The organism is Rhizobium sp. NFR07 (assembly GCF_900111905.1).
In the GTDB taxonomy this organism is placed as follows: Bacteria; Pseudomonadota; Alphaproteobacteria; order Rhizobiales; family Rhizobiaceae; genus Neorhizobium.
Map to the genome: position 1 here is coordinate 112914 of NZ_FOKM01000009.1, position 57671 is coordinate 170584.

The window sequence follows — 57671 nt, forward strand, 5'->3', positions numbered from 1 at the left end:
AGGAAGGCGACGTGCGGCCCTATCTGACGGAAAAGACCGTCGAATCCTTCGGCCCCAATCTTGTTGGCGCGAAATACACGCTCGCCACCAATGAAAAGGGTGCCGAACTCGGCATCAAGGATTTCAAGGATATCGCCACCCATGCGGATGCGCTTGGCGGCAAGATCTACGGCATCGAGCCGGGCAATGACGGCAACCGCCTGATCCTCGACATGATCGAGAAGGACACGTTCGGCCTGAAGAAGCTGGAAGTGGTGGAATCCTCCGAACAGGGCATGCTCGCCCAGGTCGCCCGCGCCGACAAGGCCGGCGAGCCGGTCGTCTTCCTCGGCTGGGAACCGCACCCGATGAACGCCAACTTCAAGCTGACCTATCTGACCGGCGGCGATGACGTCTTCGGTCCGAATTTCGGCGGTGCCGAGGTCTATACGAATGTCCGCGCCGGCTACACCGAGGAATGCGCCAATGTCGGCACCTTCATCAAGAACCTCAAGTTCTCGCTGCCGATGGAAAACGAGATCATGGGCGGCATCCTGAACGACGGCGAAGAGCCGGAAACGGCGGCCACCGACTGGCTGAAGGCCAATGGCGCGGCAATCGAGCCGTGGCTTGCGGGCGTCACCACCAAGGACGGCAAGCCCGGCCTCGATGCCGTGAAGTCGGAACTCGGCCTCTGATATAGCAGGAGGGCCGGCCATCCGGCCCTTTCCTTATCGCCCCTTTCATCACCGAGGTGGCATCGAACGTGGACTGGCTTCAGAACAGGCTTCCCGATTGGCTCGTCGATTCGAGCGGTAAACTTCGCCTCGGCACCTGGGCGAAGGATGTCGTCGACTGGCTGACGACGAATGCGAACTGGTTTTTCGACTGGCTGTCGAACGTGCTGTCGGCCGTCATCGACGCGCTGCTGGCCGTGCTCCAGTTCCCTCACCCGCTCGTGCTCGTGGCGCTTTTCACGGTGCTTGCCTACGCGCTGCGCCGTTCGATCGGCATCACGCTTTTCACCTGTCTTGGGCTGCTTCTGATCTATAACCAGGGCTACTGGAAGGAAACGACCGAGACGCTGGCACTGGTGCTCGCTTCCACGGTGGTCAGCATGGCGGTCGGCATTCCGCTCGGCATCGCTGCTGCAAGGCGCCAGTGGGTCTATGAGATCATGCGGCCGATCCTCGACCTGATGCAGACCATCCCGACCTTCGTCTACCTCATACCCGCGCTCATCCTCTTCGGTCTGGGCATGGTGCCGGGCCTGATCGCCACCGTCATCTTCGCCATCCCGGCGCCGATCCGCCTCACTCGCCTCGGCATCATCTCGACGCCTGAAGCACTGACGGAAGCGGCCGTCGCCTTTGGCGCTACGCCAGCCCAGGTGCTGCGCAAGGTGGAACTGCCCTATGCCATGCCCCAGATCATGGCGGGCCTGACCCAGACGATCATGCTGTCGCTCTCCATGGTGGTCATCGCGGCGCTGGTCGGAGCCAATGGTCTCGGGGTACCGGTCGTGCGAGCACTCAACACGGTCAACATTGCCCGCGGCTTCGAGGCCGGGCTCTGCATCGTCATTCTCGCCATCATTCTCGACCGGCTGTTCAGAAGCGGAAAGGAAGACGCTGCATGAGCCTCTCGCCCAAGCCGCAAACCAGCGCCGCCGAAGCCCGGGACTGCGTGACCTTCAGCAATGTCGACATCGTCTTCGGCGAAAGGCTGAACCAGGCGCTGCCTCTTCTCGATCAAGGCATGAGCCGAGACCAGATCAGTGCCGAGACGGGCATGGTGGTCGGGGTGGCGAATGCCAACCTTTCGGTCAAGGAAGGCGAGATCCTCGTCCTCATGGGCCTTTCCGGCTCGGGCAAGTCGACACTGCTTCGTGCGGTCAACGGTCTCGCGCCGGTCGTGCGCGGCAGCGTCAGCGTCGCGACACCTTCCGGCCCGGTCGATCCCTACCGGGCGAGCGCAAAGGTTTTGCGCGATCTGCGCATGCACAACGTCTCGATGGTCTTTCAGCAGTTCGGGCTCCTGCCTTGGCGCACGGTGGCGGAAAATGTCGGCTTCGGCCTGGAGCTTGCGGGTGTGCCGGAAGCCGAACGCAAGCGTCGGGTCGCCGAGCAGCTGGAACTGGTCAACCTCGCCCAATGGGCTGGGCGTCGCGTCGGCGAACTGTCCGGCGGCATGCAGCAGCGTGTCGGCCTGGCGCGGGCCTTCGCGACAGGCGCCCCGATCCTCCTGATGGACGAGCCCTTCTCGGCACTCGACCCGCTGATCCGCACCAAACTGCAGGATGAGCTTCTCGAATTCCAGCGCAGGCTGAAAAAGACCATCCTCTTCGTCAGTCACGATCTCGATGAGGCGTTCCGCATCGGCAATCGCATCGCCATCATGGAAGGCGGCCGCATCATCCAGTGCGGCACGCCGCAGGAAATCGTGCGCGATCCAGCCGATGACTATGTTGCGGACTTTGTGCAGCACATGAACCCGATAAGCATGCTGTCTGCCCGCGACATCATGACACCCGGCGTCACCTCCGCCGGCAATGTCCCCGTCTCGGCCTCCGCCTCGCCCGATACGCCGCTCATCGACATCCTGGATGCGCTCGCCCGCAACCGCGGAACCATCGCAATCGTCGACAATGGCGGCGTTGTCGGTTCCATCACGGCAGACGATGTCGTGGCAGGCCTGACCCGCCACAGACGCTGAATCAACCGTTGAGAGCTTATTGCAACCCCCTAAACTTAACAGGGTATGTCATCTTTCATATCTCGAAAATAAATGTTATAGAGATAAAACAAATAACGGTTTCAACCTGAGAGTGAAGAATGGCCGAGCCGGCCCAGTTGCTGCGCCCCACGGACGATGAAGCACGCGAGCTTGCTCGCCTGCTTGTGCGCGGCGCGCGCTACATGTCGCTCGCAGTCATTGATGCAGCAACGGGCTTTCCGTCCGTCAGCCGCGCCCTGACAGCCATCGATCTGGACGGCACGCCTGTCGTGCTCGTGTCGGCGCTCTCCGGGCACACAAAGGGCCTCCTGGCGGATGCCCGCTGCTCGCTGCTTGCCGGCGAACCTGGGAAAGGCGATCCGCTGGCCCATGCCCGCATCACGGTCCAGTGCCTGGCCGAGGTGATCGAACGCGATAGCGTCGCCCACGCCCGCATCAGGCAGAGATTTATCCAGCGCCATCCCAAGGCGCAGCTTTATGTAGACTTTCCGGACTTCCGGTTTTTCCGGCTGGTCCCGCAACAGGCATCGCTGAACGGCGGCTTTGGGCGCGCCTACGCCTTGTCCGGCGATGACCTGATCATGGCAACTGCGACCGACGAATCGGCCTGGACGCAGTTGCAGGAAAAGCTTGGCGATCTCAAGCCTCAAGCGGCCAATCTGGCTGCAAGGCTGGGGCTCGGCGACAAGAACTGGCGCTTCGGCTTGGCCGATCCGGCAGGAATAGACCTAATCTCGGGCGATCTGCTCGTCAGGCATGAGTTTTCGCATACGAAATATTTGCCTGACGACGTCATGTATTATATTTACGAATAATCTAAAGTGCAGTTTGAACTACCCGAAATTTAGGGGATATACAAATTCTGGCCATGCCGCCTAACATCATAAAAAATGGAAATGATGAATTACGCGGCTGTTATGGAGACGAGGGGAAAGAGTTGATGGATAAGGTACCGCTTTCTGAACATTCGAATGCTGCCGCAGGACTCCTGTCGGCAATGGCCAATCCGAAGCGACTGATGATTCTCTGCTGCTTGGTCAAAGGCGAAGTTGCTGTAGGCGCCCTCGCCACCCGCGTTGGCCTCAGCCAGTCCGCGCTGTCGCAGCATCTGTCCAAGCTTCGCGCTCAGAAGCTGGTCAAGACCCGCCGCGACGCCCAGACGATCTACTATTCCAGCTCGTCGGAATCGGTGCTGAAGATCCTCAACAGCCTCGAAGACATCTACATCACTTCCGAGCGCAAGACGTCAGCAGCTGCCTGATCCATTTGGATCGGTCCAAATGTGATATCCTGGGGGTTTTGCGCAAACTTGCTACTCTGTCGGGGGGCAGAGTAAAAAGTTCGCCGACACCGGATGGTTCTGTCACCTGGACCAGAGATGGCCATGAGCGCGAAATGATGTTTCGCTGCAGGCCAGAGGCATGCCCCAGCCGGATTTGAGCGGCGCGGCATGCGAGCTACTACGACAAGCCAATTTTTCCTGCGCCTCGCACTCTTCATCCGGTGCGAACGCAGACACGCGTGGCGATCAGCTCATTGGCCGGTCACGTAGCGGTGGATGGTTGAGCCGGTCGTGCTCGGAACATTTTGTACTTCTGTTACAGATCGTTAGTATTGCCTCCTGAACTGGAGACGATCGAAATGTCCACGCGGCTTGAAAAACTGATCGATCAAGGCACGGGCCGCGAGCCGGCTGATATCGTGCTGAAGGGCGGAAGGTTCTTCGACCTCGTCACCGGCGAGCTCGTGGCATCCGACATCGCCATCTGCGGCGACCGCATCGTCGGTACCTGCGGCGACTATTCAGGCAGGACCGAGATCGATATTACCGGCAGGATCGTCGTCCCCGGCTTCATCGACACCCATCTCCATATCGAATCCTCGCTCGTGACGCCGCATGAATTCGATCGATGCGTTCTCCCCTACGGGGTGACGACAGCGATCAGCGATCCGCACGAGATTGCCAATGTCATCGGCGCCGAGGGCATCCGATATTTCCTGGATTCCGCCGAGCAGACGATCATGGACATTCGGGTCCAGCTGTCGTCCTGCGTGCCGGCCACGCATCTGGAGACTGCAGGGGCAGACCTGCCGATCGAAAAGCTGCTCCCCTTCCGCGATCACCCTAAGGTCATCGGCCTTGCCGAGTTCATGAATTTCCCAGGCGTCATCCACAAGGATCCCGTCTGCATGGCCAAGCTCGACGCCTTCTATGGCGATCATATCGACGGCCACGCCCCTCTTCTGCGCGGCAACGACCTGAACGGCTATCTCGCCGCCGGCATCCGCACGGAGCACGAGAGCACCACCGCCGAGGAGGCGCTCGAAAAGATCCGCAAGGGCATGCACGTCCTCGTCCGCGAGGGCTCGGTCTCCAAGGATCTCCATGCCCTGATGCCGATCATCACCGAACGCCTGTCGCCTTACCTCGCGCTCTGCACCGACGACCGCAATCCGCTCGACATCGCCGAACAGGGCCATCTCGACTACATGATCCGCACAGCGATCGCGGCCGGCGTCGAACCGCTCGCGATCTACCGCGCGGCCTCCATCTCGGCTGCCAAGGCGTTCGGCCTCACCGACCGCGGCCTCGTCGCCCCCGGCTGGCGGGCAGACCTCGTCATCATCGACAGCCTCGAGAACTGCAAGGCCGACATGGTCTTCTCCGCCGGCCGCCGCGTCACCGACGAGCTCTTCGCCACCCGCAAGCCCGTCGCCCCGGTCGGCCTACACAGCGTCAAGGCAAGGCCGGTCCAGGCAATGCATTTCGGCGTCCCCTATTCGGAAGCCGATACCCCGGTCATCGGCGTCATGCCCGGCAAGATCATCACCGAGCACCGTCGCTATCGCCTGCCCGCCGCCGGCAATCAGGCCGGCGTCGATCTCGACCGCGACATCATCAAGGTCGCCGTCATCGAACGCCACGGCAAGAACGGCAACCACGCCAACGGCTTCGTCCAGGGCTTTGGCCTGAAAAAGGGCGCGATCGCCTCCACTGTCGGCCATGACAGCCACAATATCTGCGTCGTCGGCGTCTCGGAGGACGACATGGCGCTCGCCGCCAACAGGCTCGGCGAGATCCAGGGCGGCTTCGTCGTCGTCGAAGACGGCAAGGTGACCGGCGAAATCGCCCTTCCGATCGCCGGCCTGATGAGCGAGCAGCCTTATGAATGGGTGCGCGATACGCTGCACGACCTGAGAAAAACCGCCTATGCCCTTGGAACGCAACTCGAAGAGCCCTTCCTGCAGGTCGCCTTCCTACCCCTGCCCGTCATCCCTCACCTGAAGATCTCCGACCGGGGCATGGTGGATGTCGACAAGTTTCAGCTGATCTGAGCAGGTCGCGTCAGAGGAACAGGTATCGGGCGCTGGAAAAACACCGAGCGGCCTCCACTTTTCCATAGGTTGCGAAAACCTGGCCTCGCGAGTTCTCTTCTTGCGAAATCCAGGCCAGGTTTTTACAGATCTTCCGCCGGGCGAAAGTCAAACATGACTCGCCCGACGCATCGTCCGCATGCTCATCCGTCTTTCGTCACATTGGCTGTGGCGCCTGGAAGACGGCGAAGCGGACGTTCATCGCGGGTATAATCCCATCCAAGGAGACCAGACATGAACTTCAAGACCCTCATCGGGGCAACTGCCCTCGCTTCCACCCTGTTTTCGTCGCTGGCCCATGCGGATATCACCATCGGCCTGATCGCGCCGCTGACAGGCCCGGTCGCCGCCTATGGCGCCCAGGTCAAGAACGGCGTCGAGACTGCCATTGCCGTCATCAACGAGAACGGCGGCGTGCTCGGCGAAAAGCTCGTTCTGAAGGCTGCAGATGACGCGGCTGAACCGAAGCAGGGCGTATCTGCCGCAAACCAGCTGATCGGCGAAGGCGTCCAGTTCGTCGTCGGCCCCGTGACTTCGGGCGTCGCGGTTCCGGCATCCGACGCGATGGCCGAAAACGGTGTACTCATGGTCACCCCGACGGCCACGACGCCGACGCTGACAAGCCGCGGCCTGGAAACCGTGCTGCGCACCTGCGGCCGTGACGACCAGCAGGCAGAAGTGGCTGCGCAATACGTGCTGAAGTCCCTCAAGGACAAGCACATCGCCATCATCGACGACAAGGGCGCCTATGGCAAAGGTCTGGCCGACGCCTTCAAGGCCACGCTCAACGCCGGCGGCGTCACCGAAGTCGTCAACGAATCCGTCACTCCCGGCGACAAGGATTTCAGCGCTCTTGTGACCAAGCTGAAGGCGCAAAATGTCGATGTGATCTATTTCGGCGGCTACCACCCGGAAGGCGGCCTGCTCGTCCGCCAGCTTTCGGATGCCGGCGTGAAGGCCACCCTCATCGGCGGCGACGGCCTGTCCAACAGCGAATACTGGACGATCGGCACCGCGGCTGCCGCTGGAACGATCTTCACCAATGCCTCCGACGCCACCAAGAACCCGGACTCGAAGGCCGCGGCCGATGCGCTTGCCGCACGCAACATCCCGGCCGAAGCCTTCACGCTGAACGCCTATGCCGCCGTCGAAGTCATCAAGGCCGGCATCGAGAAGGCAAAATCGGCGGAAGATGCCGCAGCCGTGGCAGCAGCCCTCAAGTCGGGCGAACCGATCCCGACCGCAATCGGCAAGCTCACCTATGGCGAGACCGGCGACCTCACCTCGCAGAGCTTCTCGCTGTTCAAGTGGGAAGACGGCAAGATCGTCGCCGCGGAATAATCTGACAACGGTCTTCCGGCGGCACTTCAAGAATTGCCGCCGGAAGACATCCATCTCAAAGCCTCAAGCTCTGCCGCCTTCCCGTCAGACAGGCCCTTAAAGCCCTGCATCCTCCCTCTTCCGGCCAGCTCGCAATTATTAAACCGATCGGTTGACAATCCATCTCGGTAAGCGCAAATTCAACCACATGGTTGAATTACACACACAAGAGATCGACACCGTTTTTCATGCGCTGAGCGATGCCACGCGCCGCCAGATGCTGCGGGAACTGACACGCGGCGAACGCACGGTCGGCCAGCTGGCCGAGCCCTACGCCATGTCGCTCGCCGCCGCCTCCAAGCATATCAAGGTTCTGGAGGGTGCCGGCCTCGTCCGCCGCGAAATTCAGGGCCGCACCCATCTCTGCCGCCTCGATCCGCGCCCGCTCGCCACGGCACACGAATGGCTGTCCTTCTACGAACACTTCTGGACCGACCGTCTGGACGCCCTCGAACGCCTGCTCAGGGAGGACGACGCCCGAAAGGCCGCGGCCAAAAAATCAGCCGCCCATCCTGCCCCCAAGCCCGCATCGAAATCTGGAAATGAACCTTGAATCAAAACTGGGAGAAGACCGATGAACAGCATGAATCTATTGGAAAAATACGGCACCGTGACTGCGCCTTCGGAGATCACGATCCAGCGCAAGCTGCCGGGACCGATCGAGCGCATATGGGACTATCTGACCGACAGCGACCTGCGCCGGCAATGGCTCGCCTCGGGCATCATGCCGTCGGAACCGGGCGGCACGTTCGAACTCGTCTGGCGCAATGACGAACTGACCGATGGCGCGGAAGCCCGCCCCGAGGGCTTTCCCGAGGAGCAGCGGATGACGAGCGAGATCGTTCTCTTTGAGGCTCCACATCGCCTCGCCTTCACCTGGCCACCGCGCGGCGAAGTCTCGATCGAGCTCAAAGCCATCGGCTCGGATGTGCTCCTCACCCTCATCCACAAACGCATCTCGGACCGCAAGAACATGACCATGGTCGGCGCCGGCTGGCACATGCATCTCGATATCCTCGCCGCCAAGACCGAGGGGCGCAAGCCCGAACCTTTCTGGCAGGGCTGGCAGCGGCTGCGGGACGAATACGAGCGGCTCATTCCGCAGTGAGCCTCCTGCCCCTGCCGGCCTTCGGATCGGCAGGGGCAGCCCTCTGACTGACGATCGACCATTCAAACATGGAGACACTCATGAGCAGGCCATTTATCGGCGGCTGCGCCTGCGGCGCCGTTCGCTATCATATTACGGGTGAACCGGTCGCCATGGTCGATTGCCAGTGCCGGCAATGCCAACGCGAAAGCGGCACCGGCCATACGTCCAACCTCGTCTTCACAGGCGCGACAGTGAAACTCGAAGGCCAGCCAAACCATTGGCAATCCACCGGTGACGGCGGGACGGTCAAAAGCCGCGCCTTCTGCGCCACCTGCGGCGCGCCCGTCTACATGACCTTCCCCGCCATGCCGGACTATTTCGTCATCCGCGCAGCAAGCCTCGACGAACCCGAGCGCTACCACCCCCAGATCGTCACCTGGACCGACGGCGCTCAGCCGTGGGACCGGATCGATCCGTCTTTAACCACCTTCGCGAAAATGCCGCCGACCAATTGAGGAAAGGAGCGGTCAACTGATCACATCGTTAGGAGAAAACCTCCAGTAGAGGTAGCAAAGCGCATTCGACAGATTATCGAATTTGCTGTTCAGCGTTTTGAGTTGATACACAGTCGCTTCCGCGGCCTTATCCTCATCTGAATAAGCTAGCGTCAGATGTTGATCACCTTCGGAAGCGGTCATTTCACGCGTGCTTTTCAGTATTGAAAATTCAACATTCTTCTGGCGGAAAGCTATCGAAAGAGCCTCCACAAGCCCGTCGAAATCGTAGCTGGGCGGGTTGTAGCCATTATTTCTCGCGATTTTGCGGAATTCCGGCGCACCTGAGATCATATTGTAGGAGTAATCGAGTGCATCGGAGAACGCTGAGAATGCAGATGCATCTTGCAACGTGCCACGACTCCAGTTCTCGACAATCCAAAATCCGTCCCTTGCCAGCACGAAATGCGCCTCGTTTGCCGGAGGTGCGTCTTGAGAATTGCCGACGAAGATATCGACCTGGTATCTCTTTTGGATGCCCGCCTGTTCAATCCGCTCGAAATACGCGGCGACGATTGAACTTCTCGCTGTATCATACATCTCCAACACCCTCGCACTCGCCTCAGGCGCGCCGGTCCCCAGCGCATATTACGTCCTTCCCGGTAGACGCGGCACGCCGTCTCGTTGGTCCGCCTCCAACAAATATGTAACCAGACACGCCTATCATAAGCCCGAAGTTTGTCGTCAGGTCTTGAAGATGACAGCCTTGTCAGGCAATAGGCCCCTTCAAGTTTTAGAAAGACTGTAAGAAGGCCGGCCGAACGAGATGCTCCAGACCCCCTACTACCTCATCGACAAGTCGAAGCTGCTCCGGAACATGGAGAAGATCGCCGTTGTCCGCGAGAAGTCGGGCGCAAAGGCATTGCTGGCGCTGAAATGCTTCGCCACCTGGTCCGTCTTCGATTTCATGCGTGACTACATGGACGGCACCACGTCCTCGTCGCTCAACGAAGTCCGCCTCGGTCACGAGCGCTTCGGCAAGGAAACCCACGCCTATTCCGTCGCCTATGCCGATTACGAGATCGACGAGGTCGTCTCCCACGCCGACAAGATCATCTTCAACTCGATCGGCCAGCTGCAGCGTTTCGAGCGCCAGTCCTCCGGCATCACCCGCGGCCTGCGCCTCAACCCCGGCGTATCGTCCTCGTCCTTCGACCTTGCGGACCCGGCCCGCCCATTCTCGCGCCTCGGCGAATGGGACCTCGCCAAGGTCGAGCCGGTCATGGACATGATCACCGGCTTCATGATCCACAACAACTGCGAGAACAAGGACTTTGCCCTGTTCGACCGCATGCTCGGCGATATCGAGCAAAAATTTGCGCCGCTCCTGAAGAAGGCCGAATGGGTCTCGCTCGGCGGCGGCATCCATTTCACCGGCGATGATTACCCGGTCGACCAGTTTGCCGAGCGCCTCAAGCGCTTCTCCGGCGAATATGGCGTGCAGGTCTATCTCGAGCCGGGCGAAGCCTCGATCACCCGCTCGACGACGCTGGAAACCACCGTCCTCGATACCCTTTACAACGGCAAGAACCTTGTCGTGGTGGATTCGTCCATCGAAGCGCACATGCTGGATCTGCTGATCTATCGTGAGAATGCCAAGGTTCACCCCAACCAGGGACCCCATCGTGCGATGGTCTGCGGCAAGTCATGCCTTGCCGGGGACATTTTCGGGGAATTCGACTTCCCCGAGGAAGTAAAGGTCGGCGACCGCATCTCGTTCCAGGATGCCGCCGGTTACACGATGGTCAAGAAAAACTGGTTTAACGGCGTGAAAATGCCGGCAATCGCCATCCGGGAACTGGATGGCAGCCTCAGGACGGTCCGCGAGTTCGACTACGCGGACTACGAACAGAGCCTTTCCTGAAATCCAGGCCAGCCCCCTTCAGGAAGACTTCTCTGACGATTGGACATAAGGAATTGGTCCCCATCATGAAGAAGAACGTACTCATCATCGGCGCCGGCGGCGTCGCCCAGGTCGTTGCCCACAAATGTGCGCAGAACAACGACGTGCTCGGCAACATCCATATCGCCTCGCGCACCAAGGCGAAGTGTGATGCCATCATCGCCTCGGTCCACGAGAAGAAGGCGATGAAGGTCGAAGGCGTGCTCGAAGCCCATGCGCTCGACGCGCTCGACATCGAAGCCACCAAGGCCCTGATCGAAAAGACCGGCAGCCAGATCGTCATCAATGTCGGCACCGCGTTTCTCAACATGTCGGTCTTACGCGCCTGCATGGATACCGGCGTCGCCTATATCGACACCGCTATCCACGAAGAGCCGAACAAGATCTGCGAAACCCCGCCGTGGTACGGTAACTACGAGTGGAAGCGCGCTGCCGAATGCGAGGAAAAGGGCATCACCGCCATCCTCGGCGCCGGCTTCGATCCGGGCGTCGTCAACGCCTATGCGCGCCTCGCCAAGGACGAATATCTCGACACCGTCACCGACGTCGATATCGTCGACATCAATGCCGGCAGCCACGGCAAGTATTTCGCCACGAACTTCGACCCGGAAATCAATTTCCGCGAATTCACGGGCGTGGTTTACGCCTGGCAGGGCGGCGAATGGACCGTCAACAAGATGTTCGAAATCGGCAAGGACTACGACCTGCCGGTCGTCGGCACCCGCCGCGCCTATCTCTGCGGCCATGACGAAGTGCATTCGCTGGCCAAGAACATGGACGGCGCCGACGTGCGCTTCTGGATGGGCTTCGGCGATCACTACATCAACGTCTTCACCGTCCTGAAGAACATCGGCCTTCTCTCCGAGCAGCCGGTCAAACTGGCCGACGGTTCCGAAGTCGTGCCGCTCAAGGTCGTAAAAGCCTGCCTGCCCGACCCGTCGTCGCTGGCGCCGGAATACGAAGGCAAGACCTGCATCGGCGACTTCGTCAAGGGCACGAAGGACGGCAAGGAACGCACGGTGTTCATCTACAACGTCGCCGACCACAAGGAAGCCTATAACGAAGTCGGCTCGCAAGGGATCTCCTACACCGCCGGCGTCCCGCCTGTCGCAGCCGCGATGCTGGTTGCCACCGGCGAGTGGGACGTGAAGAAGATGGCCAACGTCGAGGAACTCGCCCCGCGCCCGTTCTTGCATATCCTTAACAAGATCGGCCTGCAGACCTGCATCCGCGACGAACAGGGCGAGCGCGAACTGCATTTCGATTGAGATGCGGCAAAAGCCTCGACGCTGAAATGACAGAAGGCCCGCGAACGATCGCGGGCCTTCTGCTTTCGAAACCAGACGCCCGGTCCGGTCACGCCGGCCGTTTGAAATTGAGGCGATGATAGGCCTCGACGAAACCGCGGCGCAGGAAATTGTCCCGCGAGGTCTGCTTCATCTCCGGTCGCTCCGGCCGCCCCGTCTCCGCGCTGAGGAAGCCAGCCCCCTTGGACCGCGCGATCTCGGTGCGGGCTTCGATCAGAGCCCCCTGGACGCCTCTCTGCCTCACCTCCGGCAGCGTACCGCCGACGCTGAACCATGCCCGGTCGTCCTTGACGAAAAGCGCCCCGCTGCCGGCAGGCTTTCCATCCAGCAGTGCGACGACCGTCGTCCAGTCCGGACGTCCGGCCAGCGCGCCGAACCAGTCCGCCAGGATCGCCGGAAATCCGAAAGCCTTGACGACCAGTTGGCCGTAGACCGCCGGTTCGACATCGGTGACGATCTCGATGCCGGAAGGCAGGCCGCCGGGGCCGGCTTCGCTCGAAAAGTCGAAATGGCGAACGAGCTTGGACCATCCGTTGCCCGAAGGAGAAAGTCCCATTCCCCGCGCCCAGCGCTGTATCGCCGCCGTGCTCTCGTGGTCGGCGACCTGCAGCGCGAATGCGGGATCGGCATGTTCATCGAGCCAGGTGGTGATCGCGGCAAGGTCAGGAGCCCCCGCGTCCTCGAGACCGAAACTGCGATTGAGCTCGGTGATCGACATGCCCCGGCATGCGATGGCCGCGACCGAACCGATCTCGGTCGACGCAAGGCCCATCTCGCGCCGCACATGCGCGGGCGCAGCCGCATAGAGATCCAGCCACGCCTCCCGCTCGATGGATTCGATCGCCGCCGGTGAAATTCTCGCTGCCGTACCGATTTGCATGTCAGCTCCTGCCCTGGGATATAACCTGGAGCTGAAATACCACCGATCATCGAGGCAGCCACTTTCTTTCGCGCTACGATTGAAATTAGAGAGACGAGCGCCCAATCGCCCACAGAAGCAGACCCAGTGCCTGGGAGGATATAGGCGAATGGCGTGTGACAGGGAAACGATGGGAAATGCCGACGAACAAGCTCCGAGGCAGATCATGGATGTTATCCATTTGCCTGGTTGAGCGGGTAAAGCTTACCTGCCCTATCCCTTCCCCGGCACGATATCCTCCAACTCTGCCAGCAGACCGTCGTAGATCGTCATTACCGGCAGCACGTTGAAGAATGCATCCAGATCATTCTCCTCGAACGGCCACCAGTAGTCGAGAACGTAAAGCACGCCCTTGTGCCAGACGACGATCGCATGCAGGTAACCACGCGGTTCGCCGCTCAGGAATTTGACCGAAAAGCGATATTGCCGCACCAGCGGCCCCTCCGGTCCGCCATCCGGCCCGGCCTTGCTTTCCGTCATCAGCACGGTGCCGAACGCCCGGTTCTGTCCCTGCATGACGAAAGGCAACATGCCGGTCCCGAGCTTTTCGAGGTCCGGGCGTTCCTCCATCGTCAGCGTCGAGAACCACACGACGCCTTGGCCGCTCATCACTGCGAATTTTCCCTCGATGCGACCGTCGAACGTGTTCTTCAGCGGTGTCGCGCTTTCGGGAATACGCAAGGTTACCGGTTGCCCGGCAATCACCAGAGATACATCCTCGACCTCACTCCAGTACCCGTCATCGCGACCATTTTTGAAGACCATGCCACCGGTGAAGGTCGCGGCATAGTCGGCCGCGACGTCGCGGGCTGCATTGACCTTCTCTTCCGTATCGGCCTTGCTCAGATCGTATTCGAAATGAATGGCCAGTACCTTTTTACCGCGAACGAGGCACTTGCTCATGACACCCTCTGTCGGGCGCTCACCGTCATATTTGATCGCGTTTGATGTCGCCGCAGTCTGATCGGGCAGAACGGTCTCTCCCAATTGCCTGAAGTCGCTATCGCTCTGCGCCCAGTCACAGATCCGCTCTGGTGAACCGGGGACTTGCAGATCATAGCCGAAGACCCGCACCTGGATCGGCACGTCGTCGCTTTCTGTCGGCGGGACCTTGGCGATAACGTCGATCCAGGCGGTATTTTCCTTCGGCCGCGCCTTCATCGCGGAGGTTTCGACCTTAGCCCCTTCGGGCACCAACGTCCTGAAATCCAGGTCGGGCGCCGAAAACTCGAACGCCCTTTCAACCCAGCCTTCTTTCGCCGGCGGTGCCGCAGCATCCTCGGCCATCGCTGATCCGCCAGGACCGACGAGCGCACAAATCAGCGCATGAATGATCAAAAGCCTCTTCATGCCGTGTTCCGCCCCCCCGTTTGCCGTCAAACCCTGGCGCAGAACACGTCGATTGCATCCAGTTCGGCCACTCCGCCCGCGAGCTTCGAGGTGAAGCCCGGCATATCCACCGGCATGACCGAGCCGAAGCGGGCCGGCAGGGTGAAACGCTGCGGCTCGCGGGTCAGGTTGAAGACGAAGAGCAGCTTTTCGCCGCCCTTTTCGCGCACAAAGGCGAGCAGGTCCTGGTTGGTCTCGATGAAGGTCATGTCGCCATCGATCAGCGCCGGGTGCGCCTTGCGGAAGGCGAGCGTCGAGCGGTAATGAGCGAGCACGGAATCAGCGAGCTTCTCCTGCGCATCGACGGCGCGGCTTGCATGCTCGGTCGGCACCGGCAGCCATGTCGTCGAGCCTTCGGTGAAGCCCGCATGCGGCGCCTTCGCTTCCCACACCATCGGCGTACGGCATCCGTCGCGGCCCTTGAAGGCCGGCCAGAAGCGGATGCCATAGGGGTCGCGCAGGTCTTCGAAGGTGAGTTCCGCCTCCGTCAGCCCCAACTCCTCGCCCTGGTAGAGGCAGATCGAGCCGCGCAGCACCGAGATCAGCGAGGCCGAAATCTTCGCCACGCGATCCTGCTCGCTCGGGTCCTCGATGAAGCGGGTGACATGGCGCACCACGTCATGGTTGGAAAACGCCCAGCAGACCCAGCCGTTGACAACCGTGTCCAGCACGGTCTGCATCACCTTGCGGATATAGCTCGCGGAGAACGCCGGCCCCAGGAGGTCGAACGTGTAGCACATATGCAGCTTGTCATTGCCGGTCGTGTAGAGCGCCAGCGTGTTGAGCGAACGCGGTCCATCGCCCACTTCTCCCACGGAGGCGCGGTCGTCATAGCTGTCGAGCAGCGTTCGAAACCGCTTCAGGAAGCCGATATTCTCGGGCTGCGTCTTGTCATACAGATGGTTCTGCATCGAATACGGATTGGTATCCGTTTCCATGCCCGCCCCATCGGTGTCGTAGACCATCGGCGGGTTGTTGCGCAGCTGCTTGTCGTGGAAATAGTAGTTCACCGTATCGAGCCGGAACCCGTCGACGCCGCGGTCCAGCCAGAACTTGACCGTATCCAGCATCGCGTCCTGGACATCGGGATTGTGGAAGTTGAGATCCGGCTGCGAGATCAGGAAATTGTGCATGTAATATTGCTTGCGCACACCGTCCCATTCCCAGCCCGGCCCGCCGAAGATCGACAGCCAGTTGGTCGGCGCTGTGCCGTCCGGCTTCGGATCGGCCCAGACATACCAGTCCGCTTTCGGATTGCTGCGGCTCGCCCGGCTTTCGATGAACCACGGATGCCGGTCGGACGTGTGGGAAATCACCTGGTCGATGATGACCTTCAGCCCCAGGCGATGGGCCTCCGTCATCATCTCGTCGAAATCGGCCAGCGCTCCGAACATCGGATCGACATTGCAATAGTCGGAGACGTCATAGCCCATGTCGGCCATCGGCGAGGTAAAGAAGGGCGACAGCCAGATCGCGTCGACGCCGAGCGAGGCGACATGGGCAAGGCGCTGGGTGATCCCCTTGATGTCGCCAAGGCCGTCGCCGGTCGTGTCCTGGAAGGATCGCGGATAGATCTGGTAGATCACCGCGCCGCGCCACCAGTCGGCACCCGACTTGCTCTGCACTTCCGTCGCCATCTTCTGCATCTCCTTTCCCAATTGTTCCAACGCCCAACCTAGAGCCATGATGTCAAAAGACAACGCGCAATCGGACGGCACGCACGCTCTTGTCAGACAACGTTCTTCGGCCTATGCGACGTAACCAACAGAGGAGGACGACAATTGGGCGGAAAGCTTCTTTCGATCGGCGAATGCATGGTGGAACTGTCGCAGGCGGGCGAAGGCCTGCTGCGAAAGGGTTTTGCCGGTGACACGTTCAACACCGCCTGGTATGCGCGCGCCTGCTTCCCGTCCGACTGGTCGATCGATTACTTCACCGCCGTCGGCGACGACCCGTTGTCGGCCGACATGCTGGCGATGATGGAAGGCGCCGGCATCGGCACCAGCCTCATCCGCCGCATCCCCGGCAAGACGCCCGGCCTCTATCTCATCACCCTGAAAGACGGCGAGCGCACCTTCAGCTACTGGCGCGATACGGCAGCGGCAAAGAAGCTTGCCGAGGACGCCGATCACCTGCGCGCCGCGATCGAAGGCGCCGATATCGTCTATTTCTCCGGCATCACCCTCGGTATTCTTGCCTCAGACGCCGCCGACACGCTTCTGTCGGAAGCCCGCCGGGCCAAGGCGATGGGCAAGACGGTCGTCTTCGATCCCAACATCCGCCCGCGCCTGTGGCCGAACAAGGAATACATGCTGAAGACCATCGAGGATGGCGCCCGCGCCTCCAGCCTCGTCCTGCCGAGCTTCGACGACGAAGCCGTCCATTTCGGCGATGCGGATGAAGCTGCCACCATCGCCCGCTACAAGGCGCTCGGCGTGGAAAATGTCGTGGTCAAGAACGGCCCCGGCGGCATCACGCTCGCCTTCGGATCAGAGCCGGCGATCCACGTTCCCTCGGTCAACGTGGACAAGGTCGTCGACACGACCAGCGCCGGCGACAGTTTCAACGGCGGCTTCCTCTCGCGCCTCGTCGAGGGCGTATCCCCGGCCGAAGCCGCCGCCCACGGCGCCGCCGTCGCCTCAACCGTCATCCGCCACCACGGCGCATTGGTCAGCCCGGAGCTTTTGCCGCGTTGACATCGGCCGATGCCGGCCGGTGCGGAACGCTGCCCTTGGCAGGGGCCATCTGGCACAGGCCGGCCGGTGCGTCGGCATCAGACCCACAGCCCTTCTCTGCGGCGAGAGCGAATGCCTCGTAGAAGCCGAGCGTTTCACCGAGATGGATCGACCCGCGCTTGGAGAGGTGCCCGTCATCGCGGTAGATGGCGACATTCTCGTCCTGCACGCGGCAGCGCGTATCGTCACAGAGAAAACTCTCCATGGACACGACCGGGAAGCGCTTTGAAATGTCCGTCATCAGCCGCGCCACGATCGCGTCATGGGTACGCTGCTTGTCGCGCGGAATGGTGCACATCGCATTCGACATGCCGAACAAGCGCGTCCGCGCGACGCAGAGACCGATATCGCGACCGTCCCGCGGCGGCGGCGCCATGAATACCGGTTTCAATCCGACCGAGCGGAGCCAGTCGGCAGTCGCCTCCACCTCGCTCAGGACACGGTCGTAGTCGGTGGTAATGACCTCGCCGCCGGCCGTCATCAGATCATTCTCGGTGAGATAGGTCAGGTACTGCGAGGCGAGCACGACATAACGAAGCGATGGCGTGGCCGAAAGATAGCCCTTCACCTCTTCCTCGTTGTGGCGCATGCAGTCGAGCGGCCACAGCCTCGCCATGTCCGGAAGAGCCGGTGCGATCCCCGATGGGAAGGCGCACTTGCCCATGTTGAGCTGCATGATGCTGCCTTCCGGCGGCATCGAGGCAAGCACGCCGTCAATCAGGTGCATGGCAAAGGAATCGCCCCATATCGCCATTTCCGGCTCCGGCTTCGTGGCGCATTCCGTCGGGCGCACGTGGCCGTTGCAGGCATTGCTGATGCCGATGCCCGGCTGGCGTATTGCCAGCAGCTCCGGATCACGCCCCGGAAAACCGTCAGCATCCGCCGTGACAATGCCAAGCATGATCAGGGCAGCGGCGCCTGCGCCGGTAAAACCGAAGACCTGTCGGCGACCGATGCGCGGCGAACGCCGGAATGGCCGCTCGACGCATAAATAGGAAAAGATGGCCAGTGCGAAGGTAAGCGCGATCAGAGGCGCATAGGACCATGCCGGCAGCATGTCCATGGCTCGCAGCCGGGCGAAGGCGAAGACCGGCTGGTGCCAGAGATAGAGGCTGTAGCTGATCAGTCCGATGCCGACCAGGAGGCGCAGCGCCAGCAGCCGCCCGGCAAGATTGGCGGGCGACGCATAGGCAAGGACGAGGATGGTCCCGATGCAGGGCAGCAGTGTTGCAAGCCCCGGATATCCGCCCGTGGAGGGCAGGAAAATGCAAGCGAGAATGATGCCGCCGAGCCCCGCCATCGCCAGCATCGACTTCGCCCGGTCCGGGATATCGATCCGTCCGACGCCACCGATCGCAAGCAATGCCCCGGCGGAGAGCTCCCAGAAACGCGTAAACGGCAGATAAAAATTCGCCACCGGATCGATGCGCCCTATCGGCCATGTCAGTGCAAAGCTCAGCCCTGCAAGAGCGGCGACGATCCAGAACATCGTTCGCCTCTCGAGGCCGCGCAGAGCCCAGAGGAGAACCGGGAACACGAGATAGAACTGCTCCTCGACGGAAAGCGACCAGGTATGCAGCAGCGGCTTGAGCTCGTTCTTTGCCGCGAAATAGCTGACGTCGTCCCACAGCTCGAAATTCGAGACCATAAGCAGCGCATGAAAAAGGCTCTTGCCGAAGGCCTTCAGTTCGGGCGGCAGCATCCACATTGCGGCAAACGGCAGGCAGGCCAGGCAGACGAATAGCAGCGCCGGCGCGATACGGCGTATGCGGCGCTCGTAGAAATTCACGATGCTGAAGCGTCCGGCCGCAAGATCGTCCAGCAGGATCGTCGTGATCAGGTAGCCGCTGATGACGAAGAACACATCCACCCCGACGAAGCCGCCGGGCATGATGCCGAGATTGGCGTGGAACAGGATGACGGGAATGACGGCGACGGCACGCAACCCATCGATTTCCGGTCTGTAATTCATGCTCATGTCTCCAGCAGCGCTGCTGCCTAGCAATCGGCGCAGGGCAAGTCCACTGCCGCGCATTCCGGAGGGCTGGTTTAGCCTCTCTCCACCGGCGGATGAAATTGATGACTGCATTGCTCCACAGGATCGTGGTCGGCCGGGCCGCGCTCACACCCCGCTTCATCCCCCTGTTACAATATTTGGCGATAGAAAGCCCGAAAACGCGGGCTGCCAGCGAGTCGCCCGCGAATCGGCAACGGGGCTTGGGCCGTCGCATGACCAGAATAACGATCGTCACGGATGCCTGGTATCCGCAGGTGAACGGCGTCGTCCGTTCGATCGAGAACACCAATCGGGAGCTCACCGGCATGGGCGTCGAGGTGTTCATGGTCACGCCGAAGGATTTCGCCAACATCCCTTGCCCCACCTATCCCGAGATCAGGCTTTCGGTAACGACCTATGCGCAGGTTGCCGGCGCGATCGAGAAGACCATGCCGACGGCGGTGCATATCGCCACCGAAGGCCCGCTCGGCCTGATCGCCCGCCGCTGGTGCCTGAAGAACGGCATGCCGTTCTCGACCAGCTATCACACCCGCTTTCCCGAATATGTCGCGGCCCGCTTTCCGGTGCCGATCCGCTGGATGCAGGCCTTTGTCCGCTGGTTCCACAATGCCGGCAACGGCTGCATGGTGGCGACCGCCAGCCTCGAGCGAGAGCTCTCCAAGATCGGCATCCGCAATCTGCTCCGCTGGAGCCGTGGCATCGACCAGACGGTCTTTCACCCGATGGACCATGACGAGCGCCCCTTCGATCTGCCGCGGCCGATCTTCATGACGGTCGGCCGGGTCGCGGTGGAAAAGAACCTTCCGGCCTTCCTCGATCTCGACCTGCCGGGCTCCAAGGTGGTCGTCGGCGACGGCCCGGCGCTGGCCGACCTGAGGAAGCGTTATCCGAATGTGCTCTTCACCGGCATGAAGACCGGCGAGGAACTGGCCAAGGCCTATGCCCAGGCGGATGTCTTCGTCTTCCCGTCGAAGACCGATACATTCGGCAACACCATCCTCGAGGCGCTGGCGAGCGGCGTTCCTGTCGCGGCCTATCCGGTCATGGGGCCTGTCGACATCATCGAGGAAGGCTCGGGCGCCGGCGCCCTTGACGAAGATCTGCGGATGGCCTGCCTCAAGGCGCTCGACTGCCGCCGCGAGGATGCGAGCCGGCTGGCAAAAAGCTACACCTGGGAAGCCGCATCGAGACAGTTTCTCGCCAACGTGCTGAAGGCGCAATCGGAGCGGTCGCAGGGCAACCGGGCACTGCCGGCGAGCTGATAGCGACGCCTGCCCCGAGGCCGCCGCTCGCAACTCCGCCCAATCATTGCCAGGTGGATGAAGACAGCCTGCGCACCAAGATCGGATCCTCGCCCAGCACCGAAAGCCTCCGTTCAGCCCCGCGCGCCGATTGCGGCCACGAAGCTGCTGATCCCCGATGAACGCAGCGGCTGATAGCTCTTGCCGCTCTCTCGGCAGGCCCGCTTGATGATGCCGGCGGCCGTGTGGCTGATATGGTCGACAGGAAAGAGCACCGTCTCCGCCTGGGCAAGGACGGCTGGCAGAAGCGTGGTACTGTCCTCCATGCCGCCATCATGCAGCAGCAGTGTCACGCCATGCACGTCGGCGAGCGCGCGCAGCTTGTCGTAAAGGCTGCGCCTCCCGCCGACATAGAGGATCGCGCCTTCTGCAGCGCCTCTCACCTTCACGCCCGCGCCTTCGTCGGCAGCGTCTTCACTGGAAAGCAGCCGCTCGAGTGTCTCGTTCTCCCGCTGCAGCTCGGCCGCATTCGCCTCGGCCTCTTCCGCCCTGGCCTGCTGCCTTCGCAATTCCTCGCGAACCTCGCCGAGCTTTTGCGCCAGCTCGCCGGAACGCGGCGCCTCCTCCGATGGCGCGGACGCCTTTCGGCGGCTGGCGGCTTCCGCTGCGGCACTTGCCGCCCCGGCCTGGATCACCGCCTCCTGCAGCCGCGCGATCTCGCGTCTCATCTCGTCGCGCTCCGAGCCGGTCTTCTCGAGGCGTCGCTCCAGCCGGGCGATCATCTCGTCCTTTTCCTCCACCGTTCGCTGGAGGTCGGTCAGTCGGGCTATATCGAGACGGCTTGCACTGCCCACGAGATGGGAGAGCATATGCACATCGCCGAACACGTCGCGCTTCAGCTTCTCGTCTGTCGCCGGGTGGCTGAGCAGCGCCCAATAGGCACCACTGATATCGCCGCGGTCATAGGCTTCGCGCCAGAACCGCCGCAACTCGTCTGCATCGCCGAGCTTCGACATTCGCTTGATGATGGCGTCATGGCGCCGGTCGAGCGCCTTGTTGAGCAGTTTGCCGGCCGTGCCCTCCTCGCCGGCCAGCCTGACGCCGCGCGCATGCAGCGCGTGATCGCCGGCCGCGCGGGCCTCCGGCTCGCCGAGCTTAACCAGCAGCTGGCGCAACTCGCCGGTCGTCAGGCAGGTCCCGATGATGGAACAGTGATAGTGCGGGCTGATCTGCCAGGTCTTTAAACGCATGCCTTTGACCGGCACGCCCTCGCCCGGCAGGACAAGCGGTGGCATGGAAGGCGATGCCGCCGGACCCGGCAGGCGCGCGTGATGAAGTCCGGGCAAAGTCGGCATGCTCACACCATTCGATATATCCCAATGAATATATCGGTAAGCCGGAACGATTGATCTGGCAAGATGGGTATCGAGCTTTTGAACCGACTTGATCCCACCTTCCCGAAGGGCACGAAAAAGCCCGGTGGCGAACCACCGGGCTTTTCGATTTTCTGGCCGTCGCGGTTATTTCTTCAGCGCGTCCCTCAGGGCTGCATTGGCAACCGAGACGGCGCTGCGGACGGCCGGTGTCTCGGCGATCGCGTTGAGCAGCACGAAGTCGTGGATCGTGCCGTTGTAGCGGATCGACGTGACCTTGACGCCGGCCTGCGAAAGCTTGCGGCCATAGGCCTCGCCTTCGTCGCGCAGCACGTCGTTCTCATCGACGATCACGAGAGCCGGCGGCAGGCCGTTCAACTGCTCGATCGAGGCCTGGAGCGGCGAAGCGGTGGGCTCCTTGCGCTTTTCGACGTCGGGCAGGTACTGGTCCCAGAACCACTTCATCGCTTCCTTCGTCAGCCATGGGCCATTGGCGAACTGGTTGTAGGAACCGGTGTCGAAATTGGCATCGGTGACGGGGTACAACAGGACCTGCTGGTCGATCTGCGGTCCACCACGTTCCTTGGCGAGCAGCGTGAAGGCCGCGGCCATGTTGCCGCCGACGCTGTCACCGACCACGGCCAGCCTGCTTGCATCGACACCGAATTCCTTCGGATGCTCGGTAACATACTTGGCCGTGGCATAGACCTGTTCGATCGCGACCGGATAGCGGGCTTCCGGCGAACGCTCGTAGTCGACGAAGACGACTGCGGCCTCGGCGCCATTGGCTATCTCGCGGACAAGCCGGTCATGGGTATCGGCATCGCCCAGCACCCATCCGCCGCCATGGACGTAGATGATGACCGGCAGCGTACGCTTGACGCCGGCCGGCTTGGTCACGCGGATCTTTGTCTTGCCGGTCGGGCCGATATTGAGAACCCTGTCTTCGATATCGGCGGCAAGCTTCTTCACATCCCCCTTCTGCGCGCCGGCCAATACGTCGCGGGCATCCTTGGGCGACAGCGTGTAGATGGGCGGCGCGCCGGCGAGCTGGTCGATGAACGCCTGCGTCTTCGGTTCGAGAACCGGTTCGGCGGCTATAGCGGCGACGGCGGATGCAGCGGCAATCGCTGCTGCGGATACGGTGGTGGTGATTTTGGACATTGTCGTCTCCTTTCCTGATCGTGTCGGCCTCGTCTGGCCACCCAACTTATATCGTGCACGATATGATCGTCTACAAACAATCATCCGACATGTCAGCCATGCAAAAACCTGCATGGCGATTATTTATCGCGCGACCTAAATCTGATAGGTTCGGGAATATGAGCGGCGTAGTGCCAGCGTTCGAAAGGCCATGCGCCAGGAGGCAGATGATGAAGGACGAATTGAAGCTCGACACGTTCCTGTGCTTTGCCCTCTACACGGCAAACCACGCGATGAACCGGGTCTACAAGCCCCTGCTCGAGGAGCTCGAAATCACCTACCCGCAGTTCCTCGTCCTCGTCACGCTCTGGGAAGAGGACGAGCAGACGGTCGGCAGCATCGGTGAAAGGCTTTTCCTGGAATCCAGCACCCTGACCCCGCTTCTGAAGCGGCTGGAAACTGCTGGCTACATAAGCCGCGAACGCAGCAAGCTGGACGAGCGGCAAGTCATCATCCGCCTGACCGACCAGGGACAGGCCCTGAAGGCGCGGGCACAGAAAATCCCCGGCAACATCGTTGCCGCAACGGGCTGTTCATCGGATGAGGTTCAACGACTGCGCCAGGAAGTCAGCGACCTGCGCGACGCTTTGGACAAGAAAGCAAGCGCCGCCTGAGCCAGTTCCATGCGCCGCAAAGGCGCAGAAACCGGCTCAGCATGGCCTCGTGCCAAAACCGGGACTTCCGGCCTATCGGATACGCCGGAGGTCGGAAAGATTGGAGCGGGTCAGCCGCTCCGCCCGTCGCGCCAACGGAAATACGCAATACCGCTGGCACCCAGACAGAATGCTGCGACAAGACCTGCTACAATCATGGATTATCCTCCCAAAAGAACGCATCGACCCGAAAACCGATCGATTTCCGCAAAGTCGATGCGCAAGCTCCCAAAACTACGGCGCCGCGCGGCGCCACAGTCCGGCTTGAGAGTCCTCCAACCGCACAAGCCAGAGTGGTAGTCGATCATGGATCGCCGGGAATTGCAAGCCAGCTAATGGATTAGGCCGACCATGAGGTGCATTCGTCCTCCGGCCCATTTCCAACCCGGCCGCCCGGGCGTATCCTGCCCTTGTGCAAGCACGGATTGCGGCAAGCTTGGGAGGCAGCCGTGAAAGAGGCGTCCCGTCATGATGTCTGGCGCTCGGGCGACAGCTACGAGAACTATATCGGCCGGTGGAGCAGACTGGTGGCGCCCCGCTTCCTCGACTGGCTCGAACCGGCAAGCGATCTCGACTGGCTGGAGGTCGGCTGCGGTACCGGCGCGCTGACGCAGGCCATCCTCGCCCATGCGGAACCGAGGTCGGTGATCGCGGTCGATCCCTCCGAGGGTTTTCTGCAAAAGGCCCGCTCCGACATTCTCGACCGGCGGGTGGAATTTCGTACCGGCGACGCCCAGGCTCTCTCCATGATGGCCGGGACACGGGATATCGTCGTTTCGGGTCTTGTCCTGAATTTCGTGCCGAACCGCGTCCTCGCGCTGCAGGAAATGCTGCGCGTCGCCCGCCCGAAAGGCGTGATCGGCTTCTACGTCTGGGATTATCCGGACGGCGGCATGGAGTTCATGCGGGCCTTCTGGTCGGCCGCGATTGCGCTCGATCCCGCCGCGCGCGAGCTTGGCGAAGGCACGCGCTTCCCCTTCTGCACCCGGGATGGCCTGCTGGATCTGGCCGCCGAGGCAGGGCTCAGCCGGCTGGAAGCGACGCCGATCGAGATCCCGACGCTCTTCAGGAGCTTCGACGACTTCTGGCATCCCTTCACCCTCGGCGCCGGACCCGCACCGGGCTACTGCGCCAGCCTCGGCGTCACCGAACGGGACAGATTGAAAGACAAGCTGCGGACGGACCTGCCCATTTCCGGCGATGGGTCGATCGCGCTGAAGGCAAGAGCCTGGGCCGTTCGCGGCCGCAATCACTAGCGCATGTCCGGTAAATGCCGGATCTGCCGGAGATGGATGGCCTACTGGCAGCTCGCAAGCGGGCTCGGCGAATTCGGCCGGACATCATCATGTTGCATGTGTAGCGGGTTTCGTGTTTCCGGAACATCGCCTGAAATAGTACGGCCACCAGCCTTCTGGAAAACACGACGCTATAGCCAAACGGCCTGACGCCATCCACCCGGCACCGAAAGCGGAGTTTACAGAATGAACGCGAGACCTGACAAAACGTTTTACGCGTCTCCGAAGCTAGCCATGGAGGCAGAGGCGGAGAATTTCGCTTACACACTGCTGCTGAGCCCCGACGCGTCTCAGCCCGATGCCCTGGCCGTCATCGACGTGCGGCCCGGATCGCCAAGTTACAGCCAGATCGTTCACACGGTCGTCATGCCGAACAAGGGCGACGAGTTCCACCATTTCGGATGGAACGCCTGCTCTTCCGCGCTGTCGCCGCTTTCCGGCCACGCCTTCCTGGAGCGCCGTTTCCTCATCATACCGGGCATCCGGTCGTCGCGCATCTACGTCATCGACACCAAGCCTCATCCGACCGAGGCTGCGATTCACAAGATCATCGAACCGGAGGAGATATTCCGGAAAACCGGCTATTCCAGGCCGCATACGGTTCATTGCGGCCCGGAAGGCGTCTATGTTTCAACGCTTGGAGGCGCAGGTGCGGACGGCACCGATGGCCCTGCCGGCATCTTCATCATGGACTGCGAAACCTTCGAGGTTCTCGGGCGCTGGGAGATCGATCGCGGGCCGCAGCAATTGCACTATGACTTCTGGTGGAACCTCCCGCGGGACTACATGGTCAGCAGCGAATGGGCCCTGCCGCCGCAGTTCGAAAACGGCATTGTTCCGGAAGATCTGCTGGCAAATCGATATGGCCATCGCCTTCATTTCTGGGATCTGCGGGATCGCAAGAACGTCCAGACGATCGATCTCGGCGCGAACCATCAGATGGCTCTGGAGGTTCGCCCGGCTCACGATCCCTCCCGAGAATATGGATTTGTCGGTGTCGTGGTCGACACCACTAACCTTGAGGGCTCGATCTGGACTTGGTGGCGTGAAGGCGGTCAATTCCACATCAGGAAAACGGCGACGATTCCGCCCGAGCCGGCATCGGTCGATCGCCTGCCGCCGCTTCTCCAGGGTTTTGGCGCAGTACCGCCCCTGGTGACGGACATTGATCTGTCCTTGGATGATCGCTTTCTCTACGTGTCCTGCTGGGGAACCGGCGAGTTGCGTCAGTACGACGTCAGCGACCCCTTCAATCCGACATTGGTGGGATCGGTTCACATCGGCGGCATCGATCGACGCACGGCACACCCGAACGGCAAGACCTATGCCGGCGGCCCGCAGATGGTCGAGATCAGTCGAGACGGGAAGCGCGTCTACTGGACGAACTCGCTTTATTCGACCTGGGATGACCAATTCTATCCCGATGGGGTACCGGGCGCGCAGGTCATGGCCCGCGCGGGCAAGGAGGGCGGCCTGGAGCTGGAAAAGGATTACTGGGTCGATTTTCCGCAAGGATATCGCGCGCACCAGATCCGGCTCGAAGGCGGCGACTGCTCCACGGATTCGTTCTGCTATCCCTCGGCCTGACGCGCGATGGAAACCGGCTGGTCCGTGACTGAGCTCTGGCTGGCCGTCGTCCTGAGCGGTGCCTATCACGGGATCAATCCCGCGATGGGCTGGCCGCTTGCGGTCTCGGCGGGACTGATGGAGCGGCGTCCCCGGGCACTGGCGCTCGCAATGTGGCAACTGGCTATCGGCCACACACTGGCGATCCTCTTGGCACTTCTCCCATTCGCCATCCTCCTGGCGCTGGTGACGTGGTTGCAGGTGGTCCGCGTGTCAGCCAGTCTGCTCGTCATCGGCTTCGGCATATATCTGCTCGTCAACCGCCGTCATCCCCGTGTGCTGGCACGGATCCGCCCGACACAGCTGGGATTGTGGTCATTCGTCGTGGCAACGGCGCATGGCGCGGGCCTCATGCTCGTACCGTTGTTTCTGGGGCTCTGCCGGGCGGACGAAAGCGATCGGGCCGCGCAGAGCCTCATGGCGGGTGACGTCGGGACGGGCTTGCTCGTCTCGGCCGTTCACACCCTGTCGATGATCGCCGCCGGAGGAGGATTTGCCTGGGTGGTCTATCGCTATGTCGGGTTGAAGGCCATTGCGGGCAGCTGGTTCAACCTGGACAGGGTCTGGGCCGCCAGCCTCGTAGCGGTTGGCAGCCTGTCGCTTATTTTCGCACTTGAAAGTGGCGGCATGTAAGACCGCAGGCGAGATCAACCGCAAACGCCGGCGGTCTCGCCTTCGAGCGAAGACCGCAAGTCATGCAGTAAGATCGGTGATGCATTCCGAAAATGCCGCCGGACGCCGAATTCAGCGCCTTTTCTTGCGGTTCTCGAACGGGTTGTCACCCGCCTTGAAATGAATGCGGATCGGCACGCCCGGCATCTGGAAATCGTTGCGCAACCCGTTGATCATGTAACGGATATAGCTTTCCGGCAGCGCGTCGGGACGCGTGCAGGACACCATGAATGCCGGCGGACGCGCCTTCACCTGGGTCATGTATTTCAGCTTCAGGCGGCGGCCGGAAACGGCCGGTGGCGGATGCTGGACCTGCGTGCCTTCCAGCCACTTGTTGAGCCGGGCCGTCGAGATGCGCTTGTTCCACACCTTGTCGGTGGCGATGATTTCCTGCATCAGCTTGTCGAGCCCGTAGCCCGTCTGGCCGGAGATCGGCACGGCGCGAAGGCCCCGCGCCTGCGGCAGCAGCCGGTCGGTCTTTTCGCGCAGGTCCGCAAGCGTCGCCTGCGTATCTTCCACCAGGTCCCACTTGTTGAAAGCGAGCACGGCAGCCCGGCCTTCGCGTAAGACCAGATCGGCAAGCTGCAGGTCCTGCTTCTCGAACGGGATCGTTGCATCGAACACGATGACGACCGTCTCGGCAAACCGGATCGACCGCAGCGAATCCGCCACGGAAAGCTTTTCGAGCTTCTCCTGAACGCGCGCCTTGCGGCGCATTCCGGCGGTGTCGAACATCTTGATCGTGCGGCCGCGCCATTCCCAGTCGACCGAGATCGAGTCGCGGGTAATGCCGGCTTCCGGACCGGTCAGCAGGCGATCCTCGCCGAGGAAGCGGTTGATCAGCGTCGACTTGCCCGCATTCGGTCGGCCGATGATGGCGACGCGCAGCGGCTTGGTCTCGTCATATTCCGGCTCGTCGTCGGCCTCGTCGCCGAGCACGCTGTCGCGAACGTCGACATCCGTCTCCGCCTCATCATCGTCGCCTTCGGGGAAGGCCACGTCCTCTCCGATCGCCTCGACGATCGCGTCGCGCAGGTCGATCATGCCCTGGCCGTGTTCGGCCGAGATCGGAACCGGCTCGCCGAGGCCGAGCGTATATGCGTCGTAGAAGCCGCCGTCCGATCCCTTGGCTTCCGACTTGTTGGCGACGAGCACCACCGGCTTGCCGCTGCGGCGCAGCAGCTGGCCGAATGTCTTGTCGAGCGGCGTCAGCCCGTATTTGGCATCGACCACGAACAGCGTCAGGTCGGCCTCTTCGATGGCCATCTCGGTCTGGGCACGCATGCGGCCCTCGAGCGTTTCCGGCCCGACTTCCTCGAGACCGGCCGTGTCGATGATGGTGAAGCGAAGGTCGACGAGCTTGGCATCGCCCGGACGACGGTCGCGGGTCACGCCCGGCGTGTCGTCGACAAGCGCCAGCTTCTTTCCGACCAGACGGTTGAAAAGCGTGGACTTGCCGACATTCGGGCGTCCGACGATGGCGACGGTGAAGCTCATCCTGTTTCCCTCAAATCCGCTTTTGCGCCTTATCCCTGTACGGGATCAGGCGCCTTGCCGGAAGCGGCGATATTGTCGAGCATGATCTGGGCGCGGTTCGTCACATTGCGCGGTGCGCCCGCATCGTTGGCGATCTGCTGGAACCATTCCTTGGCCTGCTGCATGTTGCCGGCCTTGTAGGCGGCAAGGCCAAGCGCTTCGCGGGCGGAATTTGCCAGCACATTGCCCTGGCTCGCCATCGCCTGCGCTTCGGCCGATACCTGTTCGTAGGTGCCGGTATCGATCAGAATCCAGGCGGCGCGCAGCTTGGCGAGATCGCGGATCGGCTCGGGCACCGAATTGTCGCCGCCCACCTGCTTGTAGGCTTCGATAGCGCCCGCGACGTCACCCTTGGCCTGCTGCACCGAGGCGGCGCGAAGTTTTGCGAGCACCGGATAGGAACCCGTGCCGTCCTTCTCGATGGCACCGAGAGCGGAAAGCGCCTCGTCGTTCTTGCCTTCCGAGGCAAGCGTCAGCGCCGCGATGAACCGGTCGCCCGACTGCGACGAGCCGTGATTTTCCCAATATTCGAAACCGCGCCATGCGGCAGTGCCGACGACGATCAGCACGGCGGCGCCGATGGCGATCTTGCCATAGCGCTTCCAGGCATTCTGCAGCTGGTCGGAGCGAAGCTCTTCATTCACTTCACGGAAAAAACTGTCGTCGTTATGCGCCATCGAAGTCTCCGGCTCCCGCTGGAGCCAATTCTGGATAGAACCCGGCGATATGGCGGGCAATCCTGCGGCCAATCGTGCTGAACGCGCCTTCTAGCTTATTTTGTCGAGGATGTAAGGCCCCTCAAGCATTTCATGACAAGCTTGTTAACGCCTCTTCGGCAGCATGATCAATTCATGGCTTTATAAGCCCTCTCCCAAGCTTCGCCTCATTCGACGCCCAAGAGCGACCTGTTTTAGAGAATCAGGAACCCGTAATGCGTCTTGCCGCCTCGCTCTCGACCTCCGTCGCCGCCCTCCTCGCCACGCTTTGCCTACCGACTTCGATATTGGCGCAGGATGCTCCCGCAGCCGATACGGCCAGGCCGAAGCAGCTGGTGATGATCTCCTTCGACGGCGCGGGCTCCAACGCACTCTGGCAGCGAAGCCGCGATTTTGCGAGGCAGAACAACGCCCATTTCACCTATTTCCTCTCCTGCTCGCTGGTCATCCCGCGCGCCGACAGGGCGACCTATGAAGGCCCCGGCAAGAAGGCCGGCCGTTCCAATATCGGCTTTGCGCAGGACAGGCCGGAAGCGAAGGAAAGGCTCGGCCACATCTGGCAGGCCCATCAGGAAGGCCACGACATATCGAGCCACACCTGTGGTCATTTCGACGGCAAGGACTGGTCGGCCGCCGACTGGACGGCCGAGTTCACGAGCTTTCACGATGTCATGACCAATGCCTGGACGGCGATCGGCGCCGGTGATGCGGAGCCGAAGGGCTGGCGCGATTTCATCGACAACGATATCAGGGGTTTTCGCGCCCCCTATTTCTCCACCAGCGACGGCCTTGTCACGGCGGAAAAGAAGGCCGGCTTCACCTATGACGCAAGCCTCGTCACCAAGGGACCGATGCTGCCCGAGAGAAAGGGCGATCTCATCCGCTTCGGCCTGCCGCTCATCCCGGAGGGTCCGTCGCAGCGGCCGATCATCGCCATGGACTACAATCTCTTCATCCGCCACTCGGCCGGCGTAGACAATCCGTCCCGCTCGGCGGAATTCGAGGAGCGCGCCTATTCCGCCTTCCGCGCCGCCTTCGACAAGCAATATGACGGCGAGCGCATACCGCTGCAGATCGGCCTGCATTTCGTCGAGATGAATGCCGGCGCCTATTGGCGGGCGATGGAACGCCTCGCGTCCGATGTCTGCAACAGGTCCGACGTCGCCTGCGTCAGCTATACCGAGGCGATCAGGATGCTCGACGAGCGCCCGGGCAAGGTTCATTCGTCGACCGAGAGTAAAAACTCAGCTGGCTGACCGGCACCAACACTTTCGCCTATCCGTCAAAGCGCATCCGCAGACCGACCTTCCAGCCTCCTCCCAGCCAGGATATGACACTTCCATGACGACCCGCCTTCTCAAGCTCCTTCCCTGGCTCGCGCTCGCCGCCATCATCTTCGCCACGGTCTCGCCGATCCGGCTGAGGCCCCACGACTTCGCCTCGGTCGATATCGATCGCGCCGGCGCCTTCGCCGTCATGGCGCTGCTCTTCGTCGTGGCCTATCCGCGCCGCTGGGTGGCCTGCGCCATCCTGCTCATCCTCGGCGCCGGCGGCATCGAGCTTCTGCAGTTCCTGTCGCCGACCCGGCACGCGCATCTCGACGATGCCATGGTCAAGGCCGCCGGCGCTGCCTTCGGCTGCCTCCTCGGCCTCGCTCTGAACCGCACCGTCACCCGTTACCGCCAGCCTGCGGTAGCCTGAGAGCGGGGACGAAACTTCCGCCGATCGATATCCGGCGCAAGTCCGATCAAGGACTTGCGCTTTTCTTTTCCCCATTTCGTCCCCGCTACTCGCGGCCTCGCCGATAATCGGCGCGTCATCGGATGGGAAACCGGGTCTAGAACCGGCAGACCTCCTCGGGTTTCGAGCTCGGTTCCGGTGATGGTCGCCAAAGGTGCGATCGAAGGGCTCGGAAATCCTTCGAAAGCCACCGGAAAGCGGTCGGGGCAGGCAAAACCTGAACCATCCAATGCAATCGAATACCCGCCTGCCCTACTCCCAGGGGCAAGACGCACCGGCCTTTCTTCAACCTTAAGACCCGTGCAACAAGCCCGAACGCAAAACCGCGCCGGATTGACAACCCGGCGCGGCCATAACTGCTTGTCCTTTAAGAGACGAGTTCGATCAGGTCGGCTTGTTCGCCGCCATCTCGCCACCCTGCGCCTCGCGCTGCAGATAGCGTTGATCGATCTCTGGCAGCGGCTCGTCATCGATCGCCGCCTCGAAGGCCTTCAGGCGCTTGTGGATGGAGAGGAGTTCGATGATCGTCGTCCAGGAATTGACCAGATACTGGAAGGAGCTGGACACCTGGCCGAAGGCCGTCGCGATCTGCTGGTAGATACCGTAGGTGATCTTGCCGGCGACGATGGTCGGCACCAGCATGAACAGCAGGAAGAGGGCGTCGGCCTGGATGTAGAAATACCGCGCCACGTTGAAATAGAGGTAATGCCAGTACATGCGGAAATAGTTCGTCCGCACGTTCGAATAAAGTTCCGCAATGGTCAGCGGCTGGGCCCGGTCCGCATGGTCCTCGCCATAAACGAGCTCCTTGCGGTAGGCAGCCTCGACGCGCTGGTTGCGGAAGTTCAGACCGGGCAGCTTGATACCGGCAACGGCAAGAAGCAGCGTGCCGAAAGCCGACCAGAACAGTGCCAGCCAGAACAGCGCATGCGGGATTTCACCGATGATCGGCAGGTCGGAGACGTAGCCGGACAGGCCGAACAGGATCGGCAGGAACACCACCAGCGTCATGACCGAGTTGATCAGGTTGATGCCGAGGCCTTCCAGCGTCGCGGAAAAGCGCATCGTATCTTCCTGCACACGCTGCGAGGCACCTTCGATGTGACGCAGCTTCTCCCATTTCGACATGTAGAAGTTGTTCATCGCCGTGCGCCAACGGAAGATGTAGTGGCTGGTGAAGAAGTCGGTCAGGATCGACACTGCCATGCTGAGGAAGGCGATCTGGGCGAAGATGATCATCAGGCTGTAGAAGCTGTCGACCGTGATGCCGGGCTGTTTCGTCAGCGCGTTCTGCAGCGTATCGCCGAAGGGGCGCCGCCAGTTGTTGATGACGACGGACACCTGAACGCTGAAATAGGTGACTGCGATGATCAGCAACGAGCCCCAGACCGACCAGCCGATCCACGGATTGTCCTTGGCCAAGAACGACCACGCCGCACCGAAAAGCAGCAGGCAGATGGCGAAGTAGGCGTAGAAATAGAGGTTGGACGGCATCAGGAAGTAGGTCAGGTCGTAGGGTTCCGACGCACCTTCCGGCAGACCGAAACCGGCGCGATCACCGATGCCTGCAAAGATGAAATACCAGGCAAGGATTGCAACGAAGGACCAGATGACGGCGGAAATGAAGAACAGTTTCGGACGGGGAAAGAAAGAGTGGAACACGGAGCGGACGCTTTCCTGAGTTCGAGTCTGGGAGGTGGCATGTTAGCGCCGGAAACTATGGCAGTTCCGTGGATGCGGCAATGGCCGCACCGCTTTGTTACACATTTGTAACCGGTATTGCTCTCAGCCGCCGCTCGAGGCTTCCGTCACGCGGTACGACGCGCAACGCCGACGGCGAGCAGGATGCAGACGACGAGCACCGCCGTCGCGATCAGGGTCGGCAGGGTGAAGCTTCCGCTCACCTCCGCCGCCCAGCCGGCGACCAGTGGCCCGATGATCTGGCCAACGCCGAAGGCGGCCGTCATCGAGGCGAGCGCCCGGCGCGGGCTTTCCGGTGCAAGCGTGCCGCCAAGCTGCAGCCCGTAGGCCGTGATCACCATGAAGGTCGCGCCGAGCAGCAGCCCGCCGAAAAGCGCGCCGGCCGTGGGCGGCAGCAGCACGGATCCGACCACGCCGACAGCCAGCACGACGAGTGCTGCCACATGGGCCTTTGCCAGCCCGAAGCGGATCGCGACCGGGTGCCAGGCGACAAGCGATGCCGCCGCCGCGCAGCCGGTGACGAACCAGGCGAGGAATTCGACGATCGGCCCGGCATCGCCCTGCCGCGCCATCGTTACCAGGAAGGTCGCGGTGATCACGTAGCCAAAGCCGAACAGGCCGTAGGACGCCGTCAGCATGATGAGTGGCAGACGCCACTGCAGCTTCGGCTCCGCCCTGCGAACGGCATTCGCCTGCGGTCGCGGCAAAAGCATATGCACGGCAAGCACCGCGAGGAGCGCGATCGCAGCCCCCGCCAGCCAGTTGATCCGCCAGCCATGAGCCGCGTCTCCCGCCGACGTGTTGACGATCAGCGCCAGCGCCGAGGAAAGCGCGATCCCCATGCCGACGCCGCCGAAATGCAGGAAGTTGACCACATGCCCCTTCGCGCCGCCCTGGCGCGCGAAAGGCAGGACGATGGACGACGTCAGCACCATGGCGAGCGCGCTCGCAAGACCGGCGAGAAACCGTATGACGATGAAGGCCGCAACAGGCGTCGTCAGTCCCATCGCAGCAAGCAGCAATGCGCTTGCGGTGAGCGCGCTGATCGCGACCGATCTTTCGCGTCCCGCCGCCCAGCCGTAACCAGCCAGAACCGCGCCCGCCAGATAGCCCGCGAAATTGCCGGCGGCGATATAGCCGGCGTCAGTAGACGTGATCGGAATGCCCGCCATCATGCCCGGCAGGACCGGCGTGTAAAAGAAGCGGCCGAAACCCATGGCGGCGGCCATGGCAATGGCGCCGGCAAGGCCGACGAGGCGAAGATCGGTGCGAGGGGTCATGTCCATGATCCGCTTATGACAGCGCCTTGTGCGCCGCACAAATCAGCATTTTTCATAGCTTAGGGAATAATTTGAATAAACCGATCGTGAACGCACCGCGGGATCGAATTGATGCACTGCGGGAATCATTTGTCTTGTTGTTGACACGAATGACCGCCATCCTTCCGGTCATAGTCATTACCCATGATATTCATCGATCCAGAGAAGGCGGGAGGCGCAGGAATGGACCGTGACCTGACCGTATCGGAAGTTTTGTTGGACCCATTGATCGCCCAGATGCGCAAGGCGGATGCGATCGGTTATGCTTCGTTCGCACAGTTCATGCAGAGCGCCGCGCGGGTGCATGCCCGGCAGGTGGTCGAGCATCTTCGCGAAGAGCGCGCCGACGCCTTCTACCACGCCGTCGAGGCGGCCGATCGCGCTCAAAATCGTTTGATTTGAACCGCCGCGCGATCTGAAACCGAGCGGGCCGCTATTTGCGGCTCTTTTCCATTCAGTTCGCAAGCGTCAGGATCAGCGGCCCGTTGCGGGTCGCGACGATCGTGTGCTCGTATTGCACGGTCGGTGCGCGCGGATCGCTGTAGAGCGTCCACGGATCGCCATTGTCACCGTCTTCCGCCCATTCGGCGCCGAGCGACAGGAAGGGCTCGATGGTGAAAACCAGTCCCTCCTCCATCGTCCGGCTTTCCTGCGGATCCGGCCAGGTCGGAATTTCCTTCGGCTCGTCATGCAGCGTCAGGCCGATGCCGTGGCTGGAAAGATTGGTGATCAGCGAATAGCGGTTCTTCTTGGCAAAAGCGCCAATGGCATTGCCGATGCCGGCGATCGGCCGCCCGGCCTTCACCTGCTGCAGCCCGGTCCACAAGGCCCGCCGCCCATCGCGGCACAGCTTCTCGATCTCTTTCTTTACCGGCGGCACGGCATAGGACGAGCCGCAATCGCCGAAGAAACCGTCCTTCACCGCCGACACGTCGATATTGACGAGATCGCCTGCTGCAATCACCCGACCGCCCGGAATGCCGTGCGCCACTTCCTCGTTGACACTGATGCAGGTCGCGGCGGGAAACTGGTAGCAGGTCTCCGGGGCCGACTGCGCGCCATTATCCTCGAGGATCTTGCGGCCGATATCGTCCAGTTCCTTGGTGGTGATCCCCGGCTCCAGCGATTTCGCCATCGTCTCCATCGCCTGGGCGCAGAGCCTGCCGATCGCCTTCAGCTTGTCGAGTTCGTCTTCACTGGAGATAACCATTCCATGTCGCTTTCTTCTTCATAAGCATGTCGTTGCCGCAAAACCGCTGCACGCTCTCGCGCGACATGCCCTAGTCCCGTTCATTCCGCCTGCGATGTGGCGCGCTCGGCCGATCCGGTCAATTCCTTTCTGACGATCGGCGCCACCTTCGTGCCGTAAAGCTCGATGCCGCGCATGATCTGATCGTGCGGCATAGGCCCGATTGCCATCTGCAGCAGGAACCGGTCCATCTTGAACACGCCATGGGCGGCAATGATCTTCTCAGCCACCAGTTCCGGCTCGCCGACGAAGAGATTGCCGAGCGGCCCGCGCGCCTGGTCGAAATGCGCCCGGCTCGTCGGCCCCCAGCCCCGCTCGCGGCCGATGCGGTTCATCACCTCCGCCTGCGGCCCGTAGAACTGGTCGGCGGCCGCCTCCGTGCTGTCGGCGATGAAGCCGTGCACGTTGATGCTGGTCTTCAGTTTGCCCGGATCCACTCCGGCACGCTCGCCGGACTGGCGATAGAGATCGGCAAACGGCTTGAACCGCGGATATTCGCCGCCGATGATCGCGATCGCGAGCGGCAGGCCAAGCGCACCGGCCCGCGCCACCGATTGCGGCGTGCCGCCGACGGCGATCCAGACCGGCAGCTGCTCCTGCAGCGGACGCGGATAGACGCCGCGCCCGTTGATCGCCGGCCGCATCTGGCCCTGCCATGTCACGACCTCCTGATCGCGGATCGCCAGCAGCAGTTCGAGCTTTTCGGTGAAAAGATCGTCATAATCGCCGAGGTCGTAGCCGAACAGCGGGAAGGATTCGATGAACGAACCGCGCCCCGCCATGATCTCGGCGCGACCGCCGGAAATCAGGTCCAGCGTCGCGAATTCCTGGAACACTCTGACCGGATCGTCCGAACTCAGCACCGAGACCGCGCTCGTCAGCCGGATCCGCTTCGTTCGTGCAGCCGCCGCAGCCAGCACCGTCGCCGGCGAGGAAATGACGTAATCCGGCCGGTGATGTTCGCCGAGACCGAAGACGTCGAGCCCCACCTGATCGGCAAGCTCGATCTCTTCCAGCAGGTTCTTCAGCCGCCTTGCGCCCTCCGCTCCCTTGTCGGGAGCGTTCGCGTCCATATCGCCGAATGTGTGAAGCCCGAGTTCCATCTCAAAATCCCGTTTTAGCTGCCCTTCAGATAGAGATCGGCTGCGACACGCGCAAACCGGAAACGCTCGAACGGTTTGTTCGATCAGATCGATATGTAGCCTTGTGGCGAAAAGCAATTCTTAGCACTCTCAACCTAGGGTCCGCCTGCTTCGGGGGAATGCTATGAGTGAACTGGCGCAGGACGGCGACAGGCAATCAAGCCTGCTCGCCATGCAGATGGAGGCGCTCTACAAGGGCGCCCCGCAATCCGTCATGAGCATTTTCGGCGCGGCAATCGTCGTGCTGACCTACTGGTCGACGAAGCTTCAATTCTCGCTCATCCTCTGGTTCGCCATCACCTGTGTGATCGCCTTCGTTCATATCGGCACCACCGCGATGCGCCCCGAAAACGGTCTCATACGCTGGCAGCGGCTTTCCTGGTCGCCCTATCGGTGGTCACCGGTCGCCTGGTCGCGCTTCGTCCGCCTTGTGCATTTCTGCTCCGGCACCTGCTGGGGTGTGGGTGGCGGCTGGCTGCTCCTGAACGGCGATCACCACCAGACGCTGGTGGTCTGCTGCATCGCCATGGGCGGCGTCACCGTCACCATCCCGGCGGTCATCTACCGGCCAGCCTTCAACCTCTTCCAGGTGCCGGTCTTCATCTTCTTCGCCGTCGCGCTCGCCGTGAGCGATGTCGAATACGGCAAGATCCTCGCCTTCGCCTCGGCCACTCTCAGCGTTGCACTGGCCATCATGTCCCACAGCATGGGCGAGCAGATGACGCTGGCCTTCAAGCTTTTGCAGGAAAACCGGCATCTGACCGATGCGCTTGCCGCACGCGGGTCCGTCCTCGAGGAGGAGAACCGGGAACTGACGGCGCAGACCATGACCGATCCCCTGACCGGTCTCGCCAACCGTCGCCGGCTGATGGAATTCCTGCGCCGCACCTCCGGCCGCTGCGCCGTGCTGATCGTCGATGTCGACCACTTCAAGTCCTATAACGACAACCACGGCCACGGTGACGGCGACATCTGCCTCGTCCTTGTCGCGGACGCACTGCGCCGCAGCGTCCAGCCGTCGGTCGATCTCGTCGCCCGACTCGGCGGCGAGGAATTCGTCGTCGTGCTGACCGATCTCAGCCACCAGCGAGCGCTCGACGTCGCCGAACTGATCCGCGCCAACATCCAGGCGCTCGCCGCCTCCCACCCGCTAAAGATCCGCCGGCTGGTCACCGCCAGCATCGGCCTCGCCTACCGCGATGACGACCGGCAGAAGAGCAACACGGACCTGATGACCGAGGCAGACGGCGCGCTCTACACGGCCAAGAACACCGGCCGTAACCGCGTGGCGACACTGTCTGGCAACCAATCGGTCGCCGCCGGACGGGCATAAGGCCGCGGCTTGGACGGGATAACCTGCTATTCCGCAAGGATAATGCTGGCCAGCAACCGGCCACGCGCTACATTGTCGCGCGGGATCACTCATCGAGAGGGGAAAGCATGAGTTTCTTCGAAAGCCTTCTCGTCCTCATGCTGGTCGCCATCGTCCTTCTGCAGCTTTCCCGGCGGCTGCGTGCCCCCTACCCGTCCATGCTGGCGCTTGCGGGCGCCGCGACGGCACTCATTCCGGGCACACCTGTCATCAACATCGACCCCGCCACCGCGCTCGCGCTGTTCATCGCGCCGGCACTGCTCGATGCCGCCTTCGATTTCCCGGTCGGCATCGCCAAACGGTTCTGGCTGCCTCTGCTCGTCTTCGCGATCGGCGGCGTGGCCGTCACCGCGGCCACCGTCGCCTGGGTCGGCTGGGCCTTTGCCGGCCTGCCGGTGGCAGCCGCCGTCGTGCTCGGCGCGATCGTCGCCCCGCCGGATGCGGCGGCGGCGACCGCCATGCTGTCGACCATGTCGATCCCGCGCGAGACCGATACGATCCTGCGCGGCGAAAGCCTGTTCAACGATGCAGCGGCCCTGCTCATCTTCGATGCCGCGCTCGCCGTGCAGTCGGCCGGCCATCTCAATGCCGAGGTCGGGCTGCATCTGGCACTTGCCGTGCCGGGCGGCATCATCTTCGGCATCCTTGCCGCGCGGATGATCCGGCGCCTGACCCGTTCGGTCAGCGGCACGCTCGGCGGCAATGTCATGCAGTTCGCCCAGACCTTCCTGCTCTGGATCATCGCCACCCGCCTCCACTTGTCGGCGGTGCTCGCCGTCGTCTGTTGCGGCATGACGCTTGCGCAGATGTCGGAATCCCGTTCCTCGGCCCGCATGCGCGTGCAGTCCTATGCCGTCTGGAGCGCCGCCGTCTTCGTCCTCAATGTCATGGCCTTCCTGCTGATGGGCATGCAGGCCCGCGCTATCCTCACCGACATGCAGCCGGGCCATCTCGGCGAGGCTATCACCTTCGCGCTTCTGGTCGTGGTCACCGTCATCGTCGTTCGGCTCGCGGTCTGCATCGGCTTCAACCGCATCCATGCCTATTACGCCCACCGCGCCGGACGCCCGGAGCCCGCCACGATCAAGCAGGCGACCCTTGCCGGCTGGTGCGGCATGCGCGGCCTCGTCACGCTCGCCACCGCCTTCGCCCTGCCCGCCGATTTCCCCCAGCGCGACATGGTGGTGCTCGCCGCCTTCGCCGTCGTGCTCGCGACACTCGTTGCCCAGGGCCTGACGCTGGTGCCGCTGATCCGCTGGCTCGGCCTCGACCGCCGCGACGAGGGCCTGCGCGAACTGACAAAGATCCGCGCCCATATCGCAAGGGCCGGCTTCATGAAGCTTGAGCATGAAGACGGTCCGGAAGCGGAGCTGCTGCGCAGCAATTTCAAGCTGGAAAAGCACGGCAATCTGCATGCCGAAGGCGCCGCCGCCCTTTCCAACTACCGCCGTCTGGCGCTGGAAGCGATCAATGCCCAGCGCGAGGCACTGGAGGAATTGCGCGAGGACAACCGCCTCACCGTCGACGAATACAATCTCTTCCTCGAAGAGATCGACTGGCGCGAACTCTCCGTCCTGCCGGAAGAGGATCGGCGCATCGAAGAGACCTGAGAGGGCACGAAATGGTCCGGCAGCGATGAATCACTTCATCAGCGCACCGGGCCAACCCCTTGCGGGGACTCAAGATTTCACATCGTTTTGGCGACCTCGGCCATCTGGCCGGCGACGGTGCCCCAGCCTTCCTCGAAGCCCATCTCCTGATGCGCCTTCATGTCTTCCTCGTTCCAGTGGACCGCCGTCGCGGTATAGCGCGAACGCCCGCCGCCGAGGTCTTCGAACTCCAGAATACCGGTCATGAACGGCTTCGCAGACGGCACCCAGCCAGCCGTGTAAGCGTCGGTGAAGACCAGCTTGCGGCCCGGCACAACTTCCAGATAGACGCCGGGATTGGGGACCTTTTCGCCGTTCGGTCCTTCCATCAGGACAAAGCTCTCGCCGCCCGGGCGAAGGTCGGAACGCGCCTCCGTCACCTCCCAGGGCAGCGGGCAGAACCACTCGCCGAACCGCTCCGGCGTCGTCCAGACCTTGTAGAGCTTCTCGGCCGGCACATCGAATTCGCGGGTGAGCTGCAGCTTGTAGAGGGTGTCGGTCATGTCGTGTCTCCCTGTGTTTCATCAGCATCGCATCGGATGTTGAACCTAGGACGAAGGACGAGTCGAAAAACCGACAAGACGAGAGATTTTTTCTGATAGCTTAGGCTGCTGATAGAGCTCGCATAGCCAGCGGTTCAGCGAGCCAAAGGCCTGCTTTGGCCTCCATCGGCAGTCCGACTCTCCCTCATTCCTGTGTTCGTCACAGGAATCCAATAGCCCAAGTCCTTGGGCGGAAAGAGTCTTCTCACGGCGCAGACGCGCCGTGGCTGGATTCCTGTGACGAGCACAGGAATGAGGAGCGTTATAGCCTCATGATCGATTACAGCTTTGTCAGCAGTCTAGGCGGTCGACCTTTCACCGTAGCCGCTCGAATTACCGCAGATAGTGAATATGCGGCCGCGCGTGATGCGGCGAGGTCTCGACCCGGGCATCGACCGAAAACACGTCGCGCAGCAGCTCCTGCGTCACGATCTCTTCGGGCGCGCCGGACGCGACGATCTGCCCGCGCTGCATGACGATCAGTCGGTCGCAGAACATCGCCGCGTGATTGAGGTCGTGCAGCGCGATGATGCTGGTCATCGGCAGGCCGGAGACGAGCCGCATCAGGCTGATCTGGTGCTGGATGTCGAGATGGTTGGTCGGCTCGTCGAGGATCAGTTCCTTCGGCGATTGCGCCAGCGCGCGGGCGATATGTGCCCGCTGCTTCTCGCCACCCGACAGGCTCTGCCAGCGCTCGTCGCGCTTCTCCGTCATGCCGGCGCGGTCGAGCGCTTCCGCCACCGCATCGTCATCCGCCTGCGACCAGCCGGAAAACATCGTGCGATGCGGAAACCGCCCGAGCTTGACGACGTCGATCACCCGCAGGTTGGAATTGGTCGTCGCATGCTGCTCGACGAAAGCGACGCGCTGCGCCATCGTGCGGCGGCCGATGCTCTTGATGTCCTTGCCGTCCAGCGTGACGCGACCGGAATGCGGCTTCTTCAACCCGGCGAGAAGGCGCAGCAGCGAGGTCTTGCCGGAGCCGTTCGGCCCGAGCAGCCCAAGCATCTGCCCCGGCTGTGCCTCGAAGGAGACGCCGTCCAGAATGGTCTTGCGACCGATCTTCCAGATGAGATTGTCGGCCTTGATGCTCATGACGCCCTCTGGAAACGATAGAGGATGACGGAGAAGAACGGCACCCCAACAAGTGCCGTCACGACGCCGATCGGCAGGACCTGCTGCGGGATCAGCGCCCGCGAGGCGATGTCGGCCAGAACCATGAAGATAGCGCCGACGATGGCGCAGGCCGGCAGCAGCCGGATATGCAGCGGCCCGACGACGAAGCGCGCCGCGTGCGGCACGACGAGGCCGACGAAACCGATCGTGCCGACCATCGAGACGATCGTCGCCGTCATCACGGCGGTGAGCGCAAAGAGTGCGATCCGCGCCCGGCCGACATTGACGCCGAGAGAGGCCGCCGCCTCGTCGCCGAAGGCAAAGGCATCGAGCACCCGCGCATAAAAGAGACAGGCGACGAGGCTGGCGCCGACGACGACCGAGACCAGCATGAATTCCGGCCAGCGCACGCCGCCGAAACTGCCGAGCAGCCAGAACATCACGTCACGCGCCTGCTGCGCATTGCCCGACGTGGTGACGATGTAGGAGGTCGCAGCATTGAAGAGCTGCGAGGCCGCGACGCCGGCAAGAATGGTGCGGTCCGCCCCTCCCCGCGTGCCGTTGGAGAGCAGCGCCACGAAGAAGAAGGCCGCGAATGCGCCGGCAAAGGCACCGGCCGAAAGCGACACGGTGCCCGCACCGATCCCCAGAATGACGATCGCCACCGCCCCGGTCGAGGCGCCGGCGGATATCCCGAGCACATAGGGTTCGGCCAGCGGGTTGCGCAACAGCGACTGCATGATGGCACCCGACAGAGCCAGGCCTGCGCCGCAGAAGGCGGCGACCAGCGCACGGCTGAGGCGGTAATCCCAGATCACCGTCTCATGGATGCGGTTGAGCTCGATCGCCGTCCAGCCGAGGCGGTTGGTGATCGCCGCATAGGTGGTCGCAAGCGGGATCGGCAGGTCGCCGATCCCCACGCTCGCGCCCACGACCAGCGCGATGGCGGCAAGCGAAGCCAGAAGCAGCGCCGCGAATGCGGCAAGCTGCTGGCCCCGTGACCAGACTGGGCGGGTCGTTTCGCTCACTTCAAGAGACCGAGTGCCTTGAGCTGCTCGGCCACCTGCTCGGCACCATAGATGGTGCGAACGGTCGGGTTCATCGCCTGTCCGTCCATCACGACCATCGCCTTGTTCTTGACGGCCGTGATCTGGCTGACGGCCGGATCAGTGGTCAGGAACTTGATCTTGGCGTCCGGCTTGTCGAGTTCCCAGCGGTTGCGGTCGAGATTGGCGACGACGATGACGTCGGGGTTGGCGGCAATGATGCCCTCCCAGCCGAGCGTCGGCCATTCGGCTTCGGCATCGATCGCGTTCTTGCCGCCGAGCACGTCGGCGATGAAGCCGGATGCACCGTTCTTGCCGCCGAGATAGGCGTCGGCGGTCGGCGACGGGCTGGAGAACCAGAAGACATAGGAAAGCTTCTTGCCGTCAGCGGAAACGCTGGCGCGCAGGGCCGCCTCGCGCTTCTTGAAATCGGCAATCAGCGCGTCACCGCGATCGGCGACGTCGAAGATCTGCGACAGCTCGGCGATCTCCTTGTAGAGCAGGTCCATGTTCCACAGCTGGTCGCGGCTGCCATATTCGTTCTTCACCTTCTCGGTGGAGAGGCAAGTGCTGGGCGAGATGTAGGACGGCACGCCGACCTTGTCGAAATCCTCGCGCTTGGCGACCTTGCTGGTCGGGCCGATCAGGCTCGGCAGCGCTGCCGCGACAAAATCCGGGTTCTGCGCCAGGATGCTTTCGAAGGTCGGGAATTCGACCGTGAGCAGCTTCACCTTGGCATTGGCGGCCTCGAGCTGCGGCAGGACCTTGCTCGGCCAGAAGGCGGTGCCGACCATCTTGTCTTCAAGGCCGAGCAGAAGCATGATTTCCGCGCTGTTCTGGCCGAGGCCCACTGCCCGTTCCGGCGCTTGCTGGAACGTCACCGACGCACCGCAGTTTTCGATCGTCAGCGGATATTGGGTGGCGGCCTGAGCGGAGCTTGTGGCAGCGAGCCCCAGTGCAGCACACAGGCCCGAAGCAGCGAGAAGAGACTTCAAAACGGTCACGAGAGTGTTTCCTGATTGTTGGCGCGAGACTGCGCCCGCGCCCTATAGCCACGCCCCGGAAGCAAAACAAGATTGTTTGCCTCATATTTCGTCGCATGCCACGAATGCGTCACGACGTCATACCGGCAAAATGCCGCAACGGCCTCTTGCGGCTAAAACATCTTTCGCTTAAGGACCGCCGCGGGAGGAACGCAAACCAACAATCGAGGTCGCCGTTGCCTTCCAAGATCAATAAGAATTCCGCTTCCGCCAACGCAGCCGGTTCCATGAGCCTCAGCCGCCGCCAGCTTCTCGGTTCCGCAGCCGGTGGCGCGGCCGCAGTCGGCGTGACCTCGCTCCCGGCCTGGGCCCAGACCTCCTCCGAAAAGACCATCGACGTCCTGCTCATCGGCGGCGGCATCATGAGCGCCACCCTTGGCGTTCTCCTTTCCGAGCTCGAGCCGAACTGGTCGATCGAAATGATCGAACGCCTCGATGACGTAGCGATGGAAAGCTCCAACGGCTGGAACAATGCCGGCACCGGCCACTCGGCGCTGGCCGAGCTCAACTATTCGCCGATGGATGCCAAGGGCAACGTCAACATCACCAAGGCGATCGAGATCAACGAGTGGTTCCAGATCACCCGCCAGTTCCTCGCCCACCAGATCGATGTCGGCGTCCTGACGGAGCCGCGCTCCTTCATCAACTCCACCCCACACATGAGCTTCGTCTGGGGCGACCAGAACACCGAGTTCCTGGCCAAGCGCTTCGAGGCGCTGAAGGCGAGCCCGCTGTTCGCCGGCATGGAATTCTCCAACGATCACGCCCAGATCGCCAAGTGGGTTCCACTGATGATGGAAGGTCGCGACCCGAACCAGAAGCTGGCCGTCACCTGGAGCCCGCTCGGCACCGACGTCAACTTCGGCGAGATCACCCGCCAGTACGTCACGAGCCTCAAGGGCAAGCAGACCTTCACGCTGCGCACCAATTCGGAAGTCACCGCCATCGAGCGCAATGACGACGGCACCTGGAGCGTCTCGTTCGACGACAGCAAGAGCGGCACCTCCACGACGCTGAAGGCGAAGTTCGTCTTCCTCGGCGCCGGCGGCGGCGCGCTGCCGCTCCTGCAGATGTCCGGCATTCCGGAAGGCGACGCCTATGCCGGCTTCCCGGTCGGTGGTTCCTTCCTCGTCTGCGACAACCCGGACATCGTCAACCAGCACCTCGCCAAGGCCTATGGCCAGGCCGAGACCGGCGCTCCGCCGATGTCGGTGCCGCATCTCGACACCCGCGTCTTCGACGGCAAGCGCCACATCCTGTTCGGACCCTTCGCGACCTTCTCGACGAAGTTCCTCAAGGAAGGCTCGCTGTTCGACCTGCCGGCCTCCGTCACGCTCGACAACATCTGGCCGATGGCCCAGGTCGGCACTGCCGAGTTCTCGCTCGTCCAGTATCTCGCCGGCCAGCTGATGATGTCCGACGAGGACCGCCTGAACGCGCTGAAGACCTACTTCCCGAATGCCAAGGCTGAGGACTGGCGTTTCTGGCAGGCCGGCCAGCGCGTCCAGATCATCAAGAACGACCCGGAAAAGGGCGGCATGCTGAAGCTCGGCACCGAGATCGTCGCCTCCGAGGACGGCACCATCGCCGCCCTGCTCGGCGCGTCGCCGGGTGCCTCGACGGCAGCCCCGATCATGCTCGACGTCCTGAAGAAGGTGTTTGCCGAAAAGCTCAAGACGCCGGAATGGCAGGACAAGATCCACCAGATCGTGCCGAGCTACGGCACCAAGCTGAACGAGAACCCGGACATGCTGGCCAAGGAATGGGCAGCAACCGAGGAACGCCTGCAGCTCGCCATCAACGCTCCGCAGATCGATCCGGCCTCCTATGGAAAGCCGGGTACGGCGACGCCGGCCGGCGAGGTCAAGCGCGTTCCGGATATCGCTCTCTGAGCCGAACCGACACCGGCATCCACGAATGATACGACGGCCCCGCGAGAGCGGGGCCGTTCGCATTTGCGGCCCGTGACATTTGCAACTCGAACCGACATGGGTGAAAGAAACCTGTCAGATCGCATCTGTCTGATCGCCCTCGACCAGGAGGTGCGACATGTACAATCAGCAATTTACCGAAGTGCGGCTCGATGTTCCGGAGGTTTCGCTCGAGGAACTCGAAACAAAACCGCACGAAATCTTCAGTACCTACCGACCTCAAGTGCCTTTTATCCGCCGGCCGGACGGTGTGTATCTCATGCTGCGCGCCAAAGACATGGCGACACTCTACGATGAGAGCAAGGCGCGGCAGATGGAAACCGAATACATTGCAAGCCGCGGGGTAACTTCAGGCCCCATCTGGGATCTGTTTTCCAATGGCATGCTGACATCCAACGGCCAGACGCACCGCTCCCGGCGCTCGCCTGTGGCTCGGACCTTCTCCTACCGGATGGTCGAGGAGCTGAGGCCGCGGATCAGGAAGACGGTCAACGCGGCACTGGACGCCCCTATGCTCAAGGGTCGCTTCGACCTTCGCGATGACTTCGCCTCGCTCATCCCCGCGATTACGATCGCCAGCATGCTCGGCCTTCCGAACGAGGATATCTCGCACTTCACGGACCTTGTTTATACGGCGTCGAAGATAACGACAGGTGCATGGTCGCAATCGGAACTTCCTGTAATCGAAGAAGCCGCCAGTCAGCTGATGGCCTATACGCAGGATCAGATCGACAGACGCCGCCGAGAACCCGCCGACGACTTCATCAGCAACTATCTCATATCCGTTGACGAGGCGAACGACCTGACCGCCCTGGAAACCGTGTTACAGCTGGTCACCCTGATCATCGGCGGCAGCGATACCACCCGTGCTGCCATTGTAATCCAAACCTCGCTTCTCCTCCAACATCCCGAACAGTGGCAATTACTGCTGGACGAGCCCGAGCGTATTCCCGGCGCCGTTGCCGAAGCACTACGTTACGAACCGAGCGTCGGTGGCCTGACGCGCATCACCACCAACGATCTCGTTTTCGATGGCTATCTATTGCCACGCTTCAGCATCGTTACCCTGATGCTGGCGTCCGGCATGCGGGATCCGGAGCTCTATGAAGAACCCGACCGATTCAACATTCTCCGACCACAGGCGAAATGGCATCCGATTTTCGGCGGCGGCGCGCACAGATGTCTTGGCGAGGCTCTCGCGAAGATCGAACTCGAAGAGGCATTGAGAGTGCTGCTCGAGCGCGCGCCCCAGCTCGCCATTGACGGGGACTATCCGACAGTCATCGGCCATGCCGGCATCCGCCGCATAACCAACATGCCGGTAAAACTCTCTTAGGCTACTCCCAAAGCTCTGAGAGAAGCAGGGACCGGGCACCTGTATGGGTGACCGGTCCTTGTGCCTTCGGCCTTTTTTCCGGAGACGGCTCACCGTTTTTCCCGTAAGCTCGACATGCCTCGTTTTGTACGCTGGCGTACCATTGTCGGCAGCTTCAATTCTGCTAAATCAGGTATCGGAAAGTGCGGAGGCCCGGCCTGCGACACAGCGCAACCAGGAAGGCCCGACCGACCTTGCCTACGCCGACTGATCAAGACGATATCGAAGAAACCCGACGCCTCGAGCTTCTCGAGGACTACGACATCCTCAACACGCCGCCGGAGCCTGAATTCGACGACATCGTGCTCGTCGCCTCGGAGGCGTGCGAGACGCCTGTTGCGCTCGTCAGCCTGATCGAGAAGGACCGCCAATGGTTCAAGGCGCGCGTCGGCTTCGAGGCCTGCGAGACGCCGATCGAGCAATCCGTCTGCGCCCATTCGCTTGCCAGCCCCGACCTGCTGATCATCCCGGACCTGACGCTTGATCCGAGGACGGCGAAGAACACACTGGTGACCGAGCCGCCGCATATCCGCTTCTATGCGGGTGCGCCGCTCGTCGGACCGGATGGCATCACCATCGGCACGCTATGCGTCATCGACACAAAGCCGCGACCGGATGGCCTGACGCAATCGCAGCAGAAGGTGCTCGCCGCCCTCTCCCGCCAGGTCATAGCGCTTCTGGAATACCGCCGGATGTCCAATCGCAAGGACGTTCTATTCCGCCGCCAGAAGAATATGTCGGCGACGATCCGCTCCCACGTCAACAAGGCGATCGCCGCGCAGGAAGCGGGTCGCATCGGAACATTCGAGATCGATGTGGCGACGGGCGTGGCCACCGTATCCGCCGAATTCTGCCGCCTTTTCGACGTGCCGGTCCAGCTCACCTATCCGGCAAGCATGTTCGAGACGCTCCTCTTCCCTTCCGACCGGGGTATCCAATCCACCCATGAAAGTCGTGCCGATGGTTCGGCGGAGACCAATGTCGAATACCGGATAAGGACGACAAGCCAGGGAATCCGCTGGATCAGCCGCAACGCGGTCTTCGAGCGCGACGAAGAGGGCCGGCCGATCAGAATGCTCGGCACCGCCCAGGACATTACCGAATTGAAGCGTGCCGCACTGAGAACGGCCGCACTTCTCGATCTCGGCGACCGGCTGCGCGATCTGGAAGACATATCGGACATGGCCCTCGTTGCCTCGGACCTGATGGGCAAGGCCTTCGATGCCACCCATGCAGGCTTCGGTTTCGTCGAACAGGCGAACGAAACCGTGACGATCCAGTCCGAGTGGCATCGTCCGGGCGCCGACGCGCTTGCGGGCACCTATCAGCTGCGCGACTACGGATCCTATATCGAGGACCTCAAGCAAGGCAGGCCGGTCGTCGTCTCTGACGTCACGACCGATCCGCGTACGGCCGACAGGGCCGACGCACTGATCGCCCTCGGCATCCGTGTCTTCGTCAACCTGCCGATTTTCGATCACGGCCGCTTCAACCTGCTGGCCTTCGTCCATCACGACCATCCCTATCAGTGGAGCGAGGAGGAGCTGGCCTTCGTGCGCAGTTTCGGCGACCGCGTCCAGGTGGCGATGGCAAGGCTTCAGGCCGAAAGCGAGCAACGGACGCTCAACCGCGAAATGGGCCATCGCCTGAAGAACACGTTCGCGATGATCCAGGCGATTGCCAAACAGACGTTGCGGCCGGTGACGGAGCGCAGCCATGTCGAGAGCTTCGAAAAGCGGATGTTCGCGCTGAGCAAGGCCCACGACATCCTGATCCACGACCAGGGCGGTGCGACGATGCGCACCATCGTCGAAGGGCTGGACGAGACGCTCGCCATGCCCGGCCGCCTGAAGATGGAAGGCCCGCATGTGATGCTCGGTCCTCGCGGCGCGCTGTCGACCGGCCTTTTGATGCATGAACTCGGCACCAATGCGCTGAAATACGGCGCGCTGTCTGTGCCCGAAGGTACAGTCAGTGTGCAATGGTCGATCGATGAGAGCGATACCGAGCCGCGCCTGACCTTTATCTGGCGCGAATCCGGCGGGCCAGTGCCGACGCAGCCGCGGCGAAAGGGCTTCGGCTCCAAACTGATTGAAATGGGACTTATCGGAACAGGCGGCGTTGTTGTTCGTTATGAAGCGCCGGGTTTCTCTGCGGAGATGTCGGCGTCGCTCCAGCAACTACAGCAGGCAAACTGACTTATGGGACAATCAACGCCGATCGCAAAGCCCGTGGTGCTCGTCGTCGAGGACGAGCCGTTGCAGCGGATGATGGCGGTGGACCTTGCGCTCGATGCCGGCTTTGAAGTCGTGGAAGCCTGGAGCGCCGACGAGGCCGTCGCCATTCTCGAAAGCCGTTCCGACATTCGCGTCGTCTTCACGGATGTCGACATGCCGGGCAGCATGGACGGCCTGAAGCTCGCCGCGGCCATCCGCGACCGCTGGCCGCCGATCGAGATCATCGTCACCTCGGGCCACATGCGGTTGACCGATGACGCCCTGCCCGTGCGCAGCGTGTTTTTCTCAAAGCCCTACGACACCGAAAAGGTGGCCGCGGAGATGACGAGGATGGCGGCGATCAACTGACCGCGATCCTCGCGACCGCTCGCCGGCGCCAATCCACGGCGCTGCGCTAAGCCCTCATCGTTTTCGCTCAGACCCTTAGACCGCCTGCGGAACGCCCGAACGACGGCATGTAGGCTGCAATCCGATTTTGCAGGGTGCCTACCCGGCACGATCCATGGTTGAATATATTCATTGCAGCCCACCCCGAATCGTCAATCGAACTTCGAGCGTCCCGGCACAATGACCTTTTCAGATCGTGTTTTCCGTCCCTTCGAGACGATAGTCCAGCCCCTCGACCTTCCCTACCGCCCGCTGCCGGCAAGCGGGCCATTCGCACTGCTGTGGCATTTTTTCAGGATGTTCGGGCGAGCGCTTGCGCCGATCGCCATTCTCGCGATGCTGGTCGAGGCGATCAATCTCTTCCTCATCTTCAAGCTCTCGGTCATCGTTGACGGCGTGACCGCAAAGGGCGCCACCGGCTTTCTCGCCGAGGACTGGCCGCTTCTCGTCCTGATGGCCGTGCTTCTCTTCCCCACGGTCCCGCTACTCGCCTTCATCGCCAACACGCTGTCGTCCCAGGTCGCGTCCGTCAGCCTTCCTCTCGCGATCCAGTGGCAGGGGCACAAGGCCGTCGAGCGCCAGGATATCGGCTTCTTTCACGATACTTTCGCCGGCCAGGTCGCCTCGCGTCTTTCCCAGGTTGCGACCGCTGTCCAGCAACAACTCGTCGTCGCCTTCCAGACGGTGCCGCCCTTCTTCCTGCAGTTCATCGGTACGCTGGTTCTTCTCTCCTCGCTCGGCTGGCAACTCGGGCTGACGGCGCTCGTCTGGATGATCGCGATCGGGCTGATCACCATGCGCGCCGTGCCGCTGTTTTCAGAGCGCTCCAAGCGCACGGCCCGCCAACGCAGTCTCGTCGTCGGCGCCATGACCGACCTCTACAGCAACATCCAGATGGTCAAGCATTTCGCCGCCGAGGACAGCGAGGCCGGCGCGCTGCGCAAGGTCTTCGGCGAGGCGATAGACAGCCAGCAGAGGGAGCGCCGCGTCTACCTGACGACCGGCACCACGCTGATTGCCGTCAATGCGCTCCTGTGGATCGCCATGCTGGCCGTCGGCTTCTGGAACATGACGACCGGCGCGATCACCACCGGCCAGTTCGTCGCAGCCCTTTATCTCGGCAACCGGATGCAGGCCAATGCCCGCTCCTTCCTCGACATGTGCCACCAGGTCTTCCAGGCGGTCGGCACATTGCGCGACGCCATGCCCGTGATGACCACGCCGCCGACGATCACCGATGCCGCGAATGCAAAATCGCTTCTGGTCGACAAGGGCGAGATCCGCTTCAACGCCATGGATTTCGCCTATCACCGGGACAAGCCGGTGATAGGCGGGCTCAACCTCACCGTCTCCGGCGGCGAAAAAGTCGGACTGGTCGGCCTGTCGGGAGCCGGCAAGACGACGCTCGTCAATCTTCTGCTGCGCTTCTACGACCTGAATGGCGGCGAAATACTGATCGACGGGCAGGATATCCGCAAGGTTACCCAGGCAAGCCTGCGCCAGCATATCGGGGTCATCTCCCAGGATGTCTCGCTGCTGCATCGCTCGGTCGGCGACAATATCCGCTACGGTCGGCCCGACGCCACCCGCGAGGAGATCGAGCAGGCTTCGGCCGCCGCCCATGCCCATGGCTTCATCACCGATCTCAGGGACAAGGAGGGACGATCCGGCTACGAGGCCTTTGTCGGCGAGCGGGGCGTAAAGCTGTCCGGCGGCCAGCGGCAGCGCATCGCGATCGCCCGGGTCCTGCTCAAGAACGCGCCGATCCTGGTTCTTGATGAGGCGACCTCCGCGCTCGACAGCGAATCCGAGGCCGCCATCCAGGAGAACCTCGCCGAAATGATGAAGGGCAAGACCGTCATCGCCATCGCCCATCGCCTTTCCACGATCGCCAGCATGGACCGCATCGTGGTTCTCGACAAAGGCCGTATCATCGAGATGGGAACGCCGGGCGAACTGCTCGCACTCGACGGGCTTTACGCGCGCCTGTGGAAGCGCCAGACCGGTGGTTATATCGGCAACGACTGAGCACGATGTGTGCGCGCAAATCCCGCGGCACAGCGGAATTTCACCCTCACTACTTTAGAATTTCAGTAAATTTGCAGCAATGCAGGTTAGGTGAAATATACCTCACCGATTGGGCAAATATTCAGAGCTATCAGGTAGATATCAACCCACAGACGGTGAATTTCGGTGGGGCATATGAGAAACCTGACAAAACGCTTGATGGATGACCGCGGCGGCAATTTCGGCATGATGACGGCGCTTCTCGCCTTTCCGCTGATCATCGCCGGCGGCTCGGTCATCGACCTGTCGAGCGCATCCATCACGCGGACGAACATTCAGGGGATATCGGACGCCGCAGCACTCGCCGGTGCGCGTATCTATGACGGCACCAACGCCAATGCGGCCAAGGCGGCGGCGGAGAAATTCCTCAAGGGCTACGCTCCCGATCTTCCCAAGGGCGCGACCTACAATATTTCCATGAGCGGTCAGACCGTTCAGGTCTCTATCGATGGAAGCTCCCCCAACACCTTCATGGGCATGGTCGGCGTCACGACCACGCCGGTCGGCGTCGCCGCCTCGGCGATCGCGCCGATGAAGCCGAAATCGGTGACCTTCACGCCAACCCAGGCACAGGGATGGTGGTACAAGAAGGTCTCGATCATGGTCGTCAGGCCGGGCAGCACCGCCGAGGAAGTGATCGGCACCGTCATCTACCAGCCGGAAACGCAGAAGGATGGGGGCCAGGGCCCGATGACGGTCTCTTCGGGCTCGGCTTTCGACCTCGGCAAATATTCCAAGCTCATCCTCAAGATGGAGGTCAAGGGTGACGGCTGTCCGCTCGAATACCGGGCGAGCGTTTCGAGCCAGAAGATCACCTGCACCAAGGCCGTCAAGAAGGACAAGGACTACGACAGCCTGATGCGCTACAACAGCACGCTGCGCACCGACGATCCGAATACCAGCCACTATCTCTTCGTTGATGGCGTGCAGATGCCCAAGGGATCGGCGAGCCCGCTGGAACGAATTCTCGGCTGCGACGAAGAGACCAAGCACGCCTGGGAAGACGGCGGCGGCTTCGACCGCCAGGACTTCTTCTACACCGCCAAGGCGATCTGCGCTCCGAACGGAGAATATGTAAGGCTGACGAAATAGGCTTGTTGTCGGCGCTTGTCCCGCTCGCGGCAATTAACCCGCCGCTTCGCCCAGCCTGTCGATCTGCCGACGGATATGGGCGCATTCGGCTGGGGAGTTGGCGAGCGCGATGGCCCGGTCGAATGCGACCTTCGCCTCCGCCCGGCGCTCGGCCTGCAGGAGCAGCCCGCCCCGCACGCCATGGAAATAGAAATAACCGTCGAGCTTTTCGGCAAGCGGCCCGATCATGTCGAGCGCGGCATCGGCGCCGCTGAGTTTCGATAGCGCCACGGCCCTGTTGAGCGTCACCACCGGTGACGGCGAAAGCCGCTCCAGCAACTCGTAGAGCAGCGTGATCTCGGCCCAGTCCGTATCTTCGGGCCGAGCCGCACGGGCATGCAGTGCCGAAATCGCTGCCTGCACCTGGTAGGGACCGGGCTTGCGGTGGCGGATCGCCTTGTCCAGCATGGCAAGCGCCTCGTCGATCAGCTTTCGATCCCAGCGCATGCGGTCCTGCTCCTCCAGCAGCACGATCTCACCCGCCGCGTCGAAGCGTGCGCCGGCACGGGAATGCTGCAGGAGCATGAGGGCACAGAGGCCCATGATTTCCGGTTCCGCCGGAAAGATGCGCAGCAGCAGGCGCGACAGGCGGATCGCCTCGTCACAGAAGGCGGCGCTGTCGGGATTGGCAATGCCCGCCGAATAACCCTCGTTGAACAAGAGATAGACCATAGCCGCGACCGTCTTCAGCCGCTCGGCGCGTTCATGCACATCCGGCGCCTCGAAGGCGACCGCCCCCTCGCCCGTCTGGGCCTTGGCGACGCGTGCCTTTGCCCGCGTGATCCGCTGCTCCATCGCGCTTTCCGAGACGAGAAATGCACGCGCGATCTGCTGGACGGAAAGCCCGGATATGATCCTGAGCGCGAGCGCGATCTGCTGCGTATTCGGCAGGTCGGGATGACAGCAGATGAACATCAGCCGCAGGATGTCGTCACGGTAATGGGCATTGTCGAGCCGGTCGGCGATATCCTCTTCCGCATCGGAGAGGTCGGAAAAGGCCGCCTCTTCCGGCAGCGGATCGTTCTTCGCCCGCTTGCGGATCTGGTCGACGCCGCTGTTGCGGCCGACGAAGATCAGCCAGGCGGCGGGATCGCGCGGCGGCCCCTTGTCCGGCCAGGTGCGGATGGCGCGCAGGCAGGCGTCCTGAAACGCCTCCTCGGCCGTATCGAGATCGCGGAAATAGCGCAGCAACGCGCCGAGTGCCTGCGGCCGCGCCGCCGTCAGAGCCAGTTCGATCCAGGCAAGGTCGGTCATGACGAGCCACCCTCGCCCGTCCTGGAGTCGGTCGTCGTGATTTCGCCCGCCCTTATTTCACCGGGATGGAAGACGTAGAAGGGCCGGATTTCGTAGGAACTCGAACCCGGATTGACGGCCGACAGATCCTTGGCGAAGGCCACCGCCTCGTCGAGACTGTCGAATTCGGCCGTATAGAAGCCGAGCAGCACTTCCTTCGTCTCGGCAAACGGGCCATCGAGAACCAGCGCCTCGTCCCTGGCGTCCGACTGAGACTTGCCCTTGCGCACGGTTGTCGCCGCCGTCGTCGGCATTAGCCGCCCGGTCGGGCCGAGCTTGCCGGCCTTCATCAGCGGCTCCTGCACCGCATAGAGCCGTTCCATGACCGCGGCCTCCTCCTCCTTGGACCAGGCAAAGACGGTCTCCTCGTGGGCATAACACAGGATGGCGTAAAGCATCGTTCTCTCCTTCTCCGTTCAAGACGAAGAAGTAGCGGCAGAACCGACAGCATGCATCAGAAAATCTTGCCAAGGCGCGCAGGCACCATAGCTATCTCGTTGTTTCAACATTCATGGTGAGGAGGATAGGCTTTATGACATTGGAAGAATTCGCGGCAGCCATCCGAAACGAGGGCGGGCGGGCCGCCGGCGAAGATGAGATCGCCGCGTTGGAAGCCAAGATCGGAGCTACCCTCCCAGCCGATCTGAAGCGATTCCTGAAGCAATCCGGTGGTGGGTTGGTCTTTGACCCACCCGTTGTCTATCTCGACGCAGAAGGACGCGATCTGACGATCAGGCATATGTGCGATGTGGCCGAGATCGATCGAGAATTCACGAAACCCAGTTCCTATCCTCTCCCGGACGAATTGCTGATCATCGGCAATGATGCCGGCGGCAACTCGATAATGATCTGCACGAGGCAGGATCGACTAGGCGAAATCTTCATGCTCGATCATGAACTAGTTGCCTATGAAGGCGATCCCGAGCCACTGGAAGAAGCTGAGGAATACGGATTGGTGACCTCCTATTCACCGAGCTTCACCCAGTTCGTCAGCGACCTGCGGATCGAGGATGATTGACGCAATCAGATGAACTCTGTGTTTGGAATAACGATACTGTCGCCATCCGTGCCGGTCACTATAGTCGCATGCCAGACCGGCAAATCCGAGGAAACCCCATGACCGATCTCTCCGCCTTTCCCATTACCTCCAAGTGGCCGCCGAAGGACGCAAGCGTCCTGCAGCTCTATTCGGCAACGACGCCGAACGGGGTGAAGGCCTCGATCATGCTGGAAGAAACCGGCCTCCCCTACGAGCCGCATTTCATCAATATCGGTGCCGACGAGAGCTGGGCGCCGGAATATCTGGCGCTCAACCCGAACGGCAAGATCCCGGCCATCCTAGATCCGAACGGCCCTGGGGGCAAGCCGCTGGCGCTGTTCGAGAGCGGCGCGATCCTGATCTATCTCGCAGAAAAGACCGGCAAGCTGCTGCCCGCCGACCCAGGCGCGCGTTACGAGACGATCCAGTGGGTGATGTTCCAGATGGGCGGCATCGGCCCGATGTTCGGCCAGCTCGGCTTCTTCCACAAATTTGCCGGCAAGGACTACGAGGACAAGCGCCCGCGCGACCGCTACGCCAAGGAAAGCGCCCGCCTGATCCGCGTTCTCGAAACCCGGCTCGAAGGCCGCGACTGGATCATGGGCGACGAATACACGATCGCCGACATTTCCATGCTCGGCTGGGTGCGCAACCTGATCGGCTTCTACGGCGCCGGTGAACTGGTTGCCTATGACGAGTTGAAGAACGTGCCGAAATGGCTGGAACGCGGCCTCGCCCGCCCTGCTGTCCAGCGCGGCCTGGAAATTCCAAAACGCCCCGGCTGAACTGCTGAAATCGCGGATGGATGCCCTATCTCCCCGGCGGTAAAGCCGAGGAGATAGACATGCCGATGCCGAAATTGCCCATCGAAGGGTCCTGCCGCTGCGGCGAGGTGCGCCTGAAGATCAGTGCTGCGCCGATGATCACCATGGCCTGCCACTGCAAGGGTTGCCAGAGGATGAGCGCCAGTGCCTTCTCCTGCTCGGCGGCGATCCCGTCGAACGGTTTCGAAGTCACCGCCGGTGAGCCGGTGATCGGCGGCGCCCATGGCGACGATACCCATCACTACCACTGCCCGCGCTGCAAGAGCTGGCTGTTCACCAGGCCCGCCGGCATGGACTGGTTCGTCAACATTCGCCCGACCATGCTCGACGATGCCACATGGTTCGCACCCTTCGTCGAAACCTATACGTCGGCAAAGCTCCCCTGGGCGCAGACCGGTGCCACGCACGGCTTTCCCGCATTCCCACCGCTCGACGCCTATGAGGGGCTGATGAAGGAATATGCGCGGTTCTGACCGGTGCAAATCCCGTATCAACACACATTTGCGCTCATTTCGCCGCTATGTGGAAAACCGGAAGAATGTCATTCATCTCAAGTGCATAGGGGTGAGGCGTCACGCCGTCCTCACCCCATTGTGACCACCTAAACCATCGAAATGCCACACGAATTAACCTCTCGCTAACCCTGCCCGCCTTGAATGGCGTCACTCATCCTAAGGCCCATCTCCCGGGCCTGTTGTCGTTATGTGGAGATATCATGCGCACCAAATCCGCCGCTCTTGCACTCGCCCTCACCGTCGTCGCGGCATCCGCCGCATCGGCCGCCCAACCGACCCGCGTCAAGCAGTTCGAAGCCTGGGGCGTCTATTCCTATACCAATAACGGGCAGAAGAGCTGCTACGCCCTCTCGGTACCGACCACGTCCGCGCCGGCAAGCGTCAATCACGGCGACAATTTCTTCCTGATCTCGCCACAGGGCCAGAACTTCATGCCGCAGGCGATCATGGGTTATGCGCTGAGGGCGGGATCGGATGTCGAGGTTGCCGTCGGTGATGCGCAGTTCGATTTCGTCCCGCGCGACAACACCGCCTGGGTGCGCGAACAGGGCCGCGAGCCGGCGTTGGTCAACGCCATGCGCGGCGGCAGCAGCATGACGGTGAAGGCCGTCTCGGGCCGCGGCACCGCCACCAGCTATTCCTATTCGCTGAGCGGCGTCACCGCGGCACTGCAGGAAGTGCGCAAATGCCAGTAAACGGCGCCGGCCGACAGGCCTTCGGCGCAACGGTTTTAAGAGCCGGTTGACCCCATGAAGAGCAGGAATTGCCGGCGGCTTGCCGCCCTCACCCTGGCGGCAGCGCTGGGTCTCACCCTCTTTGCCCGGCTGGAGGCTGCCGACATGCAGCAGCCGGCGCCATCGGTAAGTCCGGCAGCCTCTGCGGCTTTCGGTTCCGGCTTCCGGAAAGGTCGCGTCACCGGGTATCCGATACCGCGGTTCGTGTCGCTCAAGTCGGCAAGCGCCCACATGCGCGTCGGCCCCTCCACCGATTATCCGACAGTCTGGGTCTATTCGGCGCGCGGCCTGCCCCTGGAGATCACCGAGGAATACGGCAACTGGCGCCAGGTACGCGACCAGGACGGCACGACCGGCTGGATGTTTGCCCCGCTTCTCTCCGGCCGCCGCACCGCGGTCGTCGGCCCCTGGCACGACAAGCCCGTGCCGCTGCGCAACGCGCCGACGCGGACCGCCGGCATCATCGCCGAACTGTCGCCGAAGGTACGTCTCACGCTGAAGAACTGTGACGGCTCCTGGT

53 protein-coding genes (2 of these 53 cut by a window edge) are annotated in these 57671 nt (G+C 62.2%); 34 read left to right on the top strand and 19 right to left on the bottom strand.

Going from position 1 to position 57671, the window contains the following annotated elements:
• From BM216_RS19420 to BM216_RS19465, 10 genes are all read left to right on the top strand, one after another.
• Window positions 1–677, top strand: the 3' portion of a protein-coding gene (locus tag BM216_RS19420; protein ID WP_093000857.1) for a choline ABC transporter substrate-binding protein. It extends 277 nt beyond the left edge of the window; the window shows 677 of its 954 coding nt (coding positions 278–954); its start codon lies beyond the left edge, outside the window; it ends in the stop codon at window positions 675–677.
• A gap of 68 nt (window positions 678–745) precedes the next feature.
• Complete coding sequence (gene choW, locus BM216_RS19425; protein ID WP_093000858.1) at window positions 746–1618, top strand: choline ABC transporter permease subunit; 873 nt, start codon at window positions 746–748, stop codon at window positions 1616–1618.
• Window positions 1615–2694 carry a choline ABC transporter ATP-binding protein gene (gene choV / locus BM216_RS19430; RefSeq protein ID WP_093000859.1) on the top strand — a complete coding sequence of 360 codons (1080 nt, stop codon included), beginning with the start codon at window positions 1615–1617 and terminating at the stop codon, window positions 2692–2694. The genes choW and choV overlap by 4 nt, the downstream gene beginning before the upstream one ends.
• Window positions 2695–2813: 119 nt before the next feature.
• Entirely contained in the window at window positions 2814–3530 is a 717-nt protein-coding gene (locus BM216_RS19435; protein WP_093000860.1) for a HugZ family pyridoxamine 5'-phosphate oxidase, read from the top strand.
• 125 nt (window positions 3531–3655) lie between these two features.
• Window positions 3656–3976 (top strand): ArsR/SmtB family transcription factor, encoded by a 321-nt coding sequence (locus BM216_RS19440; RefSeq protein WP_093000861.1) that lies wholly within the window; start codon window positions 3656–3658, stop codon window positions 3974–3976.
• 380 nt (window positions 3977–4356) lie between these two features.
• Window positions 4357–6051 carry an adenine deaminase gene (ade, locus tag BM216_RS19445; RefSeq protein WP_093000862.1) on the top strand — a complete coding sequence of 565 codons (1695 nt, stop codon included), beginning with the start codon at window positions 4357–4359 and terminating at the stop codon, window positions 6049–6051.
• Window positions 6052–6324: 273 nt separating this feature from the next.
• Entirely contained in the window at window positions 6325–7431 is a 1107-nt protein-coding gene (locus BM216_RS19450; protein WP_093000863.1) for a branched-chain amino acid ABC transporter substrate-binding protein, read from the top strand.
• A 187-nt stretch (window positions 7432–7618) separates the two neighbouring features.
• Window positions 7619–8023 carry an ArsR/SmtB family transcription factor gene (locus tag BM216_RS19455; protein WP_093000864.1) on the top strand — a complete coding sequence of 135 codons (405 nt, stop codon included), beginning with the start codon at window positions 7619–7621 and terminating at the stop codon, window positions 8021–8023.
• A gap of 21 nt (window positions 8024–8044) precedes the next feature.
• Complete coding sequence (locus BM216_RS19460) at window positions 8045–8578, top strand: SRPBCC family protein (protein WP_093000865.1); 534 nt, start codon at window positions 8045–8047, stop codon at window positions 8576–8578.
• Window positions 8579–8658: 80 nt separating this feature from the next.
• Complete coding sequence (locus BM216_RS19465; protein WP_093000866.1) at window positions 8659–9075, top strand: GFA family protein; 417 nt, start codon at window positions 8659–8661, stop codon at window positions 9073–9075.
• A 12-nt stretch (window positions 9076–9087) separates the two neighbouring features.
• On the opposite strand, the gene BM216_RS19470 is transcribed toward BM216_RS19465, so the two are convergent.
• On the bottom strand, window positions 9088–9654 hold the full coding sequence (locus BM216_RS19470; RefSeq protein WP_093000867.1) for a hypothetical protein: 567 nt from the start codon (window positions 9652–9654) through the stop codon (window positions 9088–9090).
• Between the two features lie 226 nt (window positions 9655–9880).
• Between BM216_RS19470 and BM216_RS19475 the strand changes: the two genes are divergently transcribed.
• Complete coding sequence (locus tag BM216_RS19475) at window positions 9881–10978, top strand: carboxynorspermidine decarboxylase (protein ID WP_093000868.1); 1098 nt, start codon at window positions 9881–9883, stop codon at window positions 10976–10978.
• 65 nt (window positions 10979–11043) lie between these two features.
• On the top strand, window positions 11044–12285 hold the full coding sequence (locus tag BM216_RS19480; RefSeq protein WP_093001006.1) for a saccharopine dehydrogenase family protein: 1242 nt from the start codon (window positions 11044–11046) through the stop codon (window positions 12283–12285).
• An 88-nt stretch (window positions 12286–12373) separates the two neighbouring features.
• On the opposite strand, the gene BM216_RS19485 is transcribed toward BM216_RS19480, so the two are convergent.
• From BM216_RS19485 to BM216_RS19495, 3 genes are all read right to left on the bottom strand, one after another.
• Entirely contained in the window at window positions 12374–13204 is an 831-nt protein-coding gene (locus BM216_RS19485; protein ID WP_093000869.1) for a GNAT family N-acetyltransferase, read from the bottom strand.
• 252 nt (window positions 13205–13456) lie between these two features.
• On the bottom strand, window positions 13457–14593 hold the full coding sequence (locus BM216_RS19490; protein WP_093000870.1) for a hypothetical protein: 1137 nt from the start codon (window positions 14591–14593) through the stop codon (window positions 13457–13459).
• A gap of 26 nt (window positions 14594–14619) precedes the next feature.
• Window positions 14620–16269 (bottom strand): beta-galactosidase BglA, encoded by a 1650-nt coding sequence (locus BM216_RS19495; RefSeq protein WP_093001007.1) that lies wholly within the window; start codon window positions 16267–16269, stop codon window positions 14620–14622.
• A 144-nt stretch (window positions 16270–16413) separates the two neighbouring features.
• Here BM216_RS19495 and BM216_RS19500 point away from each other — a divergent pair, with 144 nt between their 5' ends.
• On the top strand, window positions 16414–17328 hold the full coding sequence (locus tag BM216_RS19500) for a sugar kinase (RefSeq protein ID WP_093000871.1): 915 nt from the start codon (window positions 16414–16416) through the stop codon (window positions 17326–17328).
• On the opposite strand, the gene BM216_RS19505 is transcribed toward BM216_RS19500, so the two are convergent.
• Complete coding sequence (locus BM216_RS19505) at window positions 17303–19339, bottom strand: acyltransferase family protein (protein ID WP_177230840.1); 2037 nt, start codon at window positions 19337–19339, stop codon at window positions 17303–17305. The two genes, BM216_RS19500 and BM216_RS19505, sit on opposite strands and share 26 nt — an antisense overlap.
• Before the next feature lie 257 nt (window positions 19340–19596).
• Between BM216_RS19505 and BM216_RS19510 the strand changes: the two genes are divergently transcribed.
• Complete coding sequence (locus BM216_RS19510; protein WP_244530235.1) at window positions 19597–20646, top strand: glycosyltransferase family 4 protein; 1050 nt, start codon at window positions 19597–19599, stop codon at window positions 20644–20646.
• A 113-nt stretch (window positions 20647–20759) separates the two neighbouring features.
• Here the strand turns inward: BM216_RS19510 and BM216_RS19515 are convergent, their stop codons facing one another.
• Window positions 20760–21980 (bottom strand): DUF2325 domain-containing protein, encoded by a 1221-nt coding sequence (locus tag BM216_RS19515; RefSeq protein WP_093000874.1) that lies wholly within the window; start codon window positions 21978–21980, stop codon window positions 20760–20762.
• A 165-nt stretch (window positions 21981–22145) separates the two neighbouring features.
• On the bottom strand, window positions 22146–23162 hold the full coding sequence (locus BM216_RS19520) for an alpha/beta hydrolase (protein ID WP_093000875.1): 1017 nt from the start codon (window positions 23160–23162) through the stop codon (window positions 22146–22148).
• Window positions 23163–23371: 209 nt separating this feature from the next.
• Between BM216_RS19520 and BM216_RS19525 the strand changes: the two genes are divergently transcribed.
• The 4 genes from BM216_RS19525 (at window position 23372) to BM216_RS19540 (ending at window position 27408) form a co-directional block, all read left to right on the top strand.
• Window positions 23372–23815 (top strand): MarR family winged helix-turn-helix transcriptional regulator, encoded by a 444-nt coding sequence (locus BM216_RS19525; protein WP_177230841.1) that lies wholly within the window; start codon window positions 23372–23374, stop codon window positions 23813–23815.
• 488 nt (window positions 23816–24303) lie between these two features.
• Complete coding sequence (locus BM216_RS19530; RefSeq protein ID WP_093000877.1) at window positions 24304–25110, top strand: class I SAM-dependent methyltransferase; 807 nt, start codon at window positions 24304–24306, stop codon at window positions 25108–25110.
• 225 nt (window positions 25111–25335) lie between these two features.
• Window positions 25336–26736, top strand: a complete 1401-nt coding sequence (locus BM216_RS19535; RefSeq protein ID WP_093000878.1) for a selenium-binding protein SBP56-related protein — start codon at window positions 25336–25338, stop codon at window positions 26734–26736.
• 6 nt (window positions 26737–26742) lie between these two features.
• Entirely contained in the window at window positions 26743–27408 is a 666-nt protein-coding gene (locus tag BM216_RS19540; protein WP_093000879.1) for a hypothetical protein, read from the top strand.
• Between the two features lie 111 nt (window positions 27409–27519).
• Here BM216_RS19540 and der read toward each other — a convergent pair whose 3' ends face one another.
• Window positions 27520–28944 carry a ribosome biogenesis GTPase Der gene (gene der / locus BM216_RS19545; protein ID WP_093000880.1) on the bottom strand — a complete coding sequence of 475 codons (1425 nt, stop codon included), beginning with the start codon at window positions 28942–28944 and terminating at the stop codon, window positions 27520–27522.
• Window positions 28945–28973: 29 nt separating this feature from the next.
• Window positions 28974–29660 carry a tetratricopeptide repeat protein gene (locus BM216_RS19550; RefSeq protein WP_093000881.1) on the bottom strand — a complete coding sequence of 229 codons (687 nt, stop codon included), beginning with the start codon at window positions 29658–29660 and terminating at the stop codon, window positions 28974–28976.
• 254 nt (window positions 29661–29914) lie between these two features.
• On the opposite strand from BM216_RS19550, the gene BM216_RS19555 reads away from it, so the two are divergent.
• Window positions 29915–30955 (top strand): polysaccharide deacetylase family protein, encoded by a 1041-nt coding sequence (locus BM216_RS19555; protein ID WP_143102802.1) that lies wholly within the window; start codon window positions 29915–29917, stop codon window positions 30953–30955.
• Between the two features lie 85 nt (window positions 30956–31040).
• Window positions 31041–31400, top strand: coding sequence for a VanZ family protein (locus BM216_RS19560; RefSeq protein ID WP_093000882.1), 360 nt, complete (start codon window positions 31041–31043; stop codon window positions 31398–31400).
• A gap of 423 nt (window positions 31401–31823) precedes the next feature.
• Here the strand turns inward: BM216_RS19560 and sbmA are convergent, their stop codons facing one another.
• Together sbmA and BM216_RS19570 are read right to left on the bottom strand one after the other, a co-directional pair.
• Window positions 31824–33101, bottom strand: coding sequence for a peptide antibiotic transporter SbmA (gene sbmA, locus BM216_RS19565; protein ID WP_093000883.1), 1278 nt, complete (start codon window positions 33099–33101; stop codon window positions 31824–31826).
• 146 nt (window positions 33102–33247) lie between these two features.
• On the bottom strand, window positions 33248–34420 hold the full coding sequence (locus tag BM216_RS19570; protein ID WP_244530236.1) for a YbfB/YjiJ family MFS transporter: 1173 nt from the start codon (window positions 34418–34420) through the stop codon (window positions 33248–33250).
• Between the two features lie 222 nt (window positions 34421–34642).
• On the opposite strand from BM216_RS19570, the gene BM216_RS19575 reads away from it, so the two are divergent.
• The gene (locus tag BM216_RS19575) at window positions 34643–34861 is read left to right on the top strand and encodes a hypothetical protein (protein ID WP_093000885.1); all 219 of its coding nucleotides are present in this window, start codon (window positions 34643–34645) and stop codon (window positions 34859–34861) included.
• A gap of 52 nt (window positions 34862–34913) precedes the next feature.
• On the opposite strand, the gene map is transcribed toward BM216_RS19575, so the two are convergent.
• Together map and BM216_RS19585 are read right to left on the bottom strand one after the other, a co-directional pair.
• Window positions 34914–35669, bottom strand: a complete 756-nt coding sequence (gene map, locus BM216_RS19580; RefSeq protein ID WP_093000886.1) for a type I methionyl aminopeptidase — start codon at window positions 35667–35669, stop codon at window positions 34914–34916.
• 80 nt (window positions 35670–35749) lie between these two features.
• Window positions 35750–36811, bottom strand: a complete 1062-nt coding sequence (locus tag BM216_RS19585; protein WP_093000887.1) for an LLM class flavin-dependent oxidoreductase — start codon at window positions 36809–36811, stop codon at window positions 35750–35752.
• 163 nt (window positions 36812–36974) lie between these two features.
• Here BM216_RS19585 and BM216_RS19590 point away from each other — a divergent pair, with 163 nt between their 5' ends.
• Window positions 36975–38183, top strand: a complete 1209-nt coding sequence (locus tag BM216_RS19590; protein ID WP_093000888.1) for a GGDEF domain-containing protein — start codon at window positions 36975–36977, stop codon at window positions 38181–38183.
• Window positions 38184–38290: 107 nt separating this feature from the next.
• Window positions 38291–39832 carry a cation:proton antiporter gene (locus BM216_RS19595; RefSeq protein WP_093000889.1) on the top strand — a complete coding sequence of 514 codons (1542 nt, stop codon included), beginning with the start codon at window positions 38291–38293 and terminating at the stop codon, window positions 39830–39832.
• Between the two features lie 77 nt (window positions 39833–39909).
• Here the strand turns inward: BM216_RS19595 and BM216_RS19600 are convergent, their stop codons facing one another.
• From BM216_RS19600 to BM216_RS19615, 4 genes are all read right to left on the bottom strand, one after another.
• Complete coding sequence (locus tag BM216_RS19600; protein WP_093000890.1) at window positions 39910–40374, bottom strand: SRPBCC family protein; 465 nt, start codon at window positions 40372–40374, stop codon at window positions 39910–39912.
• Window positions 40375–40746: 372 nt separating this feature from the next.
• Entirely contained in the window at window positions 40747–41508 is a 762-nt protein-coding gene (locus tag BM216_RS19605) for an ABC transporter ATP-binding protein (RefSeq protein ID WP_093000891.1), read from the bottom strand.
• Window positions 41505–42557, bottom strand: a complete 1053-nt coding sequence (locus BM216_RS19610; protein ID WP_093000892.1) for a FecCD family ABC transporter permease — start codon at window positions 42555–42557, stop codon at window positions 41505–41507. Before BM216_RS19610 ends, BM216_RS19605 begins: the two co-directional genes overlap by 4 nt.
• Complete coding sequence (locus tag BM216_RS19615; RefSeq protein WP_093000893.1) at window positions 42554–43579, bottom strand: ABC transporter substrate-binding protein; 1026 nt, start codon at window positions 43577–43579, stop codon at window positions 42554–42556. Before BM216_RS19615 ends, BM216_RS19610 begins: the two co-directional genes overlap by 4 nt.
• Window positions 43580–43845: 266 nt before the next feature.
• On the opposite strand from BM216_RS19615, the gene mqo reads away from it, so the two are divergent.
• The 6 genes from mqo (at window position 43846) to BM216_RS19645 (ending at window position 52707) form a co-directional block, all read left to right on the top strand.
• On the top strand, window positions 43846–45510 hold the full coding sequence (gene mqo, locus BM216_RS19620; protein WP_093001009.1) for a malate dehydrogenase (quinone): 1665 nt from the start codon (window positions 43846–43848) through the stop codon (window positions 45508–45510).
• 157 nt (window positions 45511–45667) lie between these two features.
• Window positions 45668–46885, top strand: a complete 1218-nt coding sequence (locus BM216_RS19625; protein WP_093000894.1) for a cytochrome P450 — start codon at window positions 45668–45670, stop codon at window positions 46883–46885.
• 233 nt (window positions 46886–47118) lie between these two features.
• Window positions 47119–49122, top strand: a complete 2004-nt coding sequence (locus BM216_RS19630) for a GAF domain-containing protein (protein ID WP_143102803.1) — start codon at window positions 47119–47121, stop codon at window positions 49120–49122.
• A 3-nt stretch (window positions 49123–49125) separates the two neighbouring features.
• Window positions 49126–49509, top strand: coding sequence for a response regulator (locus tag BM216_RS19635; protein ID WP_093000896.1), 384 nt, complete (start codon window positions 49126–49128; stop codon window positions 49507–49509).
• A gap of 219 nt (window positions 49510–49728) precedes the next feature.
• Window positions 49729–51576 (top strand): ABC transporter ATP-binding protein, encoded by a 1848-nt coding sequence (locus BM216_RS19640; RefSeq protein WP_093000897.1) that lies wholly within the window; start codon window positions 49729–49731, stop codon window positions 51574–51576.
• A 174-nt stretch (window positions 51577–51750) separates the two neighbouring features.
• Window positions 51751–52707: a TadE/TadG family type IV pilus assembly protein gene (locus BM216_RS19645; RefSeq protein WP_093000898.1), complete on the top strand. Its 957-nt coding sequence runs from the start codon at window positions 51751–51753 to the stop codon at window positions 52705–52707.
• A gap of 33 nt (window positions 52708–52740) precedes the next feature.
• Here the strand turns inward: BM216_RS19645 and BM216_RS19650 are convergent, their stop codons facing one another.
• Together BM216_RS19650 and BM216_RS19655 are read right to left on the bottom strand one after the other, a co-directional pair.
• Window positions 52741–54000, bottom strand: a complete 1260-nt coding sequence (locus BM216_RS19650) for an RNA polymerase sigma factor (protein WP_093000899.1) — start codon at window positions 53998–54000, stop codon at window positions 52741–52743.
• On the bottom strand, window positions 53997–54437 hold the full coding sequence (locus BM216_RS19655; protein ID WP_093000900.1) for a YciI family protein: 441 nt from the start codon (window positions 54435–54437) through the stop codon (window positions 53997–53999). Before BM216_RS19655 ends, BM216_RS19650 begins: the two co-directional genes overlap by 4 nt.
• 140 nt (window positions 54438–54577) lie before the next feature.
• Here BM216_RS19655 and BM216_RS19660 point away from each other — a divergent pair, with 140 nt between their 5' ends.
• The 5 genes from BM216_RS19660 to BM216_RS19680 form a co-directional block, all read left to right on the top strand.
• A complete protein-coding gene (locus BM216_RS19660; protein WP_177230842.1) occupies window positions 54578–55057 on the top strand; it encodes an SMI1/KNR4 family protein in 480 nt (159 codons plus the stop codon).
• A gap of 98 nt (window positions 55058–55155) precedes the next feature.
• Window positions 55156–55863, top strand: coding sequence for a glutathione S-transferase N-terminal domain-containing protein (locus BM216_RS19665; RefSeq protein WP_093000902.1), 708 nt, complete (start codon window positions 55156–55158; stop codon window positions 55861–55863).
• Between the two features lie 59 nt (window positions 55864–55922).
• Window positions 55923–56375 (top strand): GFA family protein, encoded by a 453-nt coding sequence (locus tag BM216_RS19670; protein WP_244530237.1) that lies wholly within the window; start codon window positions 55923–55925, stop codon window positions 56373–56375.
• Window positions 56376–56617: 242 nt separating this feature from the next.
• Entirely contained in the window at window positions 56618–57112 is a 495-nt protein-coding gene (locus BM216_RS19675; RefSeq protein WP_093000904.1) for an invasion associated locus B family protein, read from the top strand.
• A gap of 54 nt (window positions 57113–57166) precedes the next feature.
• Window positions 57167–57671, top strand: partial view of an SH3 domain-containing protein gene (locus tag BM216_RS19680; protein ID WP_093000905.1) — the 5' portion only. The gene runs 89 nt beyond the window's last position; the window shows 505 of its 594 coding nt (coding positions 1–505); it begins with the start codon at window positions 57167–57169; its stop codon lies beyond the right edge, outside the window.

Bases quoted from the DNA above. Each gene is read 5' to 3' on its own strand.
- choV (WP_093000859.1), top strand. From the start codon at position 1,615: ATGAGCCTCTCGCCCAAGCCGCAAACCAGCGCCGCCGAAGCCCGGGAC.
- BM216_RS19435 (WP_093000860.1), top strand. From the start codon at position 2,814: ATGGCCGAGCCGGCCCAGTTGCTGCGCCCCACGGACGATGAAGCACGC.
- BM216_RS19440 (WP_093000861.1), top strand. From the start codon at position 3,656: ATGGATAAGGTACCGCTTTCTGAACATTCGAATGCTGCCGCAGGACTC.
- ade (WP_093000862.1), top strand. From the start codon at position 4,357: ATGTCCACGCGGCTTGAAAAACTGATCGATCAAGGCACGGGCCGCGAG.
- BM216_RS19450 (WP_093000863.1), top strand. From the start codon at position 6,325: ATGAACTTCAAGACCCTCATCGGGGCAACTGCCCTCGCTTCCACCCTG.
- BM216_RS19455 (WP_093000864.1), top strand. From the start codon at position 7,619: ATGGTTGAATTACACACACAAGAGATCGACACCGTTTTTCATGCGCTG.
- BM216_RS19460 (WP_093000865.1), top strand. From the start codon at position 8,045: ATGAACAGCATGAATCTATTGGAAAAATACGGCACCGTGACTGCGCCT.
- BM216_RS19465 (WP_093000866.1), top strand. From the start codon at position 8,659: ATGAGCAGGCCATTTATCGGCGGCTGCGCCTGCGGCGCCGTTCGCTAT.
- BM216_RS19470 (WP_093000867.1), bottom strand. From the start codon at position 9,654: ATGTATGATACAGCGAGAAGTTCAATCGTCGCCGCGTATTTCGAGCGG.
- BM216_RS19475 (WP_093000868.1), top strand. From the start codon at position 9,881: ATGCTCCAGACCCCCTACTACCTCATCGACAAGTCGAAGCTGCTCCGG.
- BM216_RS19480 (WP_093001006.1), top strand. From the start codon at position 11,044: ATGAAGAAGAACGTACTCATCATCGGCGCCGGCGGCGTCGCCCAGGTC.
- BM216_RS19485 (WP_093000869.1), bottom strand. From the start codon at position 13,204: ATGCAAATCGGTACGGCAGCGAGAATTTCACCGGCGGCGATCGAATCC.
- BM216_RS19490 (WP_093000870.1), bottom strand. From the start codon at position 14,593: ATGAAGAGGCTTTTGATCATTCATGCGCTGATTTGTGCGCTCGTCGGT.
- BM216_RS19495 (WP_093001007.1), bottom strand. From the start codon at position 16,269: ATGGCGACGGAAGTGCAGAGCAAGTCGGGTGCCGACTGGTGGCGCGGC.
- BM216_RS19505 (WP_177230840.1), bottom strand. From the start codon at position 19,339: ATGAATTACAGACCGGAAATCGATGGGTTGCGTGCCGTCGCCGTCATT.
- BM216_RS19510 (WP_244530235.1), top strand. From the start codon at position 19,597: ATGACCAGAATAACGATCGTCACGGATGCCTGGTATCCGCAGGTGAAC.
- BM216_RS19515 (WP_093000874.1), bottom strand. From the start codon at position 21,980: ATGCCGACTTTGCCCGGACTTCATCACGCGCGCCTGCCGGGTCCGGCG.
- BM216_RS19520 (WP_093000875.1), bottom strand. From the start codon at position 23,162: ATGTCCAAAATCACCACCACCGTATCCGCAGCAGCGATTGCCGCTGCA.
- BM216_RS19525 (WP_177230841.1), top strand. From the start codon at position 23,372: ATGAAGGACGAATTGAAGCTCGACACGTTCCTGTGCTTTGCCCTCTAC.
- BM216_RS19535 (WP_093000878.1), top strand. From the start codon at position 25,336: ATGAACGCGAGACCTGACAAAACGTTTTACGCGTCTCCGAAGCTAGCC.
- BM216_RS19540 (WP_093000879.1), top strand. From the start codon at position 26,743: ATGGAAACCGGCTGGTCCGTGACTGAGCTCTGGCTGGCCGTCGTCCTG.
- der (WP_093000880.1), bottom strand. From the start codon at position 28,944: ATGAGCTTCACCGTCGCCATCGTCGGACGCCCGAATGTCGGCAAGTCC.
- BM216_RS19550 (WP_093000881.1), bottom strand. From the start codon at position 29,660: ATGGCGCATAACGACGACAGTTTTTTCCGTGAAGTGAATGAAGAGCTT.
- BM216_RS19555 (WP_143102802.1), top strand. From the start codon at position 29,915: ATGCGTCTTGCCGCCTCGCTCTCGACCTCCGTCGCCGCCCTCCTCGCC.
- BM216_RS19560 (WP_093000882.1), top strand. From the start codon at position 31,041: ATGACGACCCGCCTTCTCAAGCTCCTTCCCTGGCTCGCGCTCGCCGCC.
- BM216_RS19570 (WP_244530236.1), bottom strand. From the start codon at position 34,420: ATGACCCCTCGCACCGATCTTCGCCTCGTCGGCCTTGCCGGCGCCATT.
- BM216_RS19575 (WP_093000885.1), top strand. From the start codon at position 34,643: ATGGACCGTGACCTGACCGTATCGGAAGTTTTGTTGGACCCATTGATC.
- map (WP_093000886.1), bottom strand. From the start codon at position 35,669: ATGGTTATCTCCAGTGAAGACGAACTCGACAAGCTGAAGGCGATCGGC.
- BM216_RS19585 (WP_093000887.1), bottom strand. From the start codon at position 36,811: ATGGAACTCGGGCTTCACACATTCGGCGATATGGACGCGAACGCTCCC.
- BM216_RS19590 (WP_093000888.1), top strand. From the start codon at position 36,975: ATGAGTGAACTGGCGCAGGACGGCGACAGGCAATCAAGCCTGCTCGCC.
- BM216_RS19595 (WP_093000889.1), top strand. From the start codon at position 38,291: ATGAGTTTCTTCGAAAGCCTTCTCGTCCTCATGCTGGTCGCCATCGTC.
- BM216_RS19600 (WP_093000890.1), bottom strand. From the start codon at position 40,374: ATGACCGACACCCTCTACAAGCTGCAGCTCACCCGCGAATTCGATGTG.
- BM216_RS19605 (WP_093000891.1), bottom strand. From the start codon at position 41,508: ATGAGCATCAAGGCCGACAATCTCATCTGGAAGATCGGTCGCAAGACC.
- mqo (WP_093001009.1), top strand. From the start codon at position 43,846: ATGAGCCTCAGCCGCCGCCAGCTTCTCGGTTCCGCAGCCGGTGGCGCG.
- BM216_RS19625 (WP_093000894.1), top strand. From the start codon at position 45,668: ATGTACAATCAGCAATTTACCGAAGTGCGGCTCGATGTTCCGGAGGTT.
- BM216_RS19635 (WP_093000896.1), top strand. From the start codon at position 49,126: ATGGGACAATCAACGCCGATCGCAAAGCCCGTGGTGCTCGTCGTCGAG.
- BM216_RS19640 (WP_093000897.1), top strand. From the start codon at position 49,729: ATGACCTTTTCAGATCGTGTTTTCCGTCCCTTCGAGACGATAGTCCAG.
- BM216_RS19645 (WP_093000898.1), top strand. From the start codon at position 51,751: ATGAGAAACCTGACAAAACGCTTGATGGATGACCGCGGCGGCAATTTC.
- BM216_RS19650 (WP_093000899.1), bottom strand. From the start codon at position 54,000: ATGACCGACCTTGCCTGGATCGAACTGGCTCTGACGGCGGCGCGGCCG.
- BM216_RS19655 (WP_093000900.1), bottom strand. From the start codon at position 54,437: ATGCTTTACGCCATCCTGTGTTATGCCCACGAGGAGACCGTCTTTGCC.
- BM216_RS19665 (WP_093000902.1), top strand. From the start codon at position 55,156: ATGACCGATCTCTCCGCCTTTCCCATTACCTCCAAGTGGCCGCCGAAG.
- BM216_RS19670 (WP_244530237.1), top strand. From the start codon at position 55,923: ATGCCGATGCCGAAATTGCCCATCGAAGGGTCCTGCCGCTGCGGCGAG.
- BM216_RS19675 (WP_093000904.1), top strand. From the start codon at position 56,618: ATGCGCACCAAATCCGCCGCTCTTGCACTCGCCCTCACCGTCGTCGCG.